At 40.7% G+C, this 57,671-nt stretch carries 51 protein-coding genes and 1 pseudogene (2 of these 52 cut by a window edge); 33 read left to right on the top strand and 19 right to left on the bottom strand.

Features of this window, described 5'->3' with window-relative positions; translation table 11 throughout:
* Positions 1–153: the start of a type I glutamate--ammonia ligase gene (glnA, locus tag AACU32_RS11795; RefSeq protein WP_096599735.1), read on the bottom strand. Its footprint begins 1,263 nt before the window's first position; the window shows 153 of its 1,416 coding nt (coding positions 1–153); its start codon is at positions 151–153; its stop codon lies beyond the left edge, outside the window.
* A gap of 357 nt (positions 154–510) precedes the next feature.
* Here glnA and apcB point away from each other — a divergent pair, with 357 nt between their 5' ends.
* Positions 511–1,020, top strand: a complete 510-nt coding sequence (apcB, locus tag AACU32_RS11790) for an allophycocyanin subunit beta (RefSeq protein ID WP_096599734.1) — start codon at positions 511–513, stop codon at positions 1,018–1,020.
* A 279-nt stretch (positions 1,021–1,299) separates the two neighbouring features.
* Here apcB and AACU32_RS11785 read toward each other — a convergent pair whose 3' ends face one another.
* A complete protein-coding gene (locus AACU32_RS11785; RefSeq protein ID WP_096599733.1) occupies positions 1,300–1,779 on the bottom strand; it encodes a hypothetical protein in 480 nt (159 codons plus the stop codon).
* A gap of 169 nt (positions 1,780–1,948) precedes the next feature.
* On the opposite strand from AACU32_RS11785, the gene AACU32_RS11780 reads away from it, so the two are divergent.
* The gene (locus tag AACU32_RS11780; RefSeq protein WP_096599732.1) at positions 1,949–2,767 is read left to right on the top strand and encodes a TlyA family RNA methyltransferase; all 819 of its coding nucleotides are present in this window, start codon (positions 1,949–1,951) and stop codon (positions 2,765–2,767) included.
* A 7-nt stretch (positions 2,768–2,774) separates the two neighbouring features.
* Here AACU32_RS11780 and AACU32_RS11775 read toward each other — a convergent pair whose 3' ends face one another.
* The gene (locus AACU32_RS11775) at positions 2,775–3,053 is read right to left on the bottom strand and encodes a Calvin cycle protein CP12 (RefSeq protein ID WP_096599731.1); all 279 of its coding nucleotides are present in this window, start codon (positions 3,051–3,053) and stop codon (positions 2,775–2,777) included.
* Between the two features lie 698 nt (positions 3,054–3,751).
* Here AACU32_RS11775 and AACU32_RS11770 point away from each other — a divergent pair.
* Positions 3,752–4,540, top strand: a complete 789-nt coding sequence (locus tag AACU32_RS11770) for a hypothetical protein (protein WP_096599730.1) — start codon at positions 3,752–3,754, stop codon at positions 4,538–4,540.
* Between the two features lie 91 nt (positions 4,541–4,631).
* On the opposite strand, the gene AACU32_RS11765 is transcribed toward AACU32_RS11770, so the two are convergent.
* Positions 4,632–5,162: a hypothetical protein gene (locus tag AACU32_RS11765; RefSeq protein WP_096599729.1), complete on the bottom strand. Its 531-nt coding sequence runs from the start codon at positions 5,160–5,162 to the stop codon at positions 4,632–4,634.
* 248 nt (positions 5,163–5,410) lie between these two features.
* A complete protein-coding gene (locus AACU32_RS11760) occupies positions 5,411–6,343 on the bottom strand; it encodes a carbohydrate ABC transporter permease (RefSeq protein ID WP_096599728.1) in 933 nt (310 codons plus the stop codon).
* Between the two features lie 130 nt (positions 6,344–6,473).
* On the opposite strand from AACU32_RS11760, the gene AACU32_RS11755 reads away from it, so the two are divergent.
* The gene (locus tag AACU32_RS11755; RefSeq protein ID WP_339377796.1) at positions 6,474–6,662 is read left to right on the top strand and encodes a hypothetical protein; all 189 of its coding nucleotides are present in this window, start codon (positions 6,474–6,476) and stop codon (positions 6,660–6,662) included.
* Positions 6,663–6,749: 87 nt separating this feature from the next.
* Here the strand turns inward: AACU32_RS11755 and AACU32_RS11750 are convergent, their stop codons facing one another.
* Both AACU32_RS11750 and cobU read right to left on the bottom strand, forming a co-directional pair.
* Entirely contained in the window at positions 6,750–7,178 is a 429-nt protein-coding gene (locus tag AACU32_RS11750) for a hypothetical protein (protein WP_096599726.1), read from the bottom strand.
* A 161-nt stretch (positions 7,179–7,339) separates the two neighbouring features.
* Positions 7,340–7,888 carry a bifunctional adenosylcobinamide kinase/adenosylcobinamide-phosphate guanylyltransferase gene (cobU, locus tag AACU32_RS11745; RefSeq protein ID WP_096599725.1) on the bottom strand — a complete coding sequence of 183 codons (549 nt, stop codon included), beginning with the start codon at positions 7,886–7,888 and terminating at the stop codon, positions 7,340–7,342.
* Between the two features lie 212 nt (positions 7,889–8,100).
* On the opposite strand from cobU, the gene AACU32_RS11740 reads away from it, so the two are divergent.
* From AACU32_RS11740 to AACU32_RS11705, 8 genes are all read left to right on the top strand, one after another.
* Positions 8,101–8,916 carry a hypothetical protein gene (locus AACU32_RS11740; RefSeq protein ID WP_096599724.1) on the top strand — a complete coding sequence of 272 codons (816 nt, stop codon included), beginning with the start codon at positions 8,101–8,103 and terminating at the stop codon, positions 8,914–8,916.
* Between the two features lie 169 nt (positions 8,917–9,085).
* A complete protein-coding gene (locus AACU32_RS11735; RefSeq protein WP_096599723.1) occupies positions 9,086–10,018 on the top strand; it encodes a glycosyltransferase in 933 nt (310 codons plus the stop codon).
* A gap of 450 nt (positions 10,019–10,468) precedes the next feature.
* Positions 10,469–11,407 (top strand): glycosyltransferase family 2 protein, encoded by a 939-nt coding sequence (locus AACU32_RS11730; RefSeq protein ID WP_096599722.1) that lies wholly within the window; start codon positions 10,469–10,471, stop codon positions 11,405–11,407.
* 69 nt (positions 11,408–11,476) lie between these two features.
* A complete protein-coding gene (hpsU, locus tag AACU32_RS11725; protein ID WP_096599721.1) occupies positions 11,477–12,040 on the top strand; it encodes a hormogonium polysaccharide biosynthesis acetyltransferase HpsU in 564 nt (187 codons plus the stop codon).
* 427 nt (positions 12,041–12,467) lie between these two features.
* Positions 12,468–13,139 carry a DUF1003 domain-containing protein gene (locus AACU32_RS11720; RefSeq protein ID WP_339377795.1) on the top strand — a complete coding sequence of 224 codons (672 nt, stop codon included), beginning with the start codon at positions 12,468–12,470 and terminating at the stop codon, positions 13,137–13,139.
* Positions 13,140–13,571: 432 nt separating this feature from the next.
* Entirely contained in the window at positions 13,572–14,276 is a 705-nt protein-coding gene (locus tag AACU32_RS11715; RefSeq protein ID WP_096599720.1) for a cadmium resistance transporter, read from the top strand.
* 13 nt (positions 14,277–14,289) lie between these two features.
* The gene (locus AACU32_RS11710; protein ID WP_096599719.1) at positions 14,290–14,610 is read left to right on the top strand and encodes a hypothetical protein; all 321 of its coding nucleotides are present in this window, start codon (positions 14,290–14,292) and stop codon (positions 14,608–14,610) included.
* A gap of 52 nt (positions 14,611–14,662) precedes the next feature.
* A complete protein-coding gene (locus tag AACU32_RS11705; RefSeq protein ID WP_096599718.1) occupies positions 14,663–15,286 on the top strand; it encodes a hypothetical protein in 624 nt (207 codons plus the stop codon).
* A gap of 483 nt (positions 15,287–15,769) precedes the next feature.
* Here AACU32_RS11705 and AACU32_RS11700 read toward each other — a convergent pair whose 3' ends face one another.
* Both AACU32_RS11700 and sppA read right to left on the bottom strand, forming a co-directional pair.
* Positions 15,770–16,957 carry a GIY-YIG nuclease family protein gene (locus AACU32_RS11700; RefSeq protein WP_096599717.1) on the bottom strand — a complete coding sequence of 396 codons (1,188 nt, stop codon included), beginning with the start codon at positions 16,955–16,957 and terminating at the stop codon, positions 15,770–15,772.
* A 390-nt stretch (positions 16,958–17,347) separates the two neighbouring features.
* Positions 17,348–19,183 (bottom strand): signal peptide peptidase SppA, encoded by a 1,836-nt coding sequence (sppA, locus tag AACU32_RS11695; protein ID WP_096599716.1) that lies wholly within the window; start codon positions 19,181–19,183, stop codon positions 17,348–17,350.
* A 96-nt stretch (positions 19,184–19,279) separates the two neighbouring features.
* Here sppA and AACU32_RS11690 point away from each other — a divergent pair, with 96 nt between their 5' ends.
* Together AACU32_RS11690 and ileS are read left to right on the top strand one after the other, a co-directional pair.
* Positions 19,280–19,489 (top strand): hypothetical protein, encoded by a 210-nt coding sequence (locus AACU32_RS11690; RefSeq protein WP_339377794.1) that lies wholly within the window; start codon positions 19,280–19,282, stop codon positions 19,487–19,489.
* Between the two features lie 236 nt (positions 19,490–19,725).
* Entirely contained in the window at positions 19,726–22,608 is a 2,883-nt protein-coding gene (gene ileS, locus AACU32_RS11685) for an isoleucine--tRNA ligase (RefSeq protein WP_096599715.1), read from the top strand.
* A 162-nt stretch (positions 22,609–22,770) separates the two neighbouring features.
* Here the strand turns inward: ileS and AACU32_RS11680 are convergent, their stop codons facing one another.
* Positions 22,771–23,655, bottom strand: a complete 885-nt coding sequence (locus AACU32_RS11680; protein ID WP_096599714.1) for a ParA family protein — start codon at positions 23,653–23,655, stop codon at positions 22,771–22,773.
* A gap of 472 nt (positions 23,656–24,127) precedes the next feature.
* On the opposite strand from AACU32_RS11680, the gene AACU32_RS11675 reads away from it, so the two are divergent.
* From AACU32_RS11675 to AACU32_RS11665, 3 genes are all read left to right on the top strand, one after another.
* The gene (locus AACU32_RS11675) at positions 24,128–25,495 is read left to right on the top strand and encodes an AAA family ATPase (RefSeq protein WP_096599713.1); all 1,368 of its coding nucleotides are present in this window, start codon (positions 24,128–24,130) and stop codon (positions 25,493–25,495) included.
* Positions 25,492–26,244, top strand: a complete 753-nt coding sequence (locus AACU32_RS11670; RefSeq protein ID WP_096599712.1) for a ParB N-terminal domain-containing protein — start codon at positions 25,492–25,494, stop codon at positions 26,242–26,244. The genes AACU32_RS11675 and AACU32_RS11670 overlap by 4 nt, the downstream gene beginning before the upstream one ends.
* Before the next feature lie 387 nt (positions 26,245–26,631).
* On the top strand, positions 26,632–27,837 hold the full coding sequence (locus AACU32_RS11665) for a glycosyltransferase family 4 protein (protein WP_096599711.1): 1,206 nt from the start codon (positions 26,632–26,634) through the stop codon (positions 27,835–27,837).
* Between the two features lie 43 nt (positions 27,838–27,880).
* Here AACU32_RS11665 and AACU32_RS11660 read toward each other — a convergent pair whose 3' ends face one another.
* The 3 genes from AACU32_RS11660 to aroF all read right to left on the bottom strand — a co-directional run bounded on the left by AACU32_RS11660 (position 27,881) and on the right by aroF (position 31,811).
* The gene (locus AACU32_RS11660; RefSeq protein WP_339377793.1) at positions 27,881–28,198 is read right to left on the bottom strand and encodes a hypothetical protein; all 318 of its coding nucleotides are present in this window, start codon (positions 28,196–28,198) and stop codon (positions 27,881–27,883) included.
* Between the two features lie 1,333 nt (positions 28,199–29,531).
* Entirely contained in the window at positions 29,532–30,185 is a 654-nt protein-coding gene (locus AACU32_RS11655; RefSeq protein ID WP_339377792.1) for a PEP-CTERM sorting domain-containing protein, read from the bottom strand.
* A gap of 753 nt (positions 30,186–30,938) precedes the next feature.
* Entirely contained in the window at positions 30,939–31,811 is an 873-nt protein-coding gene (gene aroF / locus AACU32_RS11650; protein WP_096599708.1) for a 3-deoxy-7-phosphoheptulonate synthase, read from the bottom strand.
* A gap of 547 nt (positions 31,812–32,358) precedes the next feature.
* Here aroF and AACU32_RS11645 point away from each other — a divergent pair.
* The 3 genes and pseudogenes from AACU32_RS11645 (at position 32,359) to AACU32_RS11635 (ending at position 36,976) form a co-directional block, all read left to right on the top strand.
* Positions 32,359–32,853: a hypothetical protein gene (locus AACU32_RS11645; RefSeq protein ID WP_096607961.1), complete on the top strand. Its 495-nt coding sequence runs from the start codon at positions 32,359–32,361 to the stop codon at positions 32,851–32,853.
* A 255-nt stretch (positions 32,854–33,108) separates the two neighbouring features.
* Positions 33,109–35,001, top strand: coding sequence for an alpha-amylase family glycosyl hydrolase (locus AACU32_RS11640; RefSeq protein ID WP_096607960.1), 1,893 nt, complete (start codon positions 33,109–33,111; stop codon positions 34,999–35,001).
* A 644-nt stretch (positions 35,002–35,645) separates the two neighbouring features.
* Positions 35,646–36,976: pseudogene (locus tag AACU32_RS11635) on the top strand (IS4 family transposase).
* Between the two features lie 117 nt (positions 36,977–37,093).
* Here AACU32_RS11635 and AACU32_RS11625 read toward each other — a convergent pair.
* Complete coding sequence (locus tag AACU32_RS11625) at positions 37,094–37,228, bottom strand: hypothetical protein (RefSeq protein ID WP_339377789.1); 135 nt, start codon at positions 37,226–37,228, stop codon at positions 37,094–37,096.
* A gap of 301 nt (positions 37,229–37,529) precedes the next feature.
* Between AACU32_RS11625 and AACU32_RS11620 the strand changes: the two genes are divergently transcribed.
* The gene (locus AACU32_RS11620; RefSeq protein WP_096599707.1) at positions 37,530–37,754 is read left to right on the top strand and encodes a hypothetical protein; all 225 of its coding nucleotides are present in this window, start codon (positions 37,530–37,532) and stop codon (positions 37,752–37,754) included.
* A 172-nt stretch (positions 37,755–37,926) separates the two neighbouring features.
* Here AACU32_RS11620 and AACU32_RS11615 read toward each other — a convergent pair whose 3' ends face one another.
* From AACU32_RS11615 to AACU32_RS11605, 3 genes are all read right to left on the bottom strand, one after another.
* Positions 37,927–38,604, bottom strand: a complete 678-nt coding sequence (locus tag AACU32_RS11615; protein ID WP_096599706.1) for a sugar transferase — start codon at positions 38,602–38,604, stop codon at positions 37,927–37,929.
* 176 nt (positions 38,605–38,780) lie between these two features.
* A complete protein-coding gene (locus tag AACU32_RS11610) occupies positions 38,781–40,970 on the bottom strand; it encodes a GUN4 domain-containing protein (protein ID WP_339377788.1) in 2,190 nt (729 codons plus the stop codon).
* Positions 40,971–41,515: 545 nt separating this feature from the next.
* Complete coding sequence (locus AACU32_RS11605) at positions 41,516–41,866, bottom strand: hypothetical protein (protein ID WP_096599705.1); 351 nt, start codon at positions 41,864–41,866, stop codon at positions 41,516–41,518.
* 219 nt (positions 41,867–42,085) lie between these two features.
* Between AACU32_RS11605 and AACU32_RS11600 the strand changes: the two genes are divergently transcribed.
* The 11 genes from AACU32_RS11600 to AACU32_RS11550 all read left to right on the top strand — a co-directional run bounded on the left by AACU32_RS11600 (position 42,086) and on the right by AACU32_RS11550 (position 54,552).
* Positions 42,086–43,030, top strand: coding sequence for a DMT family transporter (locus tag AACU32_RS11600; RefSeq protein WP_096599704.1), 945 nt, complete (start codon positions 42,086–42,088; stop codon positions 43,028–43,030).
* A 714-nt stretch (positions 43,031–43,744) separates the two neighbouring features.
* Positions 43,745–45,073, top strand: a complete 1,329-nt coding sequence (locus tag AACU32_RS11595; RefSeq protein WP_096599703.1) for an aminotransferase class I/II-fold pyridoxal phosphate-dependent enzyme — start codon at positions 43,745–43,747, stop codon at positions 45,071–45,073.
* 90 nt (positions 45,074–45,163) lie between these two features.
* Entirely contained in the window at positions 45,164–45,556 is a 393-nt protein-coding gene (locus tag AACU32_RS11590) for a YybH family protein (protein ID WP_096599702.1), read from the top strand.
* A gap of 541 nt (positions 45,557–46,097) precedes the next feature.
* Complete coding sequence (locus AACU32_RS11585) at positions 46,098–46,712, top strand: PAP/fibrillin family protein (RefSeq protein WP_096599701.1); 615 nt, start codon at positions 46,098–46,100, stop codon at positions 46,710–46,712.
* 426 nt (positions 46,713–47,138) lie between these two features.
* On the top strand, positions 47,139–47,411 hold the full coding sequence (locus tag AACU32_RS11580; RefSeq protein WP_096599700.1) for a hypothetical protein: 273 nt from the start codon (positions 47,139–47,141) through the stop codon (positions 47,409–47,411).
* 212 nt (positions 47,412–47,623) lie between these two features.
* Positions 47,624–48,505 carry a phosphodiester glycosidase family protein gene (locus AACU32_RS11575; protein ID WP_096607959.1) on the top strand — a complete coding sequence of 294 codons (882 nt, stop codon included), beginning with the start codon at positions 47,624–47,626 and terminating at the stop codon, positions 48,503–48,505.
* A 161-nt stretch (positions 48,506–48,666) separates the two neighbouring features.
* Positions 48,667–48,966, top strand: a complete 300-nt coding sequence (locus tag AACU32_RS11570; protein WP_339377787.1) for a hypothetical protein — start codon at positions 48,667–48,669, stop codon at positions 48,964–48,966.
* Between the two features lie 556 nt (positions 48,967–49,522).
* Positions 49,523–51,208 carry a M14 family metallopeptidase gene (locus AACU32_RS11565; protein WP_096599699.1) on the top strand — a complete coding sequence of 562 codons (1,686 nt, stop codon included), beginning with the start codon at positions 49,523–49,525 and terminating at the stop codon, positions 51,206–51,208.
* Between the two features lie 347 nt (positions 51,209–51,555).
* Positions 51,556–51,681 (top strand): hypothetical protein, encoded by a 126-nt coding sequence (locus AACU32_RS11560; protein WP_339377786.1) that lies wholly within the window; start codon positions 51,556–51,558, stop codon positions 51,679–51,681.
* Between the two features lie 373 nt (positions 51,682–52,054).
* Positions 52,055–52,222, top strand: coding sequence for a hypothetical protein (locus AACU32_RS11555; protein WP_339377785.1), 168 nt, complete (start codon positions 52,055–52,057; stop codon positions 52,220–52,222).
* A 644-nt stretch (positions 52,223–52,866) separates the two neighbouring features.
* Positions 52,867–54,552 carry a fasciclin domain-containing protein gene (locus tag AACU32_RS11550; RefSeq protein ID WP_096599698.1) on the top strand — a complete coding sequence of 562 codons (1,686 nt, stop codon included), beginning with the start codon at positions 52,867–52,869 and terminating at the stop codon, positions 54,550–54,552.
* A gap of 56 nt (positions 54,553–54,608) precedes the next feature.
* Here AACU32_RS11550 and AACU32_RS11545 read toward each other — a convergent pair whose 3' ends face one another.
* Both AACU32_RS11545 and AACU32_RS11540 read right to left on the bottom strand, forming a co-directional pair.
* Positions 54,609–56,522 (bottom strand): DICT sensory domain-containing protein, encoded by a 1,914-nt coding sequence (locus AACU32_RS11545; protein ID WP_096599697.1) that lies wholly within the window; start codon positions 56,520–56,522, stop codon positions 54,609–54,611.
* Positions 56,523–56,531: 9 nt separating this feature from the next.
* Complete coding sequence (locus tag AACU32_RS11540; RefSeq protein ID WP_339377784.1) at positions 56,532–57,206, bottom strand: pentapeptide repeat-containing protein; 675 nt, start codon at positions 57,204–57,206, stop codon at positions 56,532–56,534.
* 333 nt (positions 57,207–57,539) lie between these two features.
* Here AACU32_RS11540 and AACU32_RS11535 point away from each other — a divergent pair, with 333 nt between their 5' ends.
* A protein-coding gene (locus AACU32_RS11535; RefSeq protein ID WP_096599696.1) for a hypothetical protein crosses the window boundary here: on the top strand, positions 57,540–57,671 show its 5' portion. It continues 315 nt past the right edge of the window; the window shows 132 of its 447 coding nt (coding positions 1–132); it begins with the start codon at positions 57,540–57,542; the stop codon falls past the right edge of the window.

Below are 57,671 nucleotides of genomic sequence, written 5' to 3'. Positions count from 1 at the left end.
GAAAGGTACGCCATCAGAGAATGAACTTTCATCGATTTGGTTGTGGTACACGGTGAGGTGCTGCCATGTCCCTGGTGTATCGATGAATTTCAGATCAATCATCTGAATGTTTTGGTCTTGAATCAATTTCAAGACTTCTTGTGGGGTTGTCATTGTTACTCCTTCTCTGCCAATTAAATAAACTCAATCTAGAATCTTCAAAGCTTGCTGACCCTGCTGAGCTGAACCCAATTGTGACACACCTGGAATATCCTAAGGATAGGAGATTAAAGAATTTTGTAGTTTTTGTTACAGTTTTTCTGGTTTAGGGGTTATTTAACCTTTCCGTAACATCTGTACAAAACACAAACATATCATCTTAGAGGGGCAACTTTGGCATAGAATCCTTAAGTAGCGGATAGATTGTTTTGTGCCGAAATCTATATTGTAATTGGCACAAAAAAATGACTCTGCATGAAAGCAGCCAGATAAATATCAAACCATAGATAGTATTGATTGGGAGAAACCGGAATGCGCGATGCAGTAACAACTTTAATTAAGAATTATGACGGCACTGGACGGTATTTTGACCGGAATGCGCTCGACAGCTTAAAATCCTACTTTGAAAGTGGCACCGCACGCGTCCAAGCTGCGGGAATAATCAATTCCAATGCGGCGGGAATTGTCAAGCAGGCTGGTTCTAAATTATTTGATGAACTGCCAGAGTTGATTCGTCCTAGTGGAAATGCTTATACCACTCGTCGTTATGCAGCTTGTCTGCGGGATTTAGATTACTATTTGCGGTACGCTACCTATGCGCTGGTTGCTGGCAATAATAATGTATTGGATGAGCGCGTGCTGCAAGGGCTGCGAGAAACTTATAATTCTCTAGGAGTTCCCATCGGTCCAACAGTTCGCGGTGTTCAGATTATCAAGGAACTTGTCAAGGAACAAGTGACTGCTGCTGGTGTAGCTAATACTGCCTTTGTCGATGAACCATTTGACCATATCACTCGTGAGTTGAGCGAGACAGATATCTAGATATTACGGGCGGGCAAATGTCCACCCCTTTATAGTATCAACAGCGATCGCTCACAAAAATTTTGGCAATAGCGATCGCTTTCTTGTATAACCATAAAAGTTTCATCAATACAATAATTAAAACATAACTTAATATTTTGCGGTCGGCTTCACTTCAACGTGAAATAAAAAAATGTTGTTTTGTCAATGAGTAATTTTGCCAAAAAAGATGCCAAATCAAAATAATCTTGAATATGACAATTTCCCTCAACAGTTGATAGTCATATTCAGTTACAAAAATTAATAGTATTCGATGAGTAACGCCCCTTCAGGAATCAATCGAGAGGGAAAGTTAGACTTTTTACCTAAAGCCTTTAAAGAAGCTATGGCAATGGGAGATTTTAGCCGTGTTAACTCTTTTACTTCCCAAAAAACTGCCCAAGTAGGTTTGTCAGTTGCAGTCGATGGCGGACGAAACTTAGATTTACCCGGATATCTACCATTACGAGAATTGGCATGACCAATATATAAACCTTGCCAAGAAGCTTCTGAGTTTAGCGGTTGATTGAGCGAGTCAGAAGCATAAATTAATACTTCTACTTCTTTATCGCCACGTAATTCATCAGCTTTACGGAAGACTTCAAAAGCCATGCTACCAAAAGCGACTTTAATTGTTTCATCACTGATTTCATTTACTAGCTTGTCCATTGTCTCTAATGCAGACAGCAGGTGCATCTCTGGAACAGCTGCCAGAATCGCAAAAGAAGTTGTTTTAGCCATTTTCTGTTCCCATATCTTAGCCTTGTAATTATAATTACGTTTACGCTCACCTAGCTCATGTGGGCGAAATTTTCCAAACAGAGATTAAACCAACTGCGATGCCTGCGGCGGGCTGCGCCAACGCTCCAAATCGGGCACAATAGAAAATGCTCACGATCCTGTACTACATTTGGCTAAACAACGACTCGACACACTTTTAGTAGAAAGGAATTTATGTACTTCTCGCGCCTTAGCACAGCGACTCATCCAGGCGGGGGAAGTCAGCGTTAATCAACAGGTTGTGGATAAGCCTGGTACAGAGGTTGATATTACATCTCATATTCAGATTAAAGAGCGATCGCGCTTTGTTTCCAGAGGCGGCGAGAAACTTGCTAAAGCTTTAGAATTCTTTGCAATTTCTGTAGCAGGACGCATTTGTTTAGATGGGGGGATTTCTACAGGTGGCTTTACTGATTGTTTACTACAAGCAGGAGCTATAAAAGTTTACGGTATTGATGTTGGTTATGGACAAGTTGACTGGCGATTGCGAAATGACTCGCGGGTGATTTTGCGAGAACGTACAAACTTACGCCAACTACAACCACAGCAGTTATATGCTGAAGCCGATGCGATACCTGATTTAGCGGTGGTAGATGTATCGTTTATTTCCTTAACGAAAATTTTGCCCGCTTTGTGGCAACTAACGCAACCGCCCCGCGAAGCAGTATTATTAGTCAAACCACAATTTGAAGTTGGTAAATCTCGCGTTGGTAAAAAAGGCGTGGTGCGCGATCCAAACGACCATGCAGACGCGATTTTCCATGTCTTGCAGGCGGCTGAAGCATTGAGTTGGAAATATCAAGGGTTAACTTGGTCACCAATTACCGGCCCGGCGGGAAATATCGAGTATCTTTTATGGTTGAGAATGGATAGCGCCACACCATCGCCCAATTTAGAAGCAATTCAGCACATCACTAAATCAGCGATCGCCAATTTGAGAGAAAATTAAGCAAAAATTAAACATCGTATATCAAGCACTCAACTGCTTCTGGATGTTGTTCGCAGTAGCTTTCTAAATCGGTTTTGCGTTTTTTGGCTTGCTGTTGATGGGCTTTCTCAGCTTGCAATTCTTCCACAATTTCCCATGCTACAGCACAATTAGCAGAATCATCGCCATTGCGATCGCAGGTTGTACGTGCTTGGGCAATAGCTTCAATAATAGCTTGTTCAAGAGTTTTTGTGCCATTTTCAGCAGCATTAACAGCAGCTTGAACTACTTCTAAATTTGTCTGCATGATACTTTTACCTTTGTGTAGTGAGATATAGATGAAACTCCTTGCCAAAGTACCTTTTGCAAGTAAATTCTATTTTGACAAATTTGCCAGGAATTGGCCTAAATATCTGGCTTTTTTACAACATTTCCTGATATTTGCATATGCCTTTTGGTAGATAATAAGTATTAAAAATGTCATCAATAATAATTTCTTATTTAGGATTACTAATTCTTCGTTACAATTACTGCTTGGTCTTCCCCTGTAAATTCCGAATTAATTATGAATAATTAGTAATTGTTCATTCATTTATAAACTTACGCGAAATTCTGGATATCACAAGTAAAAATTAGTCAATAGTCAATAGTCCACAGTCAAAAGCTTACAGTTGAGAATTTCTTGACCCTTATCCAATCACCAATGACCAATACTTAAGCAGACTCAGTACCAACAAAAATTTTTTGATAAAAAACTCCATCCATAAAGGGATGGGGTATTAGACCAGATTAAAAAAACAACTGACAACTGACAACTGACAATTGACAATTGACACGCGAAGCGCAATAAATTTTACATTTTCGTGAGCTTTGCCACTGTTGTTTCCGGAGAATTTTTTGTTTATAAGTAATGTGTTATTCAGTCTTTACTTTTCTTCATAAACAGAGGTGATTGCCCAAAAATTAATATTTTCTTTGTTGTTCAGATAGGTAATTAATGTCAGAATGAACCGTTCGTTATTAGGGATTGCTTGGGAATTAATCAGCACCCTATATTTAACCATTGTTAGTGCTTTTGTAATTGGCATACCAACCATTAAATTAGTTACTAGTAGTGTAGAGTCTATCTCGGAACCTAGCCCTTCATATTCTGGAAGACTCGACTCTCTATTTGCCAACAATTCTTCTGTGGGAGTACTGGCTATTTGCGTAGCTGAGGGAAATTGTCAGATTGATGGTAGCAAAACCCAGAACTATTTTCAAAATATTGATCCGGGTAATGGCTTGATAAATAGAGGTTGGTGTTCGGATCAAGGAAGAGGCGGTTCTAATTTAGCAAATGCAGATGCTGGATGTTTAAAACGCACTCAAAGCCGTATTCCTCGACTGATTCAAAGAATGAAGCGTGTAGGGCTAAATCCTGAAAACTACTTAGAAGCATTTGTGAATGCAACTGATTTATGGAATCAAGCATCTCCCAGAGTTAGTGATGCTTTCCCCTCTGCTTATCGCACCGCAATCAACCGAGGATTGCAAGGGCATGAAGCGATTTTGTGGGCAAGGGTAGAAGCTTTTCGTGATGAATCAGGAGAACTATCAGCAGGCAACATAGATATAGATAGAGGTGTTTATCGAGGGTTATTTGGTATTTGTGCAAACCCACAGAACACTTATTATCAAAGTCGGTTGCAGACTTATGCTTTGATGTCAGAACGCTGGCGTTGGTCTTGTATAGCTTTAGATCAAAGAAGGCGAGTCAAAGCCATCCAAAATATCTTTAAGGGAATTAATTAAGTCTAGGTATTAGAACTCTTGCAAAAATCCAAATAAGACCAAAAAAAACTACAGATAAACACATTTGTTTAGATGTTTATCTGTAGTTCAATTAATTGCTGGCGACAGTTTCGGTTTGAGTTTTAACTTTTCGTCGTCCCCAAGGCTTCAGTATAGAAATGGCGATAATTGCCAGCAAGCAAATTGTTTGGCCGATTCCACCGATAATCAGAGTTTGTTGATCCCAGATATATAAGGGATTTTGCAGGGCTTGCAGTCGTTGGGCTTGCGAGGTAGCAGTAATCGCGTTTGTCCAGGGGCCAAGCCAAGCTGTCCCCACTACAATCAGCGTGACTGTAGTAATCCACTTAACGATGACCCAGTAGTGTTTGAAAAAGCCCCAAACACTCAGCCAACACAACAGTCCACCTGTAGTCGAAGACAGTATTGCTGAGGGGATGATGATAAAATCATCCAGCAGCTTCAGGACTGAGTTAATGGCATATAGTTCATCTCCGTTTGCTGTGTTGCGATTACTCAAAGCAATCAGCAGCATACATAAAGAAGTACCAAACCAAATAGCGCCAGAGGCGACATGCGCGAAAAGTAACCAGTTTTTCTGCTGGACATTGAGCTTTGGCATACTTAATTAAATAAACATCTGATAGTTACATTTATAACTACTATACCAAAGGTAAGGACGGAGATTCCGCGCAAAAAATTAGTCTGGCAATGCAGGTGTGCCTGCCTTCGCAATTTATCACAGGTGGATGAGATGCTTAACTACGCGCTTCCCTCGGTTAGGCATGACATTTTTAACTTAATCGGTAATTCAATCCCTTTTCCCCTTTTTCCCTTACCCTTTCCCCGATGTTTCTTCAGAGACATCCTCTAAATTGTGATATTATCACTACCTTGCTGATTAATAATTAATCGCAAAACTGATAAACCCAGAATTATTAAAAATAGCACCAGTCCAATTGTGCAAGCATAACTAATTTCCAAATTACTAAATGCTTGCTCATATAAATAGTAAACAATTGTTTTTGAGCTATTAAGTGGGCCGCCTTGGGTCATTATGTACACTTCTTCAAATACTTTGGTAGCAGAAATAGCGGAAATTACCGCCACTAAAGCTAAATAAGGTTTCATTAAAGGAATAGTAATATCCAAATGTTTGCGGATACCATCTGAACCGTCAATTGCTGCGGCTTCATACACATCAGCAGGAATTGATTGTAACCCTGCTAAGTAAATTACCATGTAGTAGCCTAAACCTTTCCACACAGTAACAGCCATAACACTTGCTAAAGAAATCGGCACAATGCCCAAAATTTTGCTAGGGCTAGTTAGCCAGGGAATTCCTTCTCCAAAAATACCCACAGCTTTAAAAAACTGATTCAATAAGCCATTTTCTGCATACAACCATTTCCAAGCGATTCCTGCAACTACCATTGAAATCACTACTGGTGTATAATATGCAGCTCTAAACCAATTCATTCCTCGGAGTTTTTGATTGACTAAGATTGCCAATCCTAAAGGAGCAATTACTAAAATCGGTACTACACCGACAAGATAGAGGAAAGTATTGGTTAAAGTTTGCCAAAAAACTGCATCTCGCCAAAGCTTGAGGAAGTTAGTAATACCTATCCATTGTGGCGGCTGGGCAATATCTTCATAGCTGGTAAAACTGAGGTAAAATGCTTGCAAGGCAGGCCAAAAGACAGTTAAACCCAAAATTAGTAAGGCGGGCAGCAAAAATAAATAAGGAGTTAAGTAAGTCGGCAGAATTAAAGATAACTGGCGAGGGTTGTCATTTGTCATTTTTTATTGGTCATTTGTAAGGGTTTGAGAGGTATTTACATTTAATTCGAGTGTTTCTCAAGGTACAGCAGAAGGTGTGTACTTAGCCGGATATGCTGCACAATTAAATTCAGATTATATAGAAAAAATAATGAAATTATGGAAAAAGCGAGCGAATAAACAACTCAATCGCACAGTAGAAGACTATTTAAATGATTCGCAGCGCAGAATTTACCAGTTTCAACCTCAACAAATTTGGTTGACTGGTAATCGCTTAGCAGTTGGTAATCAATTAGTGGATACTAAGATTCAAATCAGCTTGTCCAGCTTTTTGAATTGAATACCGCGTATCCCTGCCAAGAATTGTTGACAAAATCACTTTTTGATGATATTGGCATTGATGCGATCGCAGCTCGTGCTGAGGTAGTTAGTGGTTAGTTGAAGGTGACTTCTGCCAAAGGCGATCGCGAATTAATTGCAATTGCGCTGGGGTACTAATTGGGCTGCGTGGCGATGGCAGTTCTGTATTAGGCCAATTAGGTAAAGTACTACAGGGACAAAATAAAGCCGGCATCCCAATATTGCGCATTGCTACTGGCATATCGCAACGACTACAAGGTAGCAGTTCCCATGCTGGCGTTAGGAGTTCGGCAATTGTTTCATCAGTTCCTTCTAAATTACACTCATCGGCCTGCGAGCGAATTTCCTGCCAGCACTCTTCAAATTCTTCACTATAGCGATCGCCTTGTAGCACTTGTTGCGGCAACAAGTATGCTCTACCATTGCCCACTATTACCTGTCTACCCAACTGAAACCAGTAGGCTAGAAATTTTTTAACGTCTTGTTCGGTTGCCATACTTTTAATTCTAGATTTAAGTTTGGAACTTTACGTCATTAAATCTTGAATAAACGATTAAGAACATAAAGTCATCGGTCGTGGGGCATGGGGTATGGGGCATTTCTGATTTATCTCGCTTGTCACCCTTTCCCCTTTTCCCCTTTTCCCCTTTTCCCCCCTCACCCCCCCGCAGGTGGTAATGGGGAACCCAGAACGCTGAGATTCAAAACATGACCCCCGGTTACTAAATATACAGTGTCGCAGATAAATCCTAACTGGCGTGCCAAAGAACCGAGGCGATCGCGGAATTGCCGACCTATAGGATAAGCTGGCACTACGCCCCAACCAGCTTCTTCAGCTACAAATACCATATCAGCCGCAACCAGCTGTACAGTTTCTAACAATTCTGCTATCGTGTTTTCCCAGCTAATTTCATCTTCCTCTAGAAGATTAGCTACCCAAGTTCCCAAAGAATCAACTAAAAGGCAGGTGTTTGGCTTGGCTGCGGCTAGAGTCGCAGATAGTTCCCGTGGTACACACAGGGTTAACCAATCCTGGGGACGGCGTTTTTGGTGTGCTTGAATGCGTTTTTGCCATTCTTCATCAGTTGGATCTTCAGATGCTGTTGCTACATACACAACAGCTTTCGCCGACTGTTTAGCGAGAGTTTCTGCCCATTCACTTTTACCAGATCTGGCTGGCCCTGTAACTAAGATAACTTTACCCAAAGTCCTTTCCTGACGCTGTTTAGTTAATTTAGGTTACAATGTCTAAACTTAATTTTTACCTTGAGGGATGAGATTGTTGGTTTTAAATATCTTTTAAGAGATAAAATTAGCACCAGCATCATTGATGCACCATTGGCAAAAGCCAAAAATCCCAACAACCCCATTCTGAATTATTTAACACTACTGGGGACAGCAAATTTCAGGATATTTTTATGAAAGCAGGCTGGAAACGTATTGAGGCAACTCTACACGATTTAGGGACTAAAACTACCGCAGATAATGCTGAAGCAGGCGCAGCGTCAAAGCGGCCTTTCTCATTTAGAATTAGCGTTGGGGCAACTGAATCTACAAATAGTGATGCAAATTCTTCACCAGAAGAGCAAAATACACAAGGAGCAACAATAGACTTAAGTGCAGATCCCCAAGGTAATTTTTATAACGCCGAGAATGTATTTTCTCAGCATAACGGGGTGCAGACTTTTACGACACCAGAAAGTGGTAGCAAAACACCAAGCCTACCTAAATTTAAATCGCCTACCTTCAGTAATCATCGCCACGCCGCCAATCCTGGATTAGCAATGAATCTGTTAACAGACATTCAAGAACAGGTTGTTGGGTGGGAGAAAGAATTGCAACAAATCCTCAAGCAAATTCAAGATCTTTATTTAGAAGGGCCGATTGTCAATGGTTGGTTAGAATGCAATCCCCAAGAAACTGAACAGGGAGGAAAAGCCACATTACGCCATGCAGAAGTCGATCGCCTCATGGACTATGTAGAAGAAATTTGTGCAACTAGTGCAAAATTATCACAATCTGGGCGTACAGGCTACCGTCTATGCGGTGTGGATGATTCAGGTAAAGTTTGGACACGTCCATGTCCCCCCGATCAGGTTCCGGCTGTCAGCATGGCGATCGCTCGTTACCAAAAGTTACGTCAACTTTTAGGGCGCAAGCAGTACCTGGAAACCCGTCTGGGACAACTAGCTGAAACTCTGGTGATTTTACACAGTCACATTCAACAAGCTTAAATTTCTGTAGATTATTTCCGAAAAAACTCGGTTGGTGAGTCTGTAATTTTTGGGATAGATTAGCAGGCAGTAGGTAACTATTTAATGTTGTCATTATTCAGTAGTCATGGTCAATCCTGACAACTAAATAATTGACAACTGATAAAAACCACATCCACAATCAATACCGATGCCAGATATCCAAATCTCTGCCATTATCTGTACTCACAATCGAGACACCTATTTAGGTGCAGCGATTGATAGTCTTTTGGCACAGGATTTTGCGGCTAACTTTGAAGTCGTGGTAGTAGACAATGGATCGAGCGATCGCACTTGTGAAGTTGTCGCCCAAAGAGCCAGCAATCCTCGCCTGAAGTATGTATTTGAACCGATTGTGGGCTTATCTGTAGCTCGTAACACTGGTGCGAACGTAGCTAGTGGTGAGATTCTCGCTTATTTAGATGATGATGCAGTGGCGAGCGATCGCTGGTTGCAAGTTTTTTATGATGCCTTCAACAATAACTCTCAGTTAGCGATCGCTGGTGGTAAAGTTACTCTTTTATGGCCTCAAGGCGTGCGACAACCACAATGGCTATCCTCTGGGTTAACCAGCAATTTGGGTGCATACGATTTGGGTGACAGCCCAATTTTGATTAATCAGCCCGGTTTAACCCCCAGAGGCTTAAATTACTCTATACGCCGTTCTTTTTTGGCAGAGATTGGCGGTTTTGATCCCCATCTCGGGAGAGTGGGCAAAAATTTATTATCCAACGAAGAACTGCAAATGACAGAATGCGCCCTGCAACAGGGATGGCAAGTCGCTTATCTTCCTGAAGCACTAGTTGCTCACAATGTTGCCCCAGAACGGCTGAACCGTTCTTGGTTTTTAAACCGGGGTTGGTGGCAAGGTATCAGTGAATGTTATCGCGAACAACTTGCTGGTAAAGCGGGTATCAGCCAGTTGCAATGGGGTAGCGAAAGATTTATCCGGGGTTTGTATAAAGCATCACAATATTTCTTTGATCCAGCAGAACGCTTTGACAAACTTGTTTATACCTATTGTCAGATTGGTTACTTAAATGCTGCAATTCAAGGTCTACTATCGACATCTAATAAAAAATAATATATATAAATCCTATTGGAGTTGTGAAAATATTTTTTAAACAAACCGCCCTCCGGGTGACGCTCCTTCGTCGCTAACGCTGCGCTAACAGCAGTTCCTCATGGGGGAAACCCCCAAGATCGGACTGCTTCACCAAGCACGCCAAGTACGCCAAGAGTAAGAGAAAAAATCTATTACCTATTACTTGCTTCTACGAGTAAGTTAATATATGAAATTTAGGACTTACGCAATTGGCACAATAAATCAAGGTTATGGTTATCAATAGTTAAAAGTCCACAGTCTAGAAATTCTTAAGCATTAAACATTTTCGCGTTCTCCTTTGCGTCTTTGCGTCTTTGCGTGAGACAAAAAAATATTTATTTAAGCAGTCCATTGACTATTGACAGTCGCAACCAGAAATCTATAAAACTTGCGTAATTACTGAAATAAAAACCCTATATAAAATCTTATATGCCATCTAAAATCCCAGTTTCTGTATTAATTCCCGCCAAAAACGAAGAAGCAAATTTACCCGCTTGTCTGACTAGCCTTCAGATGGCTGATGAAGTGTTTTTAGTTGATTCTCAAAGTACTGATAATAGCATCGCCATTGCTGAAAGTTTCGGTGCTAATATTGTGCAATTCAAATTTAATGGTAGCTGGCCAAAAAAGAAAAATTGGTCTTTAGAAAATCTACCTTTCCGGAATGAATGGGTGTTAATTGTCGATGGCGATGAACGAATTACCCCTGAATTATGGTCAGAGATTTCTCAAGTAATAAATAATGATGAATATACTGGTTATTATCTCAACCGCCGTGTATTTTTCTTAGGCAAATGGATTCGTCACGGTGGTAAATATCCTGATTGGAATTTGCGGTTATTTAAGCATCAAAAAGGTCGCTACGAAAATCTCCATACAGAAGATATTCCCAACACTGGCGATAATGAAGTTCACGAACATGTGATTTTGCAGGGAAAAGTCGGTTATCTGAAAAACGATATGCTTCATGAAGATTTCCGCGACCTTTACCACTGGCTAGAAAGACATAATCGTTATTCTAATTGGGAAGCTCGTGTTTATTACAATCTCCTAACCAATCGAGATGAGGGTGGAACCATTGGTGCAAATCTATTAGGTGATGCCGTACAACGCAAACGCTTTTTAAAAAAAGTATGGGTACGTCTACCATTTAAACCTTTGTTACGGTTTATTTTATTCTATATTATTCAGCGTGGTTTTTTAGATGGCAAAGCTGGATATATTTATGGACGACTATTAAGTCAATATGAATATCAAATAGGAGTCAAACTCTACGAATTACGCGATTGTGGCGGGACATTAAATACTGAAAAATCTCAGTCTTTACCATCATCTTTAACCCCAGAAATTGAGCAAACTGCTACTTAAAAGATTAGGGCTAAGGGCTAGGGATGAGGGAAGGGGGACAACTGACTATTGACTATTGACTATTGACAAATGACAAATGACAAACCCTTTGTAGATTTACGCAAGTATGACCAATCCTGGTTTGACCGGGGTCGTCCGAGTTGGTATATTTTGCTATGGTGGTTTGTGCAGGCGATCGCTTTTCCCCTGACTCCCCAACCGTTAAATAGCCTCCGTTGTACATTGCTGCGGCTGTTTGGGGCGCGGATTGGCAAAAGCGTATTTATCCGACCGACTGCGCGTTTTACCTATCCCTGGAAAATTTCTATTGGTGACTACAGCTGGATTGGTGATGATGTAGTTTTATATAGTCTGGATGAAATTCACATTGGGGAACACTGCGTAATTTCCCATAAATCTTATCTCTGTACTGGTAGCCATGATATTCATGACCCGGCTTTTGGTTTGAAAACAGCTAGTATTACCATTGGTAATGGGGTATGGGTGGCGGCGGATTGTTTTGTTGCGCCAGGAGTAGAAATTGGGGCAAATGCTGTGATTGGCGCTCGTAGTAGTGTTTTTAGTAATATGCCATCAGGGCAAGTTTGTCTAGGTAGTCCCTGTCGTCCCCAATATCCCAGATTATCAGAATAGTCAATAGTCAATAGTCAATAGTCCAAAGTCAAATGACTAATAACCAATGACTAATGACAAATGATCATTGATATCATGTCCGCCTGATTAAGTAGCCGTCATGAACTGCTTACACCAGAAGACATGAAAAAATTTCTGATTCCCCTCCTCGCTTGCGAGGAGGGGATTAAAGCGTGGGGTGCAATGGTTATGGGAATAATAAATAATTACCCGGACATTATATGACCATTGACAAATGACAAAGCGCAAAGTCTGAGCGGAGGTTTCCTCCGATCAGAACTTTGTAAGAATGACAAATGACAAATGACCATTAAGCATAACTTTTATCTATCGTTTTAAAAACAAAGAGTATTTGCTCTTATCGTTTGGTCAGCGTACATTAAAAGTCATCAGGTTAAACACGAACTGCAACGAACCAAACAGGTGCATGATGAATAACATCAAAAAAACATTATCAAACAGCGTTGATGCCAAACAAGTTAAACACTCTTCTATTATAGAGATGCAGGGAAATCAAAACAACTCCACAGAAGAAAACTGGACTCGCGGACAACGCCTTGCTGATAAATTAGCTTCTCATGTTGGTTCTTGGAAGTTTCTCATTTGCCAAAGTACCGTTCTCGCGGGATGGGTTGGGATGAACTTAATGCCTGGGGTTCCCCACTGGGATGAGTCACCATTCATTATGCTCAACTTAGTGTTTTCATTTGCTTCAGCTTACACTGCTCCGATTGTTTTGATGAGTCAGAATCGCCAGTCTGATACCGATCGCAGAAATGCTGAAATGGATCACCAAGTGAATCTCAGAGCCGGACAAAATATTGAACTGCTGCATCAAAAATTTGATGAATTACATACTCAACAGCTAAACGAACTGACTCAAATTATCAAAGAGCAGCAACAAGTTCTTAATCAGCTAAAAGTCAATTTAGTACCTGAATCTAAACAAATTAAAGAGGTTAAAGTCAGCTTCTTACCAGGTTTGCATATACAAACTAACAGCAAATTTACCAAAGAAAGTTCCAGTAATAAAGCGTTTATGGTTGATCAACCAGTTGGGGATAATAACAAAGTTGTTGAGAAGCTGAACCTGCACTAAGGGTGAAGCTCAGTACTTTTTTGATGATGGCGATCGCATTAGAGCCTGAATATTACTTTACTCGATGCATTTGTTGGTTAGGCTCAATACTCTCTGAATCTTAGTAATAACTGTCTTTTGATCAAAAACAATATTTGCGTTCAGTCTGCTAGTTTACAAACAGCGGACAAAACTTACCCATTAAATTAGAAATGTAATACCTTCATATCATGTTCAGCAAATTACTTGTCATTACGAACGCAGCGATAGCGGAGTGAAGTGCAGAGTCCGCAGCGATTGCTTCTTTTCACTCCGTTCCACTCGCAATGACATATCGTAAGTTATTAAGCGGACTTGATATCACTCATAACCACATAGCAACTCTTCAGTATTTGCAGACATCAACCAGCGTTACTTAGATAGCAACAGCGATTAGATTGAGGATAGATAGAAATGAACGAACTCTTCACTACTATTGCCACTGGCATTACAGCTTTTACAGCCACAAACTTGGATGATTTAGTTATCCTCACTCTATTGTTCTCTCAGGTTAATAAAACTTTTCGTCATCAACATATTGTAATTGGTCAATATTTGGGTTTCTGTACTCTGGTGATTGCTAGCTTAGTGGGTTTTTTAGGCGGCTTGGTATTACCATCTAGTTGGATTGGACTTCTGGGTTTAGTGCCTATTACTATTGGGTTAAATCGGTTGCTGAATTCAGAAAGCGATTCTGAATCAGATACCGAATTAGAAACCGATTTTTCACATTCTTCTGCCTTAGCTAATTTTTTATCTCCCCAGGCTTATAGTGTGGCGGCGATTACTATCGCCAATGGCAGTGATAATGTCGGGATTTATATGCCATTATTTGCGCATACTGCACTTTCTAGTTTGCTGGTGATCGTTGCAGTTTTTCTGGTACTGGTTGGGGTTTGGTGCTACGTGACATACAAGCTGACTTGCCAAGTTACGATCGCTAATTTACTCACCCGTTATGGCAATCATCTTGTTCCCTTTGTGTTGATAGGCTTAGGTGTGTTTATTATCTTAGACAGCGCCTCTTTAACTCCTATTTTCCTAGCAGCTAGCTGTCTGTTTTTAGTAGGACTGATCAAAACAATTCAATATTCCAAATTCAAAACTGAAAGTTTGTAATAGTTAAATAAATATGAAAAATTTACCCATTTATCTAATTGTGTTAGTACTTTTAATCAACTTAGTAGTTGCTTGCCCTTCTTGGGCAGAAAGCTCCTCTTCTTTAATGAGTAATTCAGACTATTTTCAAGTTGGTCAAAAAGTAATTTGGCTTTACAAAGCCCGCGCAGACTCTACCAATGTCCAAAGAATTCCCGCCGAAATCATCAAATTAGGCAATAAGCAAGTACAAATTAAAGTTTCATTACACGACAACGAATTTGTCAATCGCTGGGTGAGTCGAGACAGACTGGAGAATTTTCCCCAATTGAAAGAGTCATATCTTTTACGATGAAAATCTGATATTTATTTAGAAGCAAGTCTAATCGCAAATAAAGGAGAAAAGTATGCAGTTTTTCAAAGTTATTCTTGTTGCTCTTGTGTTGATTTTAAACATGATGATTGCTCAACCTTCTTGGGCGGGTAAGGATTTTACCAAAGGCGCTGACTATGCAGAGGTAACTCAGGAATTTAATCAACTTCTAACTGTGCAAAATGCACCTGAACAAGCAGGCTATACACCTGAGCAACTTCAGCAACGATTGGCACAGTTGCAGTCTCAAAAGTATACTATGGAAACAGCTAGGAAGCGGGCGCAGTGCCGCAATGAAACGGGAAGAACATTGGCTGTCTATGCTAATAAACCGAAAAAATATCCCACCCAACTCTTTTTCTTAGCAGCAGGACAAATCACCGATGATGATTGGGATTGCGATGGTATCTACTTACCCGCAGGTAGTCAGGTAGTTCTCACTCCTGGTACTCAAGCACAAGAACTAACTGAACCAATTGCTGTTAAGTTTGTTGATGGTACACAGTCGATTGCTAGAACTAATTTTGCAACTGGTGCGATTGAATTGAATGTTCAACCTGCCAAAGTATTCAAGACTGGTGAAAGCACTTGGTTACTTCCCACGTTATCTCAAGCAGATATCGATAGACAAATTCCCACTCCCCAACTCATTGACTAATCTTTCCTATTAGTCCATAGTCAAAAGTCAATAGTCCACAGTCTATTTCTTGACTATTAATTTTTGACCGAATGTGAATTATCAAGACTTCTCCGGTTTTTATTTGGTAGGGTGTGTTATGGACTCAAGTCCTAACGCACCATTTATTTAATGAGGTAGGCATTATCAATATCTAACAGTCAGTAGATCACAAAGTTTTTTCCAGAAGTGCGATCGCCAATTCAATTTTCAGTACAATCTAGTTATAACCGATACTTTAAATTTCAATAAAATTTAGGGGTTCTATCCTTAACTGAACCTGCTCAATTTGTTCGAGGCTTTGTTTTATAAGGGTCAAAACCCTTAAACCTACCGGGAGCAACCATCCAGTAATTGTTGATTGCTATCTGTTTACGAATCTCTGAGGCTTTCTATCCCTACCAGGAAGTGTGTTTCTGTGTCACGCAGAGAAATTTTGCCCCCAATTGTGTTTTGGGCTAATTTTCATTCTTTTAGAGGATGTATAGTGATTTCTTCTAACTCCTTCAATGACAAAGTTACTGAAAATCCAGAATCAAGTTTGAATTGTATTTCAGTATTTTTAATTTGCTTAACCGTAGCTTTTGCACAGTCAATATCAGTCCATCTGAAACCAATATAGTGAGTTGTAAAAGGTTCTTTGAGCATAAACATTAATCTATCCCCAACTTGAAGCTGAGAGATTATTGGAGATAACTGAGTAGTTTCTGATTTAGAATTCAATAATGTGGATTTATTTTCAGTTGGTATATTGTTGAAAATTTCAGGTTGGTATACTTTGTTTTCGTTAGTTGGATCATGTATTAAAGTAGTTATTGGTTTCAGGAGATGCTGGCGATATTTAAGATAAGCATTATCTCTTAAAGATATCTTCCCACTACTATCTGTAAAACTCCATTCTTCTTCTAAATTTAATTCATCAACAACACTTAAATTTTTTAATGTTTTTACTTGGACACCAAATATATCGGCAACACCTACATAACGGTCATAATTACTGGGGGTTTCCAAAAAATTTAATATTTCCCAACCTTCTAAAAACTCAATTTTATAACCGTTAAAATAGTAAGTTGATATGTACTTGTGGTTATATTTTTCTTCATTCCTACCACAATAATTCTTGTTCTCAATCCAAGCTTTTCTGACTTCAGGAGCATACCTTTTATTTATAGAATTACTGATTATTTGATAGTCATTGCTGTAAATTATAATGAGTAAACACATTGTTCCGCTTTCGTCTTCATATTCACCAGCAACTAAAGAGCGAATTAAAGGAAACAGCATTGTTGATTTATTTAAGACCTTCAACAATCTCTTAATTTCGCTTTCGAGTTTTGGCTGCTTTGGTAAATAACTTTTAACTTTACAACCATTAAGTTCAGGCTGAAACAAATTTATATAATGCTTTTCCTGTTGATCTAAAGAATCTATGGGAACTGGCTGATAATAAATTCTGTGACATAATTTGCGATTTGAACGAATCAATTGCGGATACCTGTGGTGAGTTTTGCCTGTCCAGCGATTCCGCAAATTTATAGCTTGACCTACATACCACACGCGATTATTAACATCCACGATCGCGTATATTCCCGAATAAGTAGGTAAACGATTCCGTTCGGTGAAGAGAACATTGAACCAATTTTTCCACTCCATAATTTTTTGAGGGTAAGCGATCGCTTTACTCTCATAGAATGCCCATATTAAGAGTATAAAACTACATCTAATACCCTCAGTAAACCAAAAAGTTTTTTCCAAGTGCGATCGCGAAGAATGCGAAGCCGTGCTACAAGCACGGGGCTTTAAACCCAAGTTTTCGGTAAATTACAATGACTTGACAATAACCATTGTGGGACGGTATTTTTCCTTTTTGGACTCGATCGCAAATCAGTGACATGGAAAAAGTATTTGCCACAAAGTCTGGGTTTTTGCTGGATAAAGAAAACCCGGCGAGATCCCCGACTTCTTCAAGAAGTCGGGGATCTGAACCCCTACAACAGTCCGGAGTTTAGAATTTCTTGACTATTGACCATTGACATGATATACCTACTCAATTTTTAAGTTAAAGGGTAAGCGTGCGTAAACTCCTTGGGGATCGTTCATCTTTTGCAGAGTTGCTAATTCCTCTTGCAGTTTTTGAAATTCAGCCGTGAGGGGATTGGATGGTTTGATTTCTGCGGCTTTCATCCCTAAAGCACTTTGCGCCTCTTGAGTGGCTTTGCCAAAAAAGCGTTCTTCAAAGCTGCTATTTTGGGGATATTCTTTGACTTGCCAATCTTTTCCTAGCTTGGCTTGTTTTGCAGCATATTCTATGGCAGTGTTCAAACCGCCAATTTCATCTACTAAACCAATTGCTTTGGCGGCTGTACCTGACCAAACTCTGCCTTGGGCAATTTCTGCTACTCTGGATTCTGGCAGTTTCCGACCTTGGGAAACTTTATTGAGAAACATATTGTAAATTCGGTTAACACTGCGCTGGTAAATTGCTAACTCTTGGGGTGATTTGGGGCGAGAAACGGTTTGAGAGTCAGCATAGGTGGCAGTTTTCACTGAATCCCAGGTAATACCGTTATCGTTGGCTAGTTTTTGTCCGTTGAAGAGTAACCCAAATACACCAATAGAACCTGTAATGGTATTGGGTTCAGCAAAAATGCGGTTGGAGTCGCTAGAAATCCAGTAACCACCAGAGGCGGCGACATCTCCCATTGAGACAACAACTGGTTTTACCTGACGAGTAAGTCTGACTTCTCGTTGCATAACTTCGGCGGCTGTAGCGCTACCACCAGGACTGTTAACTCGCAAAATTACAGCTTTGACATCTTTATCTTGTCGCAATTTGTTGAAGATTTTCGCAAAGCGATCGCCTCCGATTTCGCCATCACCACCTTTACCATCCACAATCTCGCCTTCAGCATACACTACAGCTATTTCATTTTTTGATTTGCGTTCTAAACCGACGGATTTTCCGGGAACTTGGGCGTATTCACTCAGGCTAATTTGGCGGAAGGTTTTATCATCTTTATCGCTAGCGGTTAATTTTTTCAGATCGGTAACCACTTCATCGACATAAGCTACTCGATCTACCAAACCCCTAGTTTTAGCTTCTGGTGCTTCCAATAATGCTTGATTATCTGCGATCGCCTGCAATTTTTGCGGGGCAATTTTCCGACTTCCTCCCACCGCATTCCGCCACTCTGACCAAACATCGTCTAACAATTTCTGAGTTTGTTCGCGGTTCTCTGGACTCAATTTTGTCAGAATAAATGGTTCGACTGCTCCCTTAAATTTGCCCACGCGCACGACTTGAACACCAATACCATACTTCTGCATTGCACCTGCGAGAAACATCGGTTGCGAACTTAAACCGTTGACTTCCATCATTCCCAGGGGGTTAAGTACAACGGTATCTGCTACGGAACTGAGGTAATATTCCTTTTCCCCCCAGTCTTTACCATAGGCGACAATCTTTTTCCCCGACTCCCGGAACTTCTCTAGTGCTTGGCGGACTTCTTTCAAGGATGCATAGCCTGCGCTATTAGTTGCATCGGTGCGTGTTGCATCCAAGTAGATACCGACAATTTTAGGATCGCGGCGCGCCTTTTCCACAGTTTCCAGAACTTGGCGCAGAGCCATTCTGTTTTCTTCTACACCTGATAGCGCCTTCTGAAATATGGGATCGGAATTCGGTTCACCATCGGTGATGCTCATTGATAAGTCAAAAACTACTACAGACTTATCTTTTACTTCCGGCCCTGAATCTTTGGAACTAGCAGCCGCAAACAATAGCAATAATAGTCCAGTAGTTCCGATTCCAGTGAAAATAATCAGTCCTAGTAAACTGCCAACTAAGCTGGCAAAGGTTTGTTTCAGAAAATTACGCATTTTAGTTAATAGTTTGTTTTATGTTTTTGAGATTTATAGCTAATTTCTCACACCTTAAGCCCTAACGGCCAAAAGTCATTATTTATCTAGGAATATATGTCTGACGCTGCAAATTTTATTCTGTTTGTTAAAGAACTTATAACTATTGTATGCGTTTTGACGCTCCCATGCTTTCAGGGCGTGAGGTTATTTCCGTCTGGTAAGCTCAAGCATGACTCCAATATGCGATCGCGCGATCGCATCAATGCCATACCCTATCTTCAGACTCTTTTAGGGCTAATTTCCAACGCCAATTCCCAACGGTAGAAGCACACATCAAACGCTAGAAAGAAATTCATCTGACCTCAAATCAAGGGGGGCATTTCTGTCTTTTGTCCTAGCCAAAGCTAGCTCTAATGACGGAAATTGCGCAATATTTGCCGTTAACACCAACGCCCCCACCTCAAACCTCGCCAAATTACCCCCCATTGCCACCGAGAGCCTTTGACGTTCCATCTTCTATAATTTATAAAACCTGCACAACTAATTCTAGGCATGAAACTGTGACAGAAACTGGAAGATACAAAGATACTGTTAATCTACCCAAAACGAACTTTGATATGCGGGCAAACGCGCTCAAGCGTGAGCCGGAAATTCAGCAATTTTGGGAAGAAAATAAAATTTACGATCGCCTCAGTGAAAACAACCCCGGCGACTTATTTATACTACACGATGGGCCTCCCTACGCAAATGGCTCACTTCATATTGGTCATGCCTTAAATAAAATTCTCAAAGATATTATTAACCGCTACCAGTTGCTACGGGGGCGTAAGGTTCGTTATGTGCCTGGTTGGGACTGCCACGGCTTGCCAATTGAACTGAAAGTTTTGCAGAATATGAAGTCAGCAGAACGGCAAAATCTTACGCCTTTACAACTGCGGCAAAAAGCCAAGGAATTTGCACTAACAACTGTAGATGCTCAACGCCAAAGTTTTAAACGTTATGGTGTTTGGGGTGATTGGGATAATCCTTATCTGACTTTGAAGCCGGAATATGAAGCGGCGCAAATTGGTGTTTTTGGTCAGATGGTGTTAAAAGGCTATATCTATCGCGGTTTGAAGCCGGTTCACTGGAGTCCCAGTTCTAAGACTGCTTTGGCTGAAGCTGAACTAGAATACCCGGAAGGTCACACTTCCCGCAGTATCTACGCTGCTTTCCCCATCACCAGTCTGACGGAAGCTGCTAAACCATTGCTAGGAGAATATTTACCAGATTTGGGTGTAGCTGTTTGGACAACTACACCTTGGACAATTCCGGGTAACTTGGCGGTGGCGGTAAATGCAGACCTTAACTATGCTGTGGTGGAAAGCTCACGCAGAGACGCAGAGGCGCAGAGAGGATTTAAATACCTGATTGTGGCGGCTGATTTGGTGGAACGGTTAGCTGCAACTTTGGGAATTGAGTTAACCGTAAAATCCACATTTAAAGGGAAAGAATTAGAACATATCACCTACCGTCATCCGTTATTTGACCGCGAAAGCCCGGTGGTTGTGGGTGGTGATTACATTACTACTGAGTCTGGTACGGGGTTGGTACATACCGCCCCTGGTCATGGTCAAGAAGACTACATTGTTGGTCAGCGTTATGGTTTGCCGATCCTTGCGCCTGTGGATGATAACGGTAACTTTACCCAAGAAGCTGGACAATTTGCGGGGTTGAATGTCCTGGGTGATGGAAATCAGGCGGTAATTGATGCATTGACTGCGGCTGGTTCCTTGTTGAAGGAAGAAGCTTATGCACACAAATATCCTTATGACTGGCGGACAAAGAAACCGACGATTTTCCGTGCTACCGAACAATGGTTTGCTTCGGTAGAAGGATTTAGAGAAGAAGCACTAAAAGCGATCGCTTCGGTAAAATGGATTCCAGCCCAAGGTGAAAATCGGATCACGCCAATGGTGGCGGAACGTTCTGATTGGTGTATCTCCCGTCAGCGGGCTTGGGGTGTGCCAATTCCGGTATTCTACGATGAAGAAACCGGTGAACCACTGCTGAATGAAGAAACCATCAACCACGTCCAAGCAATTATCGCCGAAAAAGGTTCTGATGCTTGGTGGGAATTGTCGGTAGAGGAATTGTTACCCGAACAATACCGTAATAATGGTCGGTCTTACCGCCGAGGTACTGACACAATGGATGTGTGGTTTGATTCTGGTTCATCTTGGGCTGCTGTTGCCAAACAACGGCAAGAATTGCGCTACCCTGCTGATATGTATTTGGAAGGTTCCGACCAACATCGCGGTTGGTTCCAGTCAAGTTTGCTCACCAGTGTAGCGGTGAATGACATTGCACCTTACAAAACTGTCTTGACTCACGGCTTTGTCCTGGATGAACAAGGGCGGAAGATGAGTAAATCTGTGGGGAATGTGGTTGATCCGCAGGTGATGATTGCAGGTGGTAAAGACCAGAAAAAAGAACCCGCCTATGGTGCTGACGTATTGCGGTTGTGGGTGTCGTCCGTAGATTACACCTCCGATGTGCGTTTGGGTGGTAACATCATCAAGCAGTTAAATGATGTTAGAGGTAAGATTCGCAATACAGCGCGGTTCTTGTTGGGTAGCTTGCATGATTTCGACCCAGAAAAAGATGCAGTAGCTTTTGAAGATTTACCAGAACTCGACCGCTATATGCTGCACCGCATCACCGAAGTATTTCAGGAAGTTACAGAAGCCTTTGAAAGCTTCCAATTCTTCCGCTTCTTCCAAACAGTGCAGAACTTCTGCGTTGTGGATTTATCCAACTTCTATTTAGATGCTGCCAAGGATAGACTTTACATCAGTACACCCGATGGTTTCCGCCGCCGCAGTTGTCAAACAGTGCTGAAGATAGCTTTAGAGAATTTAGCACGAGCGATCGCCCCTGTGTTATGTCACACTGCTGAAGATATTTGGCAACATCTCCCCTACAAAACACCTTACAAATCGGTATTTGAAGCCGGTTGGGTGCAAGTCGAGGAAAAATGGCATAATCCAGCCATAGCAGAATTCTGGCAACAAATCCGGCAACTGCGTACTGAGGTAAATAAGGTATTAGAGCAAGCTAGGATAGAAAAATTGATTGGTTCTTCCCTAGAAGCCAAAGTCTTACTGTATATCAATGACGAGCAGTTAAAAGCTTCAGTAAAAGCACTTAACCCAGTCAAAGGTAACGGTATCGATGAACTGCGTTATTTGTTCATCACTTCCCAAGTAGAAGTATTGGATACACCCGAAGCCCTGCAAGGGTTGAAATACAACCTACAATCAGACACTTGGGGAATTGGGGTAGTGAACGCAGATGGCGAAAAGTGCGATCGCTGTTGGAACTACTCGATCCATGTAGGAGAATCAAAAGAACATCCCCTACTTTGCGAACGGTGTGTTTCAGCCTTAGCCGGCGAGTTTTAGGGATTGGGCATCCCTTCGACTTCGCTCAGGGCAAGTGGGCATTGGGCATGACTTATTTATCTCCCTCATCCCCCGTTTGCTGAGCGAAGTCGTTCGCGCAGCGTCTCGCAGAGAAGCACATCCCCCTTGTCCCCATTTCCCCTTCCCCATTCCCCATTCCCCTTACAACTTCTCTAACAACTCCTGCGCTAACTGAATAAATGCCTTAGAACCAGGAGATTGAGGATTCATTAAAACAGCCGGCATAAAACTATCAACAGCCTTCGCCACATTCACATCCACTGGGATTTGGTTCTTACAAATTTTATCTACACCAAAATCCTCAACAACGCGGTGCATGACTTGTTTATAGTATCTGCCAGTGAGAAGATTTGCACTCGACATACTGAATACAATACCCAGCATTTTGATATCAATTTTCGCCTCATGTTCGTGACTGTCTTTTAATTGCCCAATGCGTCTTTCCAACAGTTGAATACCTACAACAGATAAAGGTTCTGGTTTAGCAGGTAAAATATAGAAATCGCTGCAAGCTAAAGCACTACGAGTTAAGAGATTATAGCCAGGGGCACAATCCAAAATGATAAAATCATATTCGTCACGCACTGACTTTAATATGTTATTAATCAACACCCTTTCAAAGCGATTCCAAACCGTTTCAAAATCTTGCTCACCTAAAATCACAGATTGTTCATGCAGCATTTCTGAAACAACAAATTCATCGTATAAATCGATATCTCCTGGCAATAAATCCAATCCAGGCAAATTACAAACCTTAGATTGAACGATATCATGAATCGTCAACTTAGCATCCGGTTCCGGAGTGATAACTTGATCTATTAGATATCTAAAAGTCTTTCTATTTTTCCGCCGCTTGGCAAATTCCAAAGGCGACATCAAACTGAGTGTGGCACTAATTTGGCTGTCTAAATCTAGAACCAGCACCCGTTTTCCATGATATTTAGCTAAACAAGTAGCTAAATTAACTGTAATGGTGGTTTTACCGACACCACCTTTCATATTTGCAGTTGCAATTACATATCCCATTGGTTAAGTCCTTTGATGTCGCATCCCCATGTAGGTAGCGTACATCTCTCCTGATATATGGAAATTTTCGTTAAATTTAATATTTCTGGAATACATAAAGTAATTCCAGTGAGATGGACGCGATTGAGGCAGTCAGAATTATATAGCAACCTGACTTAAGTTGCAGAATCTTAGCAAATATTAGTAGTCGGTTTGATAAATTCTCTTGGTTGAGTAAATTTGTAGTCAATTTATCTTGAGTTGCTAGGGATCAGATCCCCGACTTCTTAAAGAAGTCGGGGATCTCAAAGCCCATCACAATTAATGTGGTGGATCGCTAGATAAGTGCTACTTATTAAATAAAATAATATTTTGTTATCATTTTTTACATTTTGTCAAAGATTTCTTTACTTAAAACTACTGAGTTGATGTAATAATCAAACATGTATCAGCTTCTTTCTCATGATTGCAGTTTTCTATATGGAGTAAGAGATTGCCTTTTAATCCTGAACTGTGCCGCAACGAAAGCGAAGTTGAAAGTAAACTCATCGTTCAATATTTGCTACCACAGCTAGGGTATACTCCTGACACCTGGTATCAAGAAGTTGTCCTTGGTAGCATCCGCTTAGATTTCTTAGCATTTGCAGCGCAAGTGGTTCCCTTTGTTTTAGATGCAAACTCGCCATTGAGTGTCGTCATGGAAGCGAAGCATCCGAAGCACAATTTAAATAATCACGTTTCCAGACTTAGACATTATTTAACAACCTTAAATGTGCGCTATGGATTGTTAACCAATGCTAAGGAAATCAGAATTTATGAAAAAGTTCAATATGAGATTCGGCTAGTTTTTCAGTGTGCTGGTAAAGAAGTAGAAACGAAGCTCAAAGAAATTCAAAATTTAATTGGTAGAGAGAGTCTACAAGAAAGACAGAATATAAATAATTTAGATATTCAAATATCTGAAACTAAATCACGTTCTGAAACCAAGAGGCAAAATGCAATGAAAACGATTGCTGTTTACCATAATAAAGGCGGAGTTGGTAAGACAACAACTGTAGTAAACCTAGCTGCTGCTATTCGTAAAAAGGGTAAAAGAGTATTGTTAATTGATTTTGATAGTCAAGCAAATACTACATTTGCTACAGGTTTAGTCAAATTTGATGATGAAGAATTTGATGATATCAAAGACTCTAATCTTCTTCAAGTTTTGCAATCTGAAGAACTTTATCCTATTTCGGAAGTAGCAAGGAAGTCTAATTTCTGTAATCCCGAAATTGATGTTGTTCCTGCACATATTGATTTGATGAGAAATGAAACAGATTTGAATGCTCTTGATGGTAGCAGACTAATACTTATTGATAAATTAGAGCATGTGCAAGAAAAGTATGATATTGTACTCATTGATACTCCGCCTTCTTTAAATCTTTATGCAAGAATTGCTCTAATCACTGCTGATTATCTTATCATTCCATCAGATCTAAAACCATTTGCTAATCAAGGATTAACTAACGTTAAAGAGTTTATCAAGGGTGTTAATACATTTAGAAAACAAATAAGAAAACCTCCAATAGAAACTTTAGGTGTACTGGCTTGTAAGATATCTACGAATAATCAATTTGTAAAACACACTTTACCTAAAAGGCTAGAAGCTATTCCGAAGCGATATAATCTTCAGGTTATGGACACAGTAATATATGATAGAGATGATTTAGCAAAATGTGCTGAAAAATCTTTGATTGTAGGAGATATTGAGATAGCTGATCCTGTTTCTATTATTGATTTTAAGCCAGATTCAATGGCTGCACAAGAATTTGAGTTACTAGCAATAGAAGTTTTGCAAAAGATAGGTTTAACTGAATGAAATTATCTACATCACTTGTTGCTGTCAAGAAAATTACTTGTAACAAGCCTCGTTCAAATTTTACAGATGATCAAATAGAAAAAGCTGCCAAGTTAATTTTAGAATCTGAAGGAGTTATTAACCCGATTGTAGTTCGCCGAACAAGTCTACAATCTTATGAAGTGGTAGATGGAGACTTTGAGTACTATGCTGCTGCTAGAGCTAGAGAAATAGATCTTCGTAAAGGTGAAATGATTGGAGTATTTATTATTGAGGATGAAAATGAGGAAGCTTTAACAAAGCAGATTGAGTTGTTTAGAAACTCAAATCCTGCTCTTACCAATAATTTATCTTCTAACTCAGATATAATAGAATACCCTTTGATCAATCTCATGCAATCATTATCTAATAACACAGATTCTCGGCTAACAAATATAGAGTCACGTTTGGAAAATCGTACTAATGAATTACAGGAAGAGTTGAAACGAGAAATTAAAAATATTAATGATAAATTAAAAGAAATTGACAATAAAATTCCCAAGCAAATAGAACCATTAGAAGCACTTAATACTTTAAAAATAACGGAGCTTACCGCTAGGCTAAAACGGGTTAATGTCAAACCTAAAGTAATAGAGCAAATATTGAATGAGAGAGAAAAAAATGGCAAGTATTCATCTTTTAGTAATGTTCTTGAACGTATGAAAGGTAAAGGCTTGGGTGACAAAACTATGATAAAGATTATAGACAGTTTTTCGGAAAGTAATATCTGAATTTTATACAATAAAGTTAGTGGCAAGGAAAATGCTTTTGGAAGGCTAACTCTTTAGCGATCGCAGTTTTATCCATTGCTTTAACTCTTGGTACAATATTCGCGATCAATCAATTGAGATCTAATTCAACTTACCAACCTACTCCAACTCTTCCTCAAAGTAAGTAATTTCTCTAAATATTCCGTTTTCTTTGCGCCTTTGCGCCTACCCTGTGGGAACGACTGCGTCGAATGCGTGAGGCTAATTTATACTTTCAATCAGCAACGCCCTAATTTCTCTGACTCATAATAATGCGTTAACCAAGCACCTCATCCTTGACAATCAACAATGTCAAGGTCAAGGTATATATATAACTTTATTAATAGTATTATTACAGAGATATATTTTATGAATATCCTCATGATATCCTGCACGTTTCCCTATCCCCCAACAGGAGGAACGCAAGTCAGGACATTTAATTTACTCAAATATCTCAGTAAACGCCATAGTATCACTTTGGTAACTCAACGCGAAAGCACTGTCACAGATGCAGAAATCGCAGGATTAGAGAACTGTGTGGATCGTCTAGTAATTTTTGAACGTCCCCCAGAACCATCAACAGGAATATTCCAGAAAATTCAACGCTTGGGTTCATTTTTACAACAGGGAACACCTCCGAGTGTACTCAGCCACCACTCTAAGGAAATGCAAGCATGGATTGATAATGTTGTACAGGCGGGAAAATATGATGTGATTACCTGCGAACATAGCGTGAATGAAATTTATGTCCGCCCTGATTACCAAAAACAGCTAAGAACTGTAGTTGATATTCATAGTTCAGTTTACGGTAGCTGTCTTAACCAACTTGCTACTGGTACTTCCGAAAATAGATTGAGAGATCAAATAAATCTGCCACTTTTACGTCGTTATGAGCAAAACTACTGTTCTAAGTTTTCCTCTATTGTGGTAACTACACAAGAAGATAAACTGCAATTACCAACTTTCAACGCTGATAGTAAAATTACTGTCATTCCTAATGGTGTTGATCTAGTTGCATTTTCTTATAGAAACGCCGATCCAGGAGGACATCGCTTAATTTTTATCGGTGCAATGGATATTTTGGCAAATATCGATGCAGTTTCTTTCTTTAGTCAAGAAGTATTGCCAAAAATCCAAGAAAATTATCCTGATACAACTTTTGAGATTGTTGGTGCTAATCCTGTACCAGAGGTTTTAGCACTGACTAAACAACCAGGTGTGATCGTGACTGGGCGTGTACCTGCAATGGTAGAATATTTACATAAATCAACCGTCTGCATTGTACCAATGCGGACGGGTTTTGGAATTAAAAATAAAACACTAGAAGCAATGGCGGCTGGTGTACCAATAGTAGCAAGCGATCGCGGTTTAGAAGGACTAGCGGTAGATGGTGATGGTACACCGCTAACAGCACTGAGAGCAAATTCACCAGCAGAGTATGTTACTGCTATTACTCAACTCTTTGATCATCCACAATTGCGAGCTGAGTTATCTTTTAATGGTAGAGCACTGATAGAAGCAGAATTCACCTGGGATATTGCAGGCCTTCACTATGAACAAGTATGTTGTGGGTAACGATGAAGTATGAATTTTTCCTTTTTCAACCTTCATAATTCACTTACTGTTGCATTGAAGGTACAGAAAAAATCCTGCTGGCTATGGGAATACGTGGATTAGATGTTGTAGCTGTTGTCGTTACAGCCGTACTGGTAGAATTAGGAGAATTTTCAGATATTACATCTGGTTTTTGCTTTGTAGAACTGCTTAACTCACTAGACTTATCAGGCACAGTTTTCTCTGAATTGGTAGATAGCTCTGAAGATATGGGACTAATGTTATTTGATTCTATCGGGGTTTGTGCTTGAGACGGAGTGACAACAAAAGCAGAAATTGTTGTTAAAATTAGAGGTATCAGGTATTGAAAAGATTGATGCATTTGTTTTTTAAATGATGTGAGAAATGTACTATTTGCCAAGCTAAAGCCACTCTTGATAGCAGAGCAAACTTACCAGCAGTTTTGATTCGATGAAAATCCATATGAAGAGCCGAGGATGATTGTCATCCTAACTTTCATTTGGTAGATTTGATGTTTTTTAAGTTGCTGCTTGCCAAACTAAAACATGATGTTAAATACTTCAACATCATTAATAAGTTGGCTGACAAACAATCAATAGTGAGTTGTTAATCTCAGATCAGATTCCAAATAAATCTCTTGTTTTGTCAGTTAACCTGGTGCAACTACAAACAATATACTTGTAAAACCATTATTCCTAAAATAGGAATTTTACTGATTTTTTAATGCGCAAATATTTTGTTATGATTAACTTCTAATTTATAGATTTCGTTAACTAAATAATTAAATATATAAAATTTTGAACATCACTGACGCAACTAGCATATTATTTTCAATTCTTAGGGAGAACTAAAGTCATCAAAATCAGGGCTTTAGCCGAATGGCACTAAGAAAAGTCGCAACACTTGTTGTTTAAGTAGTTTGTAATTGCTTACGTAATTAATGCCCAGGCTTTGTCATCCAGGGGTGAGCTTTTGGGCGTATTGATTAATCTAAAAGCTAATTCATACAGCAAATATAATGTCGTTTCACACAAAATAAGATACAAGGTTGGGTTGAGGGATGTAGACGCGCAGCGGCTTCCCGCAGGGTAACCCAACAACTCAAAGTATTGTAATTGTTGGGTTTCAACTTTGTACCTCTACGAATAAGCAAGCTACAACCCAACCCAAGCATCTGTTTCATTCTTTTCGGGAATTGGTATAACGGACTGTCTCAACTTTGTAAGAGAGGGTAAATGACACGGGAAGCGAAGAAAATTTAGGGTACGTTACCCTGAAGATAACGCACCCTAAGAATGTTAGATAATTAATGTCTGATTAACAAATCATAGGTTTTAATTTTTATTAATTAAAAAATACTTTTTTGTGTTGATATCTAGCACAGTTACTGACAAAGGTATTTTGCAAGTATGAGAGTTTGAATTAGTCTTGAATTCTCTTAGAAAAACTATGAGAAAATACACCCTGTAACTCTATAACGAATTGAATCAACTGCTTATGACAGCATTGTGTAAATTTGTGACAAACTTAGATAAATTCGCTCGAGCTACAAACTTGCGAAATTCGGAGAAATAAGGCCTTCTCTTTGGGTAGATAAATGGTGAGATGCAACTAAGATAATCCACATAAACTACAACAGTTTTGATACTTTGCCAAATTCAATTACTCCACATTAGAGTCCTTGAAAAAGGTAATTAGGCTGTAACCTTTTGTTTAGCTAGCTTTTGGGCTGCTTGTTTCTTCCGCAAAGCTGCTCCCATTCCTAAAGCTGTGATCGAGCCTAAGATGGTTAAAGGTTCTGGTACTTCTTGTGCATCAAGAGTCATTGAGAAAGATCCGTTTTTGCGGAATTGGTTGAGAGTAATAACTCCATCCCCTTTAACTGAGCCATTTTTGACAAAAGTTCCAGTGAATTGTTCAATGACACCTATGGCAGTCTTGTTAATGGATTTTTTAGTAACATCAAATGGGTTGTTTACGTTAAATACCAGCCCATCACTAAATTTCAAGAATGCGTTACTTGCAGTCCCTGAGTAATTGGCTTCTGATCCTGTTGAGGTTGAGGTAAAGCTTTTTAAAGCTAGAGCAATATCAGATATGATGACATTTTGCCCGATGTAACTGGCGAAAGTCCCTGTTGATGAATTTGTAACTTTGGAATCGGTAGGATCAAATTTTATTGTGTCATTAGCTAACGGTGTTTTTTCAGGCCCATTAACAAATGAACCTGCGCCAGAAATATTGAGGATTCCATTTATTGAAGCTGCTTGAGCAGGTGCTAGGCTGCTACCTACAGCGAATGTGCCACAAGTCAAAGCAATTCCAATGCTTATTGTTTTAAAATTCATGATTTTCTCCATTGAGAATTATTGGTTTGGTGTGTTCTGCAAACTTTCCTCCATCTGCAAACATTAAGTTGCTGTAGAGTTGGTAAACATTGATTTCCTTCATTGTATATGCTGTTACTAGCAATTACATGGATAAGTTTACCTAAGTGTTGCAGATACATCTCCATTATTTACGTATTGATGCTGAAATAACATAAAGCTTTTATGAAAACATTACATTTAATTATTAACTTTATTTAAAGTAGTGACAACCTCTATACTACGTAGGGTTTCAGCATCATTTTTGTTTCATTAAAAAATTCTTAACTAATCATTTCATCTGACCACAGTATAAATATCGTCTAATAGGTAGATGACATTTTTAACTTGTTCAATCCTAGTACTGACGTTACACTTTTTTATAGCACAGTTCAAACATCACCATCTTGAATAAATGTACTTAAATCTGTTGCCTATATATCATTATATTTGCTTGATCAATATGTTTCTAATTCCTGAGCGGTTATCCGGAATTTAACAACAAAATTTAATCATTCGCTAAACTACAGCCAACGATGAACGAACAATTAAAAATCAAAAAACAAAATTAAGAATTAGTGATGAAATAAACTCTTGTCCTGTACTAGGCGGAAAACAAATAACTGTGCTTTTGAATGCAAATTAGGGGAACATTAAATAGAGACAGGCGATCGCACAATACATTGATCAGCCTGTCTCTAAATTAATACTTGAGGCATCCCCTGGAAGGATAATTTAAGCAGCACAAAAAATCGGGGCAGATTTTAAATCCACCCCGATTGATTCGGAAATATTCCGCCCAACTGCTGTAGCTATAGGTTTTAAACTAGCAACCAAATTCACCATATCTGACAAAGATAGTGCTTGACGTGCATCGGAAACAGATTTTTCTGGTTCTGGGTGACACTCAATAATTAAGCCATCTGCGCCACAAGCAACAGCAGCCCTAGCCATAGGTGCAACTAATTCTCGTTTACCGACGGCATGGGATGGATCTACAATCACAGGTAGATGAGTAATTTGCTTGAGAGCTGCTACTGCTCCTAAATCCAGGACGTTGCGGGTGTAATTATCAAAGCTGCGGATACCTCTCTCGCAGAGTACCACATGAGGATTGCCGTGGCTCAAAATATATTCAGCTGCCATGACGAATTCTTCAATTGTCGCCGCTAGTCCGCGCTTGAGTAGTATGGGCTTATTCACTTCTCCTAAAGCTTTGAGTAGGTCGAAGTTTTGCATATTACGACTACCAATTTGCAACATATCAGCGTGGGCGGCGACCATGTTAATTTGAGAAATTGACATGACTTCAGTGACAACTGGTATATTATAGCGCGATCGCACTGTTGTCAAAATTTCTAGTCCGTCTTCTCCCATACCTTGGAAAGCGTAAGGTGATGTGCGCGGTTTGTAGACACCGCCACGCAAGGCTTGTACAGGTGCAACAGCTAAATTTTGCGCCACAGTCTCCATTTGCTCTAAACTTTCCACCGTACAGGGGCCACCGATAATCACAATTTCTTCTCCCCCAAAGCTGACTGTTTCTGTGAGTTTGACAATTGTTTGCTGGCTAGGATGGGATTGGGCGGCGAGTTTAGCATTAATCATTGGGAAATTCTCCTTGTTTGAAGTTATGAGGGTGAGGTTGAGAATGAAAAAGCCCGGAATCTCATCTTGAGAGTTCCGGGCGCGTTCTGAATCATCGACATGACGCTATCTACCCGGAACTTGCTCTGGGCCAAAAATAAAAACCGTAAAACCAACTACCGAAATAGATCATGACGATGAAATGCTCCTAAAAAACAAAAACCGCAGAGTTTGCTCTGCGGTTCACCTGGCGGTTTCCATTAGGAAACTGAATTCACCGCCGGTGAACCGCCTTATACCAAAAATAAAAGTAAGATTTGCTGTGGAACATTGTTAGGGTACGCAACTAGATAATTTTCATGTAAACCTTATATATAGTTCACCATAACAGACGCACTTGGTCGCGTCAATACCTCCACATCTGCCAAAAAAGGGTTAACTTGACATTACAACTATATTTGGGTCATGGGTGACTGGAGTTGATGAACTGTCAAAAATCTGACAATACACTATTCTCGTCAAATTCCGCACAGACCCAATCACCTTATTAATGCCACTAAGTATTATGATGCCAAGCTCCAAAATTTTAGCTACATCTTTCGATTATCACGGAGTTTATCCTTGCCCGGTTTGTCGTGTTGGTAAGATTACTCATATGCCATTAATGGAAGCTATGGCTTGTGACTTCTGCCAAGAGATTTTTACCGTTAATGTAGAACAACAGCAAATCAAAATGCCTTCCCGCCAACCTCCCCTAATTTGGCGTTGGAATGGTTTTAGCTGGACAGAAGCGCAGTTAGAAGGTGTGGAACTTGGTTGGGGCTATGGTTTAGCCGCCATTGCTTTTATACTTTTACCCACAACTTTGATTGGTATTGTCGCTTACAATTTTCCGCCAACTCCACATCAATTTATTACCTGGTTACCATATCTCTGGACTATATTAACTTTTTTGTTACATTTAGCAATTATTCTTTGGATTGTTATTGAAGTTTATCAAATTCCAGTTACAGCATATTTACGAGCGCTAAATCGCTGGAGAAGTGGACAGATGGAGAGATAGGGAGATAACTGTGTTAAGGGTGATCGCTGATTTTACTCTCCGGTGGCGATCGCCCTTTAACTTTTACTCATCCCTATCATTTAATAGTCAGCTTATAAAATAGGTTTTTACTGGTGCGATCGCACTCTGCGTTAACATACTCATGGCTAGCTCAAAATACTCACTGCCATGTAAAATTTGTTTGAGAGAAATTTTGGCTACCTAAGCCTAAGTTCAGTAGAGTACATCAAACCTTTAGCTTTTTTTAATAAAATTATGGTGCAAATTTCTTCATCCCATTCTGATGTTGAAGCTCAAGCTACTAAAGCTGCTGCTGGCTTTCATACAGATACAGTTGCATCAGAAACGGTATCGGATTTTGAGTTTCTCTTTACCAGAGCAATTGAATTTCGCCAAGAAACAATTTACTTCATCATTGTAGACCGTTTTCATGATGGAGATCCCAGCAATAATCCCGGCGCTCATCCTGAACTTTACGATCCCACTAAGCAAAAGTGGGGTAAATATTGGGGTGGGGATTTACAAGGAATTATTGACAAACTAGATTATCTCAAAAATCTTGGAGTTACAGCCATCTGGATTTCTCCTTTATTTGAACAAGTAGAAGCATTACAATTTGAGAATGCGGCGATGCATGGCTACTGGACAAAAGATTTTAAACGGATTAATCCCCGATTTTTAGCGCCCCATGAAGAAAATTCTTTATTTAAAAGTAGCACATTAGATAAATTAATTTCTGGCTTACATGAGCGCGGCATGAAGCTGATTTTAGATATTGTGTGTAATCACAGCAGCCCTGATGTTAACGGGGAAAAAGGTAAACTTTACGAAGATGGCGTGTTAATTGCCGATTATTACAATGATATCAATCATTGGTATCACCATAATCCCGAAATCACGGATTGGGAAGATGAATATCAATTACTCTATTATGAAATGGCAGGATTAGCGACTTTTAATGAAAGTAATCCTGATTACCGCAATTATATTAAAACCGCAATTAAGCAATGGTTAGATAAAGGAGTCGATGCTTTACGAGTTGATACAGTAAAGCACATGCCTATTTGGTTTTGGCAAGAATTTAATAGCGATATTCAAACTCATAAACCTTCTGTATTCATCTTTGGCGAATGGGGTTTTAGCAATCCCAAAAAAAGCAGTTCAATCAAATTTGCCAATGAATCGGGAATGTCAATTTTAGACTTTGGTTTGTGTGAGGGAATTCGCCAAGCTATAGCCCAAAATGCAGCGGGAGGATTTCATTTAATTCAAGATGTTTTCAATCTGGATTATCTTTACAATACGGCGACAGAATTGATTACCTTTATTGATAATCATGATATGCCGCGATTTCAAAGCTTAAATTCCGATCCGCAACTGCTGCGATTGGCGATGGCTTTGATTATCACTAGTCGGGGAATTCCTTGTATTTATTATGGGACAGAGCAATATCTCCATAATGATACTAATGGTGGCAATGATCCTTATAATCGTCCGATCATGGAGAAATGGGACACAGATTCCCAGCTTTATCAAGATATCCAATTATTATCGAAATTGCGGCGCTTAAATCCTGCGGTTTCCCTGGGAAGTCAGAAACAAAAATATATTACACCTGATGTCTATTGTTATCTCCGCAGTTATCGAGATTATCGCTGTTTTGTGGCGATCAATAAAGGAGATGCAATTACTATTAATGTGGAAAATACCGAATTAGAAGATGGAGAATATAACTGTATAGTAACACAGCGCCAAATCGAAGTTAAAAATGGCAAAATTTTAGGATTAAAGCTAGCACCCAAAGAAATAATTGTACTGAGTTATTTGGGTGAGCGAGTCAAAGGAACAACTATTGTGCGGGCACAGGTAAATGGGTTGAGGACTCAACCTGGTGATACAGTTGTGGTAATAGGTGATTGTCCAGAATTGGGCAATTGGGATATTAGCAAAGCTTACGCTTTAGAATATATCAATGAAAATACTTGGTTTGGGGAAATACCATTTAATGAAAGCGCGGGGAAAGCAATATCCTATAAATATGCTCTCTGGCGGCAAAATCAACCAGCCCTGCGGGAAAATCTCGTTAGCCGTCGCTGGATTTTAGCGGATAAAGGTACGGTGAAATGGCGGGATATTTGGGCGAGTTAAATAGGTACTAAATAGTTTGCCAGTACCTATTTAATAGGTACTGTACCTATTTCTTGCGCATTCAGTCCACTGTTTGGCTGGGGGCTCTGCTCCTTTAGCTTTGTCTACTACTGAAGCTACATCTTCTTCGGTCAAATCACCAAATACTTTAATGTTAACAAGTGATAGTCAAATTTTGCGTTGTTGTTTTAGCGACACCACCTGCTTGATTAAAAAGTGAGATTATACCAATTCAAATAATGTTTGCGACACATCAATATATTCTAGAGGGCACGGCACTGCCGTGCCCCTACCATCTGTCGCATTCTTTTTTCAAATTGGTATTACCTTGGGGCAAAAGTAGCAAGCGTGACACGAGCCGCCATGCGACTGCTGAAACCCATGTTCCAAGAGAGTTTCAGAAAAATTTTTTGACTTTTACCCTAAAATTGAGATTTTGACTAACTTGGTAAACATTAAAGGCTGTACCATTTAAACCCTACTGAATTTTACAGCCTGAAAACCTTATGGCTACGTTACCAAATGCAGTACCAAATAGCTTAAGCTTCAATTGGCACAGTCAAAACAAGCTTTTTTAGCGATTTTCGGGTCAGAGAGCAATTTTATTTCTGCAATCCTTTTGTAGCAAGGCTTTCAGAGTTTACGTGGCGGCTCATGTCACGCTCGCCACTTTTACCCCAACTTCTCCTGCTCCAACAAGTGAGGAGATAGAATCACGGTTGATTGAGCTATTAACTCCAGGGACATTTGCCAATCTCAAAGATGTTAAAGATAAAGAACGTAGCTTGCGCGATCGCGTACTGACTCTACCCGTGATGGCAGCAATAGTATTGAGTCTAGTGTATAGACAAGTACAGCATTTAACAGATGTGCTACGCTGCCTGGAAGTGGAAGGGTTGATGTGGGTTGAGGCAATGCAGGTGAGTCGGCAAGCACTATCTCAACGCCTAGAGACTTTACCAGCTCAGTTGTTTATCAAGCTGTTTGAACAAGTAATAGAGCGTCTGGCAGCCAAGAATAAGCAGATGGAAGTGCCACCAATGTGGACATCAGTAGCATCATCGTTCGCTGCTGTATGGATTGCGGATGCATCAACCCTAGAAGCAGTCAAAAAACATTTGGGACAACTGCAACAAAAAACAGGCTCAGTCTTGGGGGGGAAGATGCTAATGGTAGTTGAAGCATTTACTCATCGCCCAGTGGCAGCATTTTTTGATGCCGATGCCAAACGTAATGAAACAAAGTGGTGGTCAGAAATAACAGCGCGTTTACCCATCGGGGGAATACTGATCACAGATATGGGCTTCTATGGATTTGAGTGGTTTGATACCCTGACCGAGCAAGGAAAATATGTTTTAACTAGACAAAAAGCGAAAATACGCTATCGGCTAGTGCGTGTACTTTCAAATGGTTCTCACTACAAAGACGAAATTATTCAAATGGGACTTCACCATACTGATCCTTGTCGCTACCCGATGCGACAAGTGTCAGTACTCTGGGGCAAAACTTGGTACCATTACTTGACCAATGTTCTTGACCCGCAACAGCTTTCACCACAGTCGGTTTGTGAGTTGTATCGCCGTCGTTGGAAAATCGAAGATGCATTTTTACTGACAAAACGGTTGTTAGGTTTATCTTATCTCTGGGTTGGCGGCACTAATGGTGTGCAGATGCAAGTTTATGCTACTTGGATTTTCTATGCTGTTCTCAATGATTTGTGCGCTGATGTTGCGTAGACGCGAAGCGGCTTGCCTTTGGCATCGCTCTACAGCAGCCAATAGATCGAATTTCTGTGGAAATGGTGTTCCGCAGTTTGTATTTTTTCCATCGTGCGCGATCGCACAATTCACAACTACAACTGATTCCTTGGCTAGTAGAGCATCAACGTTCTATGGGCTTGGTTAAAGCTGTTCGTCAACGACACCGACGCAACGCCGCCAGGTCGCTTGACATCTGGGCTGAAGCTTTAACTTGACACCAATGCCATCGACCCCACCCCTAAATCTAAAAAAAGAGTTCTTGCAATCAAGTTTGATCGCTATTACTTCTCACCCTTTAAATTGCCATTTATGCAAGAAGTTCGGGGAATCCCCTAAGTTAAGCTACTTCCCCTAAGTTGCTTTACCTGATGCTCAGGAAGTTTCAGCTTTTGAATAACACTACTGGCTTGAGGGATTTTCCCCCAAATATCTTCAAGACTATCAGAACTTACGCCATCAGTACTCATAACCACTACTTAATTGCGTAACTTCTGAGGTTTTTGAGGAAATTTAGCAGTAAATGCGATCAACCTTTTAGATTTAGTCAAGTTCGCCGCATTTGCAACACTTTGATTTCAACAAATCACGAAGCTCAGTGCCCCCTGCTTCAGCAGCGTGGGTAATAGCAGCTTGCGTTAAGAGTCCGGCGGCTTGCCAGCTTGGTGCTGCTCGCGCTGAGCGTCTCTATGACCTTTGCCGACACGCCCTAAGTTTAACTTTAGACAAATTATAGTTGTTTAGCAATTTTGAGCTTGAGGTATTTAAACAATGAGTAATATTAATGGAACACCAAATGCCGATACCCTTGTAGGAACTACTATTACCGACTTTGATCGCAATCAAGGCGATAAAATCCAAATTTGGTCTACATCTAGAGGTGGTATTAGCATTACCTACGGGACTAATTCAACTTATATTTATCAAGATTTTGATTTAATTGGTTACATTGAAAATACTTCTGATTTTTCTTCGAGGGATTTTCTAGTTGTTTAAGATAAATCAACTAATCCAACATCTAACAAAGCGAGTGATTTAATAATCCCTCAATCGCTCCAGCTAAAGGTCAGTCAACATTTAAGTTCTTTAGTTTTATCGAACTCACGTTAATTTAAAGGCGCGATCGCCGCGCCTTTGTTTTGTACTCTTCATTCGCTGAATTCTGCTGTTAAAAGGCTCCAATTCTGCCAAAAATGACATAGATTGTTTTGGCAATTAACAATAAGTCATACAATGGATGCCAGTTATTTTGGTACTGTAAATCTAAGTCAACTATTTGTTCAAAATTTGTCACTTGAGAACGTCCGTTAACTTGCCATTCCCCGGTTAAACCGGGTTTAACATTTAAACGCCGCCAATGTTTTTCTGTATAGTGCATAACTTCATCGCCTGTAGGTGGACGGGTTCCCACTAAGCTCATATCATTGAGCAAAACATTCCAAAATTGGGGTAGTTCATCTAAGCTGGTGCGTCTTAAAAAGCGACCTACTTTAGTAATTCTAAAATCATTTTTGTTTTTAAATATTAGTCCATTGGCTTCATTATTAACTAAAGATTTTAATTGCTCGGCATCACTAACCATTGAGCGGAATTTATACAGACGAAATGGCCGTCCTTGTAGCCCATAGCGTTCTTGAGCGAAGAAAATTGGCCCAGGGCTATCAATTTTAATGGCGATCGCGATCGGCACAAACACGATCGCTAAAATCAATAGTCCCACCAAACTCCCAAAAATGTCTAACAGACGTTTAAATTTAGACTGCACTGAGGGATGAGGTGTAAATTCTAATTCCCAAGATGTAAATGAGATATTGGGAAAAATTCCTTGTAATTGTGTGTACTGCATTGTCTGTCCTCAATTAACAAAGGTATATTTACTTATTTTTCGCGAATTTTTAGGAAATTCACGGCTGTTAAGTAGAGAAAACTCAGTATATATGGGGATACAGTTCTTTCTCTTCTAATTCCAGGTTTTCTATGTACCTCATACCTCACCCTGATAAATGATATTGATATCTGCGTTTAGTCGGAACTAGCTATTTTACAAGCCTCAATCCGCGAAAACAGCGTCACGCACAATTCCCACCAAGCAGCAGTGGCGATCGCACTGTGCCATTCCCAAACACCTAAGACTTTGACATGCCAAACTTGTTCCAAAAAACCGACATAAGGTAGATGTCCCATAGGAGCATCGCCTGTCCAGATCAGATTGTCATAATCAATCCAAGAGTCTCTCAGGCGCCAACCAACCCGATTGGCAAAATCTATGCAGGTTTCAAAAGCAGCAACTTTGGCACTACCAATCATTAAAGCCAACATCGGATCGGTAGCCGAATTATGTTTAATATTCTCCCAGATATGGTGCTGGACGCTAAAACCGCAGCGCCCATGACTATAACTTACCCAAAGTTTGTCAATAGTATAAAGGTCTGTACAAGGAAAATTTTTGATGGTGTTGATATCCAGGTAAGGCTGTTGTTCTCTTCCCCCTACCTTCAGCATGAGAGTTGTAGTTTCCCTATCTGCTTCTAGCCATCTTTGGGCTTGGAGTAAATCCCGCAGATGAGTGTAATCTATGCCGGCTTCCGAACTCAAATCATCTGGCTGTTCATTGACACTCTCACCAGAATATAAAGTTTTGCCTAGTAAAACTTCAATGATCCCTTGAGATCCAGACAACCAAAAATATAATTGAATGTCTGTTTGTGCCAATTCCACTTGTAATTGTGTAATCCAAGCTGCGGCGGTGAATCCACTTGGCTGGATTCCTTGATTGAGGGTTTTTAATAGGGTAGTAGCAAATCTTTCACTTTCATGGGGTGGTACAGCAGCAGCAATTAAACACTGTCCTGTTTCTAATCCTAGTTGCAGTTCTTCTAGCCAATCGCCCAGTGATATGCCTACTCCCTGTTCTAGAGGACAATCTAAAATGATAATTTGTTGCGATCGGCATCGGCGTAGCTGTTTTTTCAACCATGAGCGATGAATTGTCATCTCATCAGACAGTACTAATATAGCTTCGCCTTGTTCTGTCTCTTGAATTTGCCCTCGCAAATATAACAATACTGTTGCAGCTGCTTCTGTTGTAGTAGAGGTAGTGGTTGATTCGGCTTCATATTCCGACAGTAAGCATTTTTGGATGGCTTTACGCACATCTGACTGGGAATTTTTACGGCCCACAGTCCAATAATTGACTTCAAAACTCCCAGCGCTACTGAGTATTTTACTCAAAGCTAGGGAAGTTTTACTCTTGGGGAGTCCTTCGACAATTAATGCTTGTCGCGGATGTAGTGAAGATGCGGTGGTTGTGGATTTGAGTCCCAAAATTACTTCTCCTACTCCTTCGACAATGCGCTTCGGGGTTTGTGAGGGATATTCGGGATGTATGGATTTGTCCCCACGTCCTTTTTTGAGTTGATTAATGACTCGTAACTGCTGATTAGCTTTATCTATATATGTGAGTGTTTGGTGATAGACATAGCGGTAAAGTCCATCGGCTTCGATCACACCTTGGGAGTCGGCGGCTTCTCCTTTTAGCCCACGGATGAGGTAGTATGTAAAGACTCCATGTCCTAATTGGGGAAATTCCCAAGATTGCTGGGAGCGATCGCAGGATAATAAAGCATAAAATCCTTTTCTGTTGGCGGCTCGTTGTCGCAGAACTTCCACTAACTCTGGTGTGGGGTTAAGTTGGGGATCTGGTTCGCCTCTAGCACCCCACAGCGTCATCCCCCCACTATGACAAGCATCTAGTACTAATAGTTGCTGCTGGGCTGAACAATTTTCTAACAGTTGCAAAACTTCCTGCAACTTTAAGCCTGTATCTATTAATTTTGATTTTTGAGTATCTTGCAGACACAGCACTACCTGCTGACTCAATGGATCTAGCATCCCATGCCCAGAAAAATAAAATAGAACGGTGTCAATGGGTTTAGTCGCCGCCGCAATTTGTCTGAGACTGGTACGAACATTTTCTAACTTTGGCTGCTGGGAGGCGAAATCGTGATAAATCATCACCTCTTTTTGGGGAAATGCTTGTGTAGCGGCGTTTAATGCTTCTCCTAATCCCTGACAGTCTAATGCTGAGTAATTCAAACTAGGTATTTGTTCATCCTCATATTGGTTCACGCCCACCAATAGCAGCCACAGTTTTGCTACACCCGTTTCTAGGGCTTTAGTTGAGCGGCTTGTACGAACTCCTACTGGACACATTAGGGGTTAGGGGTTAGAGATTTTCCGGTGATTGACTAGCTTGAAAATTGTATCTCATTAAATATACGTAGTTGCTGTGGAGTTAGTTCCCAGAATATTCCCAATTTGCCAAAATACTTGGGAGGAAGGCTGCAATCATTGGTGAAAAATTAGATCCCCGACTTCTTTGAGGATACAGCTGGCGAATCAGAGGTAAGACACCTCGCTGATCCCGAAATCCCGCCTTCACCATAGAATGGTGCGGCTAATCAAACAAAGCCCACCTTCGTGGGCTAAATTTTCTTAGCCCACGAAGGTGGGCTTTGTAGCGTTAGCCCCAGGCTTCAAGCCTGCGGGCGGTATGTCGCGTAAGCGAGAAAAGTATTTGTATGAGCATTGAGGGGTCAAACCTACCATTCGCCAGCAATATCCTTAAAGAAGTCGTGGATCTAGAAGGAGCGATTTTTCCCAAAATTATTAACCAACAGAAATAAGCTGAGCAATTCTCAGCTTACTAATTATGAAAAATGAATTTTCAACTACAATTTTGATGACTTGGGATATTTTTACGAATTTCTACCTAGTAAGGATTCAAATTCGGCTTTTAAAGCTGTGAAATCTGCCACTCTGGCTACTATTAAGTTGTCTCTACCGGCATCTGTTAACCGTCTTTTCCAATAGTTAATACTTTCTGAGTTATTTAACCAAAAATTAATTACAGTTTCTACGACTTGATCCATGTTCCAGCACCAATTTGCGGGAATTGTTTCGACAGATTCTAAGAACGCATCTAAGGTACAAATATGGTTTCCCAAGTATTCCACACCTTGATGCTGTGGTTGTTTTTGGTTCTGCTGTTGGTGATTAAAAAATTGTAAAACTGGAGAGACTCCTACAAAGTCAAAAGTATATTTCATTCCAGTCCTCCCGATGGTTAATCAATTATATGTAACTTTGATTTTAATAGCAATAATTATCTCTCAATTTTTCTCGATTGCCATCCCTAAAAAGTAGAATTTACGCTTATACCATAAGTATTAAACTTTGGCTGAAAATTAGCACTCTCAGCTAGACAGTGCTAATTTTGTGGCAATTAATTGTTGTATTATTAAAGAGTTTCCGGCATTAATTTATGGGTGCTGATTATTTTTAATAATTATTTAATTTTGGCGGTGACAGATTGGCATGGTGAAGTGGCGGCTTTAGTGGCTGCGTGTTTGTGGTCTGTCGCTTCGGTGATCTATGGTGTTTTAGGGCAACGTATTAGGCCGATGCAGCTGAACTTGATTAAAGGGATAATTGCGATCGCTCTACTACTACTAACAATTTTGATTAGTGGCGATTTTGTCCCCAAGCTTTCTTTTATGCCTGTATGCTTACTCTTTCTCAGCGGTGCTGTGGGGATTGGCTGGGGTGATACAGCTTTCTTGGCGGCGATCAATTACTTGGGAGCGCGACAGGTTTTACTTTTGGGAACCCTTTCGCCACCGATGACGGCGATCGCGGCGACAATCTTTCTCCAAGAACGCCTCAATGTCAGCGCTTGGTGCGGAATCCTGTTGACGATTTTGGGAGTCGCTTGGGTGGTAACAGAACGAGTTCCTGGTACAAGCGAGGTTGACTCAACGCACCTATGGCAAGGTATAGGCTTTGGTTTATTAGCCGCAATTACAAATACCGCCGGTTCTCTGTTTTCTCGGGCTGCATTTGCAACTGCGAGTATTGATTCTTTATGGGCGGCTTTATTACGATTAATTGCAGGGGTATTGACAATTTTGCTTTGGTTAGTAATATCACCTCGCCAGCAGCGGACAATTTCTGATCCCTACTGGAAATCTCGGCGAATTATTTTAGCAAGTTTTTTTGCAGCCTTTTGTGGTACTTACCTGGGAATTTGGTTACAACAAACAGCTATTAAATTCACATCTGTGGGAATTGCTTCCACACTGTTGCAGACTAGTCCTTTGTTTGTCATCCCCATCGCGATCGCAATGGGTGAAAAGGTGAGTTTGAGAGCGATCGCAGGTGTTGGGATTGCGATCGCTGGTATTGGATTATTGTTTTACTTTAAGTATTTGTGATGAAGTCTAAATAAATTGCTTTGTTTGAGAAACTCATGAATTCGTCTCTTAAGGCTGACAACACTGGGTTTACGTGCATTCTCCTAGTCAGCTTTTTGTTAATTCATAAACCCTCAGTATAAATACAGAAACTTTAAATCTAAAAAACTTCAGTTTTTCTTAAGGTGTGGTATATTTACTTTACGAGCAGATTCTGCAAGTAAAAATTGATCGCAAAGGATTGTTGATAACGCACCAAAATCTTTATCAGTCAGGAATCTACTAGAAATAGCCCCAGAACAATATCGTTACCGCAGTTCCTTGGTGTCGGTGAATTAAGTTATGCTGTCCGATAGAAATGGATTTTGACCGAAATTCATAGTACTCACTCAACACACTTAGACGCACAGAAGTTAGTCGTTAGTTATTACTAGGACTTACGTAAATGTCATAGATTTCTGGTTAAGGCTGTCAACTCCTTTGGGGAATTAAAAATTATCAAACCCCATGCATAAATGTAAGGGGTGGAAATAATGATGCGGTGTTTTTTGATATCTCCATTCATAAATTAAGGGGCTTAGTTTTGACTATGGACTAATCTCTGCTACGAGAGCACAATTGGTGCTGATACATTGCTGGCTAATTTCTCCAATCCTTGCTCAACAAGGGTTTGAATTTAGTCGAACAGTTTGTGCGTGCAGAATAAAAATTCAAGTACTTTACTTCAACTACAATATGACAGTAGCAATAGAGCGTCAGATTCAGAGCGAAAGTAATGCGATCGCAAAGGCTAAAAGTGAAGTCAGCTTGTCAACTTCCTTAGCTTTGCTCAAAAGACAATTAAAGTCAGATGGTTTTAGTAGCTTTGAAGATTTAGCTGAGGCGATTTATCAGCACAAGCAATTGCAGGTGGAAGCTGGTTTGTATTCCCAAGACAAGTTTACCCTTTTCGGCAGTGACAGTGAAGCACAGTTAGTATGTCCATCTACGGGAACCCTGCATCAGTGCATCATTTGGTGTATCAATCACTATACTGGCTTAAACAGAAATCAAAAGATTATCGATCAAGTCTGCGAAGCCGTGAAAAAATTTGGTACAGGAAGCGGAACTTCTGCTATATCCGGTGGGATGTCTTCGTTACATAAAGAAGCGGAAAGACGACTCGCATCTTTAGTTGGGAAAGAATCGGCTTTATTGTTCCCCACAGGATACACCACCAATTTAGGTGTCATCTCTGCTTTACCAGGAAACAATGATTTTTTACTTTTCGATCGGGAAGCCCATGCTTCGATTATTGATGGAGTTAAGCTTTCCGGCAAAAAGTTTGCTTCGTTCAAGCATAACTCAGTCGAAGACTTAGAGAAAAAACTCAAAAAATACAGGAACAACTACGAAAACCTCATTGTCATTGTTGAATCTGCCTATTCGATGAGTGGCGATTTGGCTCCCTTAGGCGAAATTGTCCAACTCAAGAAAAAATATAATTTTCATCTCTATGTAGATGAAGCCCACACATTTGGTTTTTACGGTCACCAAGGAGCGGGATTTTGTCATCAACTCGGCGTGACGGAAGAGGTAGATTTTATCATGTCTACCTTGTCCAAATCAACAGCTTCCATCGGCGGCTTTATCGCTTGCAAAAGTAAATATATACCCTTGCTGGAATGGAGTGCTAATTCTTACCTATTTCAAGCTTGTCTGACACCAGGAGATGCGGCCGCTATTTTAGCCTCACTTGATGAATTAGCTGCTAATCCCGAATTAATAGCACAACTGCATCAAAAAAATAGCTACATGCGGCAAAAACTCACGGGGATGGGTTTTGATTTAGGTCATAGTCAGAGTCCGATCGTGCCGATATTTATTCCCGATCCAGACATTTTACATGCATTTAATCGCGACTTATTCGCGGCAGGAATTTTTTCTATCGCGATTGTCTATCCCGGTGTTAAGCCTTCAGAAGGTCGGATTCGGTTTATCTTAAATGCTTCCCACACCTATGAAAATATTGATCGGACGTTGGATGTGTTGGAGAAACTCGGCCAGCAATACCGACTTATCTAGTCAAAAAAGGCTTCGACAGACAAAGGTCAAAGCCTGAAAAGGAAATCTATCGAACTATTCAAGTCCATTATCGCATCAACATTCAAGCCAATGACAATCACGCAAACTCTCAGCGTTCGTGATGCAATTGCAGCAGCGAACCAGAACTTTATGCAGACTTTTGCACAAGGTGATGCAGCAACTTTAGCTAGCTTGTACACCAAAGATGGTCAAATTTTACCAACTCATAGCGAGTTAATTGGCACAAAAAAGGGGATTGAGGAATTTTGGCAAAGCATTTTCCAGCTCAACATTACCCAAGCGACTCTGGAAACCATTGAGGTAGAAAGTCACGACAATACAGCAATTGAAGTGGGAAAATATTTATTGAGCGATCGCAATGGTCAAATGGTAGACAGAGGTAAGTACATCGTTGTCTGGAAACAAGAAGATGGACAGTGGCGATTGCATCGCGATATTTGGAACAGCAGTGTACCTGTTTAACTGATATCTCAGCGGTTAAGGGGAAAAAGGGGAAGAAAAACTTGCTTTAACCTTTTCCCCAAACCAAATTCCCTTGCATAGAAAAATCTTAGTTACAGCAGTTTCGGTAGTAATTTAACCACAGATCCTTTCGTAAGGGCACGGCACCCACAATCTTCTGCTACATACAATAATCTTACTGATGCCGTGCCCCTACCGCGTGGTCTATTTACCTGAAAATAGGTGTAAGTTTAGGCTAGGGCTTAGTCTGTGGGGAGACAAGGCGGATGAGCAGTATGAAAAAAAACCTCAGCTTGCGCGCTGAGGTGAGGGGGAGAAAACCAAATGACGATGAGAGATACCGATACCGAAATCAAAAATTTTCGCTAATACCTAAGGCAATAGCTGTTTTTTATCTATTTATTAACTTATGTAAATAAATTTAACAAAATTGTTACGACTTGTCAAGCCGTGTTGACAGCAAAAGGCTGATAACCTTAATAAGAGGCGCAAAAAACCAAAGCACATAACAAAATGTAAAGTTTTCCCCTCCCTTATCAACATGGCGGATGATGAAGCAAAGAGATCTAGCTTAAAGACTGAACTGCTGCAACGAATTGAAGCGCTAGGCTTGCAGCAAAGTATATTTCCATCACCAGATGAAACAATCGATAGCATTGTCCAGCGGTTGGAGAACGTAAATCCTACAGTTCGCCCACTCAGCGTCAATCATCTTTCGTCGCTGGTTGGTAGCTGGCAATTAATTTACGCTTCTCGCGGCACAGTAGTTACGCGAAAGCTAGTATCCCTAAGAGAAATTGGGGGAGGAATTAAAATTAAACGCGTGTGGCAAAAGTTAGTAGCCAGCAATCGGGAGCAAATTTCCGCCGCCAACTGTGCTGAGTTTGATCTCCCATTTCTGGGAGAATGGCGCTTGCAAGCTGACGGCGTATGGAGATGGGGTATAGATGAACAGGTTGCTAAGGTGACTTTTGGGGCGTTTTCCGTACAAGTAACAAAGCCCTTTGGATTCTCAAGCTGGAGTTTACCAGAGTTGAAAATTCCGGTGCTGGAATTTTTGAGAAATGAAGCGCTGTGGACAACCTCATACTTAGATTCCCAAATCAGGGTAGGACGAGGTGCAACAGGTAATCTGTTTGTATTTCGCCCTTTGTAGCGATGTCTGATGACAAGCCACGAAGCATCTACGTCTAACTAATATGAAAAATCAAATATGGGCGTTTGTGTTTTGTTAGTCAACCGCAGAAATAAAGAATGTCGAAATAGCAGCGTAACCTGCAAAAAAAATCAGGGCGGTAAGCATAGCCTGCTCCTTTTATTACTGTAATGATAGTGAATAATTGATGCTCATAATCATATGACCATTTTTAGGCGACAACATCTGCTAAACAGACTATATTCTTTAAAAAGTTTTTGTCCACAATGAACAAAATTAGCCAGTCAGAATTATACCTAGAGAATTACTGAAAATCCCGTGAAGTTACCTCAGATTTACTGCTGACTAAGTTAACCAAGAGGTACGATGGCGTTTCACCAATTGCAACTGTAGGATAGATATTTTTGGAGTGTAATTGGTTGGCAGATGAACATCGGCATAATTGAGCCTTACTGTGATGGATTTTTAGAAGTTGTACCGGAGGGTGAAGGTAGCGACTATTGGCATATTGCAGCCATACACATCAATGGTAAAGCCTTCTGTCCTAGTCCTAAGCTTTATCGTTCCGAAAAGATAGCTTTAGCAAAAGCAGCACAAATCTTTGATTGGATAGCAGAACATGAGCAAGAAATTAGTGATGGAGGTTGCTACTGTTCAAAGTTACAGCTAGTCCTGTGGTATCAACCGAAAGCGTCTTAGTGTACCACGAGAGATAGTACTATTGGGGTGCGATCGCCATTATTGTACAGATGTGCTAGTGCGATCGCCTAGATCGTTTATGACCACCAATTCTGAAAAATATTTTAGCAAACACAGGCTGATCATTCTCGTCGAGAAAAATACGATGTAGTCAAATCGGGAATTTGCACATTTGCGAGCGTAATATTTATTTAGTTAATTTGGGTATACAAGTGAAAAAAATCTGGCTGCTGAGTCTGACACTAGTTAGTTTCGGGATGCCACTATTATTTAAGTTGCATTCTTCTATATCAATAGTGCCAAATGTTGCACCTTCCCCACCAAAAACCATCAGCTACGAACAACGGACTTTACCGCAAAGCGTAGTTCATATTCTATCAATTCCCACTGATAGCCGATTTTTAATCACACCTGCGCTGTCAGAAAAAGTGGCTACTGTAGACGAATTTGCTAAGAAGCATCAAGTAAAAGCAATCTTCAATGCAGGCTTTTTTGACCCAGTTAATCAAAAATCTACATCCTATGTAGTGATTTCTGGTAGTGTAGTTGCTGATCCCAAAACTAACGAAAGACTTGTAAATAATCCCAACTTAAAACCTTACCTAAATAAAATTTTTAATCGCACAGAATTCCGTCGCTATCTATGTGGGGAAACTGTCACTTATGATATTACTCCCCACAATGAATCACCTTTAGCTGGGTGTCAGTTAGTCGATGCTGTAGGCGGTGGCCCCAATTTGTTACCAGAACTCACCTCAGAACAAGAAGCTTTTGTAGATAAAGTTAATGGACGAGATGCAATTGGTAGCAATCAACCTAGTTCAAGAACTGCTGTAGGCATTACTGATGATGGCAATATTCTTTTAGTCATGGTAGCTCAAAAGCCAAACGTTCGTCTCGCTAAATCTGGGATGTCTTTGCCAGAATTAGCAGCTTTTATGAAAACCCTTGGTGCAAAGAAAGCGATGAATCTAGATGGCGGGAGTTCGTCTTCACTTTATTACAATGGTAAGGCTGTTTACGGGAAGCTAAATCTTGTGAGGAAACCCATCAAGCGACAGGTGAAATCAGTTTTATTAGTACAGGAAAATTAGAAATTAGGGGAGAGGTGCGGAGGCGGCAACTCAGCCAATTTCCGTTAAAAGCGCAATTTTTGCCGTTATTTCCATATCTTCACATAATATTCAACATTATTACTGAGGTGTAAATAGCTACTTGTGAATGAAGCTAGAGGAAGTGAATTTATGGCGCATTTATGAAATTAAACCAAATATTGAAAGTAGCTGTAATTCCTTTTTTGGCTGTATTAAGCTGTGTGGTTATATCAACTATGGCACTAGCTGATTACTTCAATAGTGAGGGGTATGGAGGTGATTATCGTTATGAATTATGGTCTACCGATGATAACAGTAGTTACTACTTGAAAATTTGGCGACGTGAAGCCAGTCGAGACAGTGAATCTTACATCACGGATGGAAATTTCAACTCTAGTAGCGACGCTCTAACTCATTTTGATTGTACTTACGCTAGGAAAAAACTACCCGAATGTCGCTAATGATATAGCAATCCGATTTTATTTTTGAAAAAATCTAACACCCCGATCAATGTTGGGTTTCGTTCCTCAACCCAACCTACACCTAATAAATTGGATATTTGTCCATAGTATTAGCTTACATCGAAAGTACACGATTTAACTCTAGTAGGGATGCTCTAATTTATTTTGATTGCAATTACGCTGAGAAAAAATTACCCGAATGTTCCCAATGATATTACGCTAATACTAATTCTTGATGAAGATGCATATAATTAGCCTGCGTAGGCAGGCTTTGTTTGTTTAGCCCCACCCTTGGAGGGTGAGGGCGTTAATATGCAGCCTCACATAGAATTGGTATAACCATTACCGAATTTTAGATTTTTAATTTTTTTCTTGTTGACTGTTGACGGTTCACTGTTAACAGTCAACAACTTTAAGCGAAATAATTTATTTTTTGGAGTTCCCTTAGTCCTAAATCTAAAATCTAAAATTTTGTGACTCAGATTTTTATCAAAATTTTGGAGTCGCAAGCAATGGTATTGTAGAGGATGTACGCCTGGCGCATAAGAGGGTGATTATGCCAGATGTTCGCTTTGATAAATACTACCGTTACGAAGACCTGACCAGCATCTTACATAGTTATGCTGAGGAATTTCCTCACCTGGTACGCATAGAAAGTATTGGCAAGAGTTATGAAGGTCGTGACATCTGGCTTCTCACTGTTACGAATTTCGCCACCGGATCAGACAAAGAAAAACCAGCCCTCTGGGTAGATGGTAATATCCACGCTACGGAGTTAGCACCATCAATTGTCTGTTTATATCTGCTGCAAACATTAGTTACAGCCTACGGTACTCATCCCGCGATTACTCCTTGTTTAGACACCCGCGCCTTCTACATTTGTCCGCGTGTTAACCCTGATGGTGCGGAGTGGGCTTTGGCTGACAAACCGAAATTTATTCGTTCTGCTACCCGTCCCTATCCTGAAGGTAGGGAAAGTAACGATGGTTTAGTCATGGAAGATATCGATGGGGATGGGCGGATTTTACTCATGCGCATTCCTGATCCTAATGGCGCTTGGAAAATCTCCCTGACGGAACCGCGTTTATTGGTGCGTCGGGAACCAACAGAAACCGGTGGTAAATATTATCGACTGTTACCAGAAGGGCGGATCGAAAATTATGACGGAGTGCAGATTAAGATTCAGCCAACCCAAACAGGGTTAGATTTGAACCGCAACTTTCCGACTATGTGGCGACAAGAATTTCAACAGCCCGGTGCGGGGCCTTATCCCACATCAGAAACAGAAGTGCGATCGCTTGTCCAATTCATTACAACTCATCCCAACATCACCGGGGCTATAGCTTTCCATACTTTTGGCGGTGTAGTCATCCGTCCCTACAGCTACCACAGCGATGAGGAATTCCCGCTTTACGACCTCCGCACCTATCAATATATTGGGAAAAAAGCTACGGAAATTACAGAATATCCCGCTATTTCTGCTTTTCACGACTTCCGCTATGATCCCAAAGATTTTATCTCCGGGACTTTCGATGATTGGGCTTATGACGATCGCGGTGTCTTTGCTTGGACAGTCGAAGTTTGGAGTCCCCAAAGTCAAGCAGGTATTAAAGAATATAAACATGTCGAATGGTATCAAGAACACTCTTTAGAAGATGAACTGAAGTTGTTACGCTGGAATGATCAACAACTCTCAGGAAAGGCATATGTTGACTGGTATCCCTTCGACCATCCCCAACTTGGTCAGGTAGAATTAGGCGGTTGGGATAGCATCTATGCTTGGGTCAATCCACCCCCTGAGTTTTTAGAAAATGAAATAGCCCGCTTTCCTGATTGGTTAGTTTGGCATTTGTTAATCTCCCCGCGTTTGGAAATTTATCAAACCAGTGTCTACAACTTAGGTAACGATCTATATCGAGTGTGTTTAGTAGTTCATAATACAGGCTGGTTACCTACCTACGTTACCCAAAAAGCCTTGGAGAAAAAGCTGGTAAGAGGCTGTATCTGTGAAATAGAGTTGCCTAATGGTGTAACTTTAGAGACAGGTAACAAGCGTGAAGAGTTGGGACAATTAGAGGGACGCGCCTATCAACCTTCACATCCGACGCGGAGACAGAGTGACCCTACTGAAGACAGGGCAAAGGTAGAATGGGTTGTACGTGGGTCTGTGGGTAGCACTGTTAAACTATTAGCCCGTCATGAACGTGGGGGAGTTGTGCGTACTGAGGTGATATTAGGTTGAATATAGTGTTGACGGTTAACTGTTGACTGTTAGAGTTGTTAAGAAATGTTGAGCTACAGACATGAATAACGACGTTGTGATTTTCCTGATCAGTGCTGGTTTACTGGTGGTTTATTTGGTGTTCTCCGCATGGACAGAGATGGGGACAAAGCTACCACCGAAGAAATAGAAGGTAGGGCGATCGCATCCTCATCCAATTAGCAATCTAATCCGCTTCGGTTAAGGGGGGAAAGGGAAAAGGTGAAAGGTAGGAATTCACCCTTTACCCTTTACCCTTTCCCCAAACCACAAGGAAGATGAAAAGTGCTTATAACATTTTCAATAAATTGAGTTCAATAACCCTGTTTATGGTTTCGATGAGATTCATCTCAGTAGTGGAAATTGCGGTAAATTTGCAATATGTTGATCCACAGCTTCCTGATACTCAAGTTCAGCTTGATGTTGCAAAAATGGCAAACTATAAATATTTTTGATTAATCGATTTTGGATCTTTTGCAGCAGGATACTCATATTGTTTTTAGTATGTCAGCTATATCAGGATGGGTTATGCATTTTCAGTAGATTTATCTTGGTTTAACTTTATCCCTTGTTTTCAGCACTGTCATCTTGATTACAGGTTAATTGATCGAGCGTGATTGCGGTCGTTTTTACCTATCCTCAGGAGGATGCTAGTTTTTGATATTTGCTATTTCATCAGGATCAAGTGAGTAACAGGAATTTTTTTTTAGAGAGAATATCAATCCAACACTTAAGTGAAAAGGTAGATTATCTCGTCTAGTTGATTAATATCTATAACCTGACTAGTACAACAGAACCAAAAATCAAGATTTCAATTGGGAATTGTGATTGAGCGAATTTTGCAGCGTGGTACTAGAGATTAATTATGCTTTAAGCAGGGAAGTGCGATCGCTCATTTCTGGTCTTAGCTTGTTCATTCGCTCTCAGTCTCAACGAATTAGCGATGTTGTCAACTATCTAAAGAAGGAAAAAAATCTCGAAAAATTTAGCCTTTAGCTAGTTGTTGGATTCATGTAACATATTAAAAATATTAATTATGACAATCCTCGACTTTCTTGTATGTTAATAACTAGACACATGTAACTTAAATTTGATGTAATTGGGCTTGTTCAAAATGATCAGACGGCTAATGAATACCAAATTTCTCGGTCACAGCCCACCTGAGGGCAACTGAGAAATCCATGCATTTATATTAATTCTCTTGATTATTGAAAAATCTCGGATATCCTTGGTAGCTTTTTGATGCTGAGTGCGATCGGAGATTCCTGAAAAGCTCAAATATCATCCTTGAGATTTGCTTTCTGGGGCAAACATTTGAGCGGTTATAATGAAATTCAAGGAAGGGTGACTATATTGGTAAATTTTTAGACTTCAAACAGTTAACATTTCGCATTCGTAGTTTTATTCGAGAGGCAAATCTCATCCTCAGCACTTGACAAATATTTAATTAACTTGAATTCGGCAACCTTCAGCCCCCTTCCCTCTTCTAGGAGGAAAGAGAGGAGTAAGAAAAATTACAATTTTTACAGCTTTTTCTTCATAGGAGAGGCGTTTGGGGTGAGGTAAACATCATCTGCATCGAACTCACGTTTCATCAATGAATTGAGCAACGACTTTACTTATTTTGTGAGGAAATTTTCATGTTTAATTGGTTTCGCGGCTCATTTGTAAAGAGCAGTATGCTAGCTTTAGGAGTAATGTTTGCTACATTAAGTCCTATTGTAATTTCCAGCCCTGGATCAGCTCAAAATACTGTCTCATCGCCCGATAAAATAGCACAAGGGGCAACATCTAGCTTATCTGATGTTGATGCAAATTACTGGGCCAGTCCATTCATTACCGCCTTAGCCCAAAGAAACGTGATTGCAGGGTTTCCTGATGGTACTTTTAAGCCCGATCAGGCTGTGACTCGTGCGCAATTTGCGGCGATGATCCAAAAAGCTTTTAACCAGAACCCAGTTCGACAATTACCTTCTGGTGGATTTTCCGATGTTCCCGCTAACTATTGGGCGGCGGAAGCAATTCGGGTAGCTTACGAAACTGGATTTATGTCCGGCTATCCAGGGAACAGATTTTTACCCAATGAACAAATTCCCAAAGTACAGGCGATCGTCGCTTTAAGCAGTGGTTTAGCTTTGACTAGTAGCACTAGCGCAGCTAGTGTTTTGAGCACTTATTACACAGATGCTTCATCAGTCCCAGATTATGCTGTGAATAGTGTAGCAGCAGCAACACAAAGCAATATTGTTGTTAACTATCCAGAAGTTAGACAACTCAATCCCCAAAGGACTTTAACACGCGCCGAAGCCGCAGCACTTTTATATCAAGCTTTGGTAAAACAGGGACAGTTACAACCAATTGCTAGCAATCTTCCAGCTGCTGGTTATATTGTTGCAGCTAGTAGTGGTACTAATCAACCTGGCGGTACAGATATCGTTTCCTTGGCTGCATCTAGCAGTTCGTTTACAACCTTGACTTCTTTATTAAAAGCCGCAGGCTTAACAGATATCCTACAACAACCAGGGCCTTATACTGTCTTTGCTCCTACCGATCAAGCATTTGCGGCGTTACCAGCAGGTACTCTACAGCAATTACAGCTACCAGAAAATCGCGAAACATTGATTAAGCTGTTGAGATACCATGTAGTTTCTGGTCAATTAACTTCTAGCCAACTATCAACCGGGCAAATCAAGACCCTTGAGGATCAAAATGTAGACGTTAAGGTTGATACAGCTAATAATCAAATTGCAGTCAACAATGCCCAAGTTATCCAGGCGAATGTCCAAGCTAGCAATGGTGTGATCCATGCGATTAACCAAGTCCTAATTCCACCTAACCTGACTAGTCAGCAACCAGGTACAGGTACTCCCGATCAAGGCGGAAGTACTCCTGGCACAGTTACACCAGGTAGAACCACTCTTGGGGGCCCTAGCTATATCGGTGTTGGTGGTAACATTGGTTTAACTGGTAATAATTCTTTGAGTGTGGGTAATTTCTCGGTAATCAGCAAAATAGGTCTGACACGTAATATCTCAGTGCGTCCATCGGCAGTTTTTGGGGATGAGACACTGGTTCTGGTTCCCGTAACTTTAGATTTTGCCCGACAAGCAGATACCGTCACCGGACAGACTCGATTCCCGATCGCTCCTTTTATCGGTGCTGGTGTAGCTATTGATACGTCAAATGACACGGATATTGCTTTTATGGCAACTGGTGGTGTAGACATTCCGATAGCAAATCGCTTTACACTCACAGGTTCTGTGAATGCAGCCTTTTTTGATGAAACTAGCGTCGGTTTAATATTAGGGGTTGGTTATAACTTCTAATGGCGAGGGCGTAGGTGGGGCATAGCAATAAGGTGTCTGCGCCTTATCCCCATCTCTCAATTCATGAATACAGGCAAGGTAAAGTAAAATTGGCTACCTTGCCCTTTGCCTTTAGAGGTTGCCCAAATCTGCCCGCCTAGTTGTTGTGTTAATTGCCGACAAATCGCCAGCCCTAAACCGACTCCGCCCGCAGCTCGTCGCAGAAAGCCTTCTTCTTGGTGAAACCGCTCAAAAATGGTTTCTAACTGATTGGGTTCGATGCCACGTCCGCTATCTGCAATCTGAATTTGTAGCATCGACTGAGTTTGCTCCCGATTTGTGCGAATATTCACTTTCCTGACCTTCAGGGTAATAGTACCCGTTGGCGGTGTAAATTTACACGCATTATCCAACAGTTTGCTCAATAGTTGAAATAATGCTTCGCCATCAGCGATCGCCATTGGTAAATTGGGTGGCACATCCACGATAATCGTCGGTAAATCGCGAGGCTGGGAAGCCCCCTGGAGATGACTGACAGCCAGGGCGATCGCATCAGCTAGGTTAATTGGCTCCACTTGCCAGGTATTGAGATGACTTTCCAGGCGTGACAGCAGCAAGAAATCTTGAATCAGCCTGCGTAATCTCTCGGAATCAGCTAGTGCTGTTTCTACCATAGACTGTTGAAATTCCCAAGGCATATCGGGTTCTGCCTCTAGGCTTTCCAGGCAAACCTGAATTGTGGCTAGCGGTGTGCGTAATTCGTGCCCAACAATGGCAATCAGATTATTTTGGGTTTGTTTGATGGCGACTAGCTGCTGGTTGAGCTGCTGGAGGTTAACAAAAGCCTCTGCTTGGATCAACGCTAACCCGACTTGAGTGGCGATCGCTGCTAATAAATCGCGATCGCCTACCGACCAAAGGTGGGGACTGTCTCGGTGCAACTCCAGTACAGCCAAACATTGCTGCTGATAGCAAATCGGCACTAGCAGACAAGCCTGAATCTGAGCCTGCGCCAATTGTTTTTGCAGCGATGGGTGAGCTTGAATGCCAGAATCCTGAGTAATATCAGCGATCGCCACAATCTTTCCCCCTTTCAGCAGCGGCTGAAATTGGGGATGGGTCGCCAGATGCAAATTTTTGCGCCATAAACTAGACCCAATCAACTCTTGCGGTAGGCGATATATCAGACAGCGACATTCCGCAAACAACGGCGAAACTTCTCGCTTCGTCACCGACAAAATATCTTCCGGTTTGAGGGATTGGCGAATCGCCGCTGTAATCTTGTTGACTAAACGCTCTTGTCGCTCCTGTGCTACTATCCGGCGATAGGCTTTGACCTGTTTATACTGACCGGCTTGTAAATAGGTGACGAGGCGATCGATAAACAGTTGGGTATCCGGTTCTAAAGTAGATGCTTGGGATTGAACACTCTTGCGCAAAGCGGTTAGCTGATAATGTTGTTTTGCTTGTTTAATTTGGCTAGCTAGGTCAGGACGGTAGTGCCCAATCCGTCGCAGCAGCAATAGCGCTGCTTGGCGGCTGACGTCAGGGTCAAGCGTCCAGAAACCCCGAAATTGTCTGGCTGAATCCAGAGCGATCGCGTCTATGGGTGCAGCATACTCTCGACAAATCAGACAGGCGCTATACTGCTGTCCCACAATCACCAAATGCCATTCCTGAGCCAGTTCATCTGTTGGTTCTAGCCCAATCGTGGCGTAGGGTACAGCAGCTGAGGCAAAATCTGTTTCTGGAGCCGCTAAAATATACACCTGATCGGTGCATTCGGCAATTCGCCGATACCGTCCCGCTTCCTGACGGTAATACCTTTCCTGCTGGAAATTCGCAATCACCAGGGGTTGATCCGTCCCCGCTAAAACCAAGTCCTCCATCGCGTGGGAGATTGCGGTTAAGGCAGCCTTAAAATAAACTTGAGCTTTAATTTTGGGAAGTGATTGGAGTAAGTCCTGTAACAGAGAGTTAGAATTTTTCATTCCCCACACCTATTGAGGAAAACCGGTCACGATTTGCACAGGGGATACGGGAGTCTCGACCATGACCCCCTCCCGCCAGATGGCTTGGCTCAAATCCTTCAGACTAATATCGACTTGGGTTAAATCAATATCATGCAGAATGGTTCCTGACCAATTAACATTGATCACAATGGCATGAGCTAGCTGGGTGTGACTCAGATTTGCCCCTGCCAAATTTGCGCCTGTGAGGTTGGCATAGCTGAGATTTGCCCCTGCTAAATTTGCGCCTGTGAGGTTGGCATAGCTGAGATTTGCCCCTGCTAAATTTGCCTGACTCAAATCTGTAGACTGAAGCTTTGCTAACCTCAGATCTGCTTTACGCAAAACTGCTTGATGACAATCTGCTTGGCACAGATTTGCCCGAATCAGGTTCGCCTGCTCGCATCGGGTAGCAATTAACTTGGTCTGGCTGAGATCGGTTCGCCACAAAATTGCTTTGATTAACAAGGCTTCTGCTAAATTTGAACCTTTAAGGTTGACTTGAGCCAAGTTGCTATCACTCAAATCAGCTTGAGCCAAATTGATTCCGGACAGACAACATTCGCTCAGGTCGCTCAGTTGCATTTTTGTCTGACTAAAGTCGCGCTGACCCTGGCTATACCGTTGCAGTAACTCCCTAGTATCCATTAATTGGGGGTAAAACATCTTCTAAAACACAGATTTACTCAACGATTCGCACTGCATCAAAAATTTGTCGTTCCAGCAGTTCACCACGTCGCCAGCAATGGATGTAAAATTCTAGTTTTCATAGTTGTGTACTCCAAAGGAGGAATGAACAAATTGATTTAATTAAAATTTGTAAATTTATGTAAATAAATATAACAAAGGTTTGCAGCATTAGCAAATGTCTATCGAATTGTGAGCAGTTGAAGGTGGCTTCTGGCTAAATTGGTTCTCTTGGGGAGTAGGGGACTATTGACTATTAACTATGGACTATTGACTATGGACTATGGACTATTGACCAATGACAAATGACAAATGACAAATGACTCTTTTCAACTACATAGTTATCTTCGCCAAGCTGCACTAGTGTTGACAGCCAGCTTATTAATGCTATTGACAGCTTGTGGTACTATTGGGCTGCTACCAACTAGCCAGTTAGTGCAAAAA

Source organism: Calothrix sp. NIES-2100 (assembly GCF_963875285.1).
Lineage (GTDB): Bacteria > Cyanobacteriota > Cyanobacteriia > Cyanobacteriales > Nostocaceae > Aulosira.
Note: the sequence above shows the minus strand (reverse complement) of the source record. Positions and strands in the feature narration are given on the sequence as shown.

What these genes read in the sequence shown, in the direction of transcription:
- apcB (WP_096599734.1), top strand. Translation starts at nt 511, where the DNA reads ATGCGCGATGCAGTAACAACTTTAATTAAGAATTATGACGGCACTGGA.
- AACU32_RS11785 (WP_096599733.1), bottom strand. Translation starts at nt 1,779, where the DNA reads ATGGCTAAAACAACTTCTTTTGCGATTCTGGCAGCTGTTCCAGAGATG.
- AACU32_RS11775 (WP_096599731.1), bottom strand. Translation starts at nt 3,053, where the DNA reads ATGCAGACAAATTTAGAAGTAGTTCAAGCTGCTGTTAATGCTGCTGAA.
- AACU32_RS11770 (WP_096599730.1), top strand. Translation starts at nt 3,752, where the DNA reads ATGAACCGTTCGTTATTAGGGATTGCTTGGGAATTAATCAGCACCCTA.
- AACU32_RS11765 (WP_096599729.1), bottom strand. Translation starts at nt 5,162, where the DNA reads ATGCCAAAGCTCAATGTCCAGCAGAAAAACTGGTTACTTTTCGCGCAT.
- AACU32_RS11760 (WP_096599728.1), bottom strand. Translation starts at nt 6,343, where the DNA reads ATGACAAATGACAACCCTCGCCAGTTATCTTTAATTCTGCCGACTTAC.
- AACU32_RS11755 (WP_339377796.1), top strand. Translation starts at nt 6,474, where the DNA reads ATGAAATTATGGAAAAAGCGAGCGAATAAACAACTCAATCGCACAGTA.
- AACU32_RS11750 (WP_096599726.1), bottom strand. Translation starts at nt 7,178, where the DNA reads ATGGCAACCGAACAAGACGTTAAAAAATTTCTAGCCTACTGGTTTCAG.
- AACU32_RS11740 (WP_096599724.1), top strand. Translation starts at nt 8,101, where the DNA reads ATGAAAGCAGGCTGGAAACGTATTGAGGCAACTCTACACGATTTAGGG.
- AACU32_RS11735 (WP_096599723.1), top strand. Translation starts at nt 9,086, where the DNA reads ATGCCAGATATCCAAATCTCTGCCATTATCTGTACTCACAATCGAGAC.
- AACU32_RS11730 (WP_096599722.1), top strand. Translation starts at nt 10,469, where the DNA reads ATGCCATCTAAAATCCCAGTTTCTGTATTAATTCCCGCCAAAAACGAA.
- hpsU (WP_096599721.1), top strand. Translation starts at nt 11,477, where the DNA reads ATGACAAATGACAAACCCTTTGTAGATTTACGCAAGTATGACCAATCC.
- AACU32_RS11720 (WP_339377795.1), top strand. Translation starts at nt 12,468, where the DNA reads ATGATGAATAACATCAAAAAAACATTATCAAACAGCGTTGATGCCAAA.
- AACU32_RS11715 (WP_096599720.1), top strand. Translation starts at nt 13,572, where the DNA reads ATGAACGAACTCTTCACTACTATTGCCACTGGCATTACAGCTTTTACA.
- AACU32_RS11710 (WP_096599719.1), top strand. Translation starts at nt 14,290, where the DNA reads ATGAAAAATTTACCCATTTATCTAATTGTGTTAGTACTTTTAATCAAC.
- AACU32_RS11705 (WP_096599718.1), top strand. Translation starts at nt 14,663, where the DNA reads ATGCAGTTTTTCAAAGTTATTCTTGTTGCTCTTGTGTTGATTTTAAAC.
- AACU32_RS11700 (WP_096599717.1), bottom strand. Translation starts at nt 16,957, where the DNA reads ATGGAGTGGAAAAATTGGTTCAATGTTCTCTTCACCGAACGGAATCGT.
- sppA (WP_096599716.1), bottom strand. Translation starts at nt 19,183, where the DNA reads ATGCGTAATTTTCTGAAACAAACCTTTGCCAGCTTAGTTGGCAGTTTA.
- AACU32_RS11690 (WP_339377794.1), top strand. Translation starts at nt 19,280, where the DNA reads ATGTCTGACGCTGCAAATTTTATTCTGTTTGTTAAAGAACTTATAACT.
- AACU32_RS11680 (WP_096599714.1), bottom strand. Translation starts at nt 23,655, where the DNA reads ATGGGATATGTAATTGCAACTGCAAATATGAAAGGTGGTGTCGGTAAA.
- AACU32_RS11670 (WP_096599712.1), top strand. Translation starts at nt 25,492, where the DNA reads ATGAAATTATCTACATCACTTGTTGCTGTCAAGAAAATTACTTGTAAC.
- AACU32_RS11665 (WP_096599711.1), top strand. Translation starts at nt 26,632, where the DNA reads ATGAATATCCTCATGATATCCTGCACGTTTCCCTATCCCCCAACAGGA.
- AACU32_RS11660 (WP_339377793.1), bottom strand. Translation starts at nt 28,198, where the DNA reads ATGCATCAATCTTTTCAATACCTGATACCTCTAATTTTAACAACAATT.
- AACU32_RS11655 (WP_339377792.1), bottom strand. Translation starts at nt 30,185, where the DNA reads ATGAATTTTAAAACAATAAGCATTGGAATTGCTTTGACTTGTGGCACA.
- aroF (WP_096599708.1), bottom strand. Translation starts at nt 31,811, where the DNA reads ATGATTAATGCTAAACTCGCCGCCCAATCCCATCCTAGCCAGCAAACA.
- AACU32_RS11645 (WP_096607961.1), top strand. Translation starts at nt 32,359, where the DNA reads ATGCCAAGCTCCAAAATTTTAGCTACATCTTTCGATTATCACGGAGTT.
- AACU32_RS11640 (WP_096607960.1), top strand. Translation starts at nt 33,109, where the DNA reads ATGGTGCAAATTTCTTCATCCCATTCTGATGTTGAAGCTCAAGCTACT.
- AACU32_RS11625 (WP_339377789.1), bottom strand. Translation starts at nt 37,228, where the DNA reads ATGAGTACTGATGGCGTAAGTTCTGATAGTCTTGAAGATATTTGGGGG.
- AACU32_RS11620 (WP_096599707.1), top strand. Translation starts at nt 37,530, where the DNA reads ATGAGTAATATTAATGGAACACCAAATGCCGATACCCTTGTAGGAACT.
- AACU32_RS11615 (WP_096599706.1), bottom strand. Translation starts at nt 38,604, where the DNA reads ATGCAGTACACACAATTACAAGGAATTTTTCCCAATATCTCATTTACA.
- AACU32_RS11610 (WP_339377788.1), bottom strand. Translation starts at nt 40,970, where the DNA reads ATGTGTCCAGTAGGAGTTCGTACAAGCCGCTCAACTAAAGCCCTAGAA.
- AACU32_RS11605 (WP_096599705.1), bottom strand. Translation starts at nt 41,866, where the DNA reads ATGAAATATACTTTTGACTTTGTAGGAGTCTCTCCAGTTTTACAATTT.
- AACU32_RS11595 (WP_096599703.1), top strand. Translation starts at nt 43,745, where the DNA reads ATGACAGTAGCAATAGAGCGTCAGATTCAGAGCGAAAGTAATGCGATC.
- AACU32_RS11590 (WP_096599702.1), top strand. Translation starts at nt 45,164, where the DNA reads ATGACAATCACGCAAACTCTCAGCGTTCGTGATGCAATTGCAGCAGCG.
- AACU32_RS11585 (WP_096599701.1), top strand. Translation starts at nt 46,098, where the DNA reads ATGGCGGATGATGAAGCAAAGAGATCTAGCTTAAAGACTGAACTGCTG.
- AACU32_RS11580 (WP_096599700.1), top strand. Translation starts at nt 47,139, where the DNA reads ATGAACATCGGCATAATTGAGCCTTACTGTGATGGATTTTTAGAAGTT.
- AACU32_RS11570 (WP_339377787.1), top strand. Translation starts at nt 48,667, where the DNA reads ATGAAATTAAACCAAATATTGAAAGTAGCTGTAATTCCTTTTTTGGCT.
- AACU32_RS11565 (WP_096599699.1), top strand. Translation starts at nt 49,523, where the DNA reads ATGCCAGATGTTCGCTTTGATAAATACTACCGTTACGAAGACCTGACC.
- AACU32_RS11560 (WP_339377786.1), top strand. Translation starts at nt 51,556, where the DNA reads ATGGTTTCGATGAGATTCATCTCAGTAGTGGAAATTGCGGTAAATTTG.
- AACU32_RS11550 (WP_096599698.1), top strand. Translation starts at nt 52,867, where the DNA reads ATGTTTAATTGGTTTCGCGGCTCATTTGTAAAGAGCAGTATGCTAGCT.
- AACU32_RS11545 (WP_096599697.1), bottom strand. Translation starts at nt 56,522, where the DNA reads ATGAAAAATTCTAACTCTCTGTTACAGGACTTACTCCAATCACTTCCC.
- AACU32_RS11540 (WP_339377784.1), bottom strand. Translation starts at nt 57,206, where the DNA reads ATGTTTTACCCCCAATTAATGGATACTAGGGAGTTACTGCAACGGTAT.